Annotated in this window: 49 protein-coding genes and 2 pseudogenes (2 of these 51 only partly in view); 26 read left to right on the top strand and 25 right to left on the bottom strand. The window is 65.9% G+C overall.

What is annotated here, in order from left to right:
- The 5 genes from OH686_RS20310 to OH686_RS20290 all read left to right on the top strand — a co-directional run.
- On the top strand, positions 1-796 hold the 3' portion of the coding sequence (locus OH686_RS20310) for a TRZ/ATZ family hydrolase (protein ID WP_289534795.1). 533 nt of this gene lie to the left of the window's left edge; the window shows 796 of its 1,329 coding nt (coding positions 534-1,329); its start codon lies beyond the left edge, outside the window; its stop codon occupies positions 794-796.
- 30 nt (positions 797-826) lie between these two features.
- Positions 827-1,525: a bifunctional 2-polyprenyl-6-hydroxyphenol methylase/3-demethylubiquinol 3-O-methyltransferase UbiG gene (gene ubiG / locus OH686_RS20305; protein WP_289534793.1), complete on the top strand. Its 699-nt coding sequence runs from the start codon at positions 827-829 to the stop codon at positions 1,523-1,525.
- A 5-nt stretch (positions 1,526-1,530) separates the two neighbouring features.
- On the top strand, positions 1,531-2,202 hold the full coding sequence (gene mupP, locus OH686_RS20300) for an N-acetylmuramic acid 6-phosphate phosphatase MupP (RefSeq protein ID WP_289534792.1): 672 nt from the start codon (positions 1,531-1,533) through the stop codon (positions 2,200-2,202).
- Positions 2,203-2,232: 30 nt separating this feature from the next.
- Positions 2,233-2,973, top strand: coding sequence for a YciK family oxidoreductase (locus OH686_RS20295; RefSeq protein ID WP_289534790.1), 741 nt, complete (start codon positions 2,233-2,235; stop codon positions 2,971-2,973).
- A 205-nt stretch (positions 2,974-3,178) separates the two neighbouring features.
- Positions 3,179-4,105, top strand: a complete 927-nt coding sequence (locus tag OH686_RS20290) for a GGDEF domain-containing protein (protein ID WP_137971627.1) — start codon at positions 3,179-3,181, stop codon at positions 4,103-4,105.
- 56 nt (positions 4,106-4,161) lie between these two features.
- Here the strand turns inward: OH686_RS20290 and rluB are convergent, their stop codons facing one another.
- From rluB to OH686_RS20260, 6 genes are all read right to left on the bottom strand, one after another.
- Positions 4,162-5,337 carry a 23S rRNA pseudouridine(2605) synthase RluB gene (gene rluB / locus OH686_RS20285; protein WP_289534788.1) on the bottom strand — a complete coding sequence of 392 codons (1,176 nt, stop codon included), beginning with the start codon at positions 5,335-5,337 and terminating at the stop codon, positions 4,162-4,164.
- Positions 5,338-5,425: 88 nt separating this feature from the next.
- On the bottom strand, positions 5,426-5,611 hold the full coding sequence (locus OH686_RS20280) for a DUF1289 domain-containing protein (protein WP_137971625.1): 186 nt from the start codon (positions 5,609-5,611) through the stop codon (positions 5,426-5,428).
- 91 nt (positions 5,612-5,702) lie between these two features.
- On the bottom strand, positions 5,703-6,494 hold the full coding sequence (gene scpB, locus OH686_RS20275; protein ID WP_289534787.1) for an SMC-Scp complex subunit ScpB: 792 nt from the start codon (positions 6,492-6,494) through the stop codon (positions 5,703-5,705).
- Positions 6,495-7,307: a segregation and condensation protein A gene (locus tag OH686_RS20270; RefSeq protein ID WP_502942753.1), complete on the bottom strand. Its 813-nt coding sequence runs from the start codon at positions 7,305-7,307 to the stop codon at positions 6,495-6,497.
- A complete protein-coding gene (locus OH686_RS20265) occupies positions 7,304-7,936 on the bottom strand; it encodes an L-threonylcarbamoyladenylate synthase (protein WP_289534786.1) in 633 nt (210 codons plus the stop codon). The genes OH686_RS20270 and OH686_RS20265 overlap by 4 nt, the downstream gene beginning before the upstream one ends.
- Positions 7,937-7,949: 13 nt before the next feature.
- On the bottom strand, positions 7,950-8,810 hold the full coding sequence (locus tag OH686_RS20260) for a PHP domain-containing protein (protein WP_289534785.1): 861 nt from the start codon (positions 8,808-8,810) through the stop codon (positions 7,950-7,952).
- Between the two features lie 65 nt (positions 8,811-8,875).
- Here OH686_RS20260 and OH686_RS20255 point away from each other — a divergent pair, with 65 nt between their 5' ends.
- From OH686_RS20255 to OH686_RS20230, 6 genes are all read left to right on the top strand, one after another.
- Complete coding sequence (locus OH686_RS20255; protein WP_289534783.1) at positions 8,876-9,466, top strand: septation protein A; 591 nt, start codon at positions 8,876-8,878, stop codon at positions 9,464-9,466.
- 1 nt (position 9,467) lies between these two features.
- On the top strand, positions 9,468-9,767 hold the full coding sequence (locus OH686_RS20250; RefSeq protein ID WP_137971619.1) for a YciI family protein: 300 nt from the start codon (positions 9,468-9,470) through the stop codon (positions 9,765-9,767).
- Positions 9,768-9,959: 192 nt separating this feature from the next.
- Positions 9,960-10,385, top strand: coding sequence for an SH3 domain-containing protein (locus tag OH686_RS20245; protein WP_289534781.1), 426 nt, complete (start codon positions 9,960-9,962; stop codon positions 10,383-10,385).
- A 28-nt stretch (positions 10,386-10,413) separates the two neighbouring features.
- Positions 10,414-11,091: a response regulator transcription factor gene (locus tag OH686_RS20240; protein WP_289534780.1), complete on the top strand. Its 678-nt coding sequence runs from the start codon at positions 10,414-10,416 to the stop codon at positions 11,089-11,091.
- 105 nt (positions 11,092-11,196) lie between these two features.
- Positions 11,197-11,634 (top strand): Spy/CpxP family protein refolding chaperone, encoded by a 438-nt coding sequence (locus OH686_RS20235; protein WP_289534779.1) that lies wholly within the window; start codon positions 11,197-11,199, stop codon positions 11,632-11,634.
- 56 nt (positions 11,635-11,690) lie between these two features.
- Positions 11,691-13,013 (top strand): sensor histidine kinase, encoded by a 1,323-nt coding sequence (locus OH686_RS20230; protein WP_289534778.1) that lies wholly within the window; start codon positions 11,691-11,693, stop codon positions 13,011-13,013.
- A 7-nt stretch (positions 13,014-13,020) separates the two neighbouring features.
- Here the strand turns inward: OH686_RS20230 and OH686_RS20225 are convergent, their stop codons facing one another.
- Positions 13,021-13,578 (bottom strand): nitroreductase family protein, encoded by a 558-nt coding sequence (locus tag OH686_RS20225; protein WP_289534777.1) that lies wholly within the window; start codon positions 13,576-13,578, stop codon positions 13,021-13,023.
- 30 nt (positions 13,579-13,608) lie between these two features.
- Positions 13,609-13,956: a YkgJ family cysteine cluster protein gene (locus OH686_RS20220; protein ID WP_289534776.1), complete on the bottom strand. Its 348-nt coding sequence runs from the start codon at positions 13,954-13,956 to the stop codon at positions 13,609-13,611.
- 193 nt (positions 13,957-14,149) lie between these two features.
- Here OH686_RS20220 and OH686_RS20215 point away from each other — a divergent pair, with 193 nt between their 5' ends.
- Complete coding sequence (locus OH686_RS20215) at positions 14,150-15,604, top strand: TrkH family potassium uptake protein (RefSeq protein ID WP_289534775.1); 1,455 nt, start codon at positions 14,150-14,152, stop codon at positions 15,602-15,604.
- A 162-nt stretch (positions 15,605-15,766) separates the two neighbouring features.
- Here the strand turns inward: OH686_RS20215 and OH686_RS20210 are convergent, their stop codons facing one another.
- On the bottom strand, positions 15,767-16,768 hold the full coding sequence (locus OH686_RS20210) for an AraC family transcriptional regulator (protein WP_289534773.1): 1,002 nt from the start codon (positions 16,766-16,768) through the stop codon (positions 15,767-15,769).
- 123 nt (positions 16,769-16,891) lie between these two features.
- Here OH686_RS20210 and OH686_RS20205 point away from each other — a divergent pair, with 123 nt between their 5' ends.
- The 3 genes from OH686_RS20205 to OH686_RS20195 all read left to right on the top strand — a co-directional run bounded on the left by OH686_RS20205 (position 16,892) and on the right by OH686_RS20195 (position 19,494).
- Positions 16,892-17,209 (top strand): Mpo1-like protein, encoded by a 318-nt coding sequence (locus OH686_RS20205; RefSeq protein WP_137971610.1) that lies wholly within the window; start codon positions 16,892-16,894, stop codon positions 17,207-17,209.
- A gap of 164 nt (positions 17,210-17,373) precedes the next feature.
- The gene (locus tag OH686_RS20200) at positions 17,374-17,961 is read left to right on the top strand and encodes an HD domain-containing protein (protein WP_289534771.1); all 588 of its coding nucleotides are present in this window, start codon (positions 17,374-17,376) and stop codon (positions 17,959-17,961) included.
- Between the two features lie 144 nt (positions 17,962-18,105).
- On the top strand, positions 18,106-19,494 hold the full coding sequence (locus OH686_RS20195; RefSeq protein WP_137971608.1) for an adenylate/guanylate cyclase domain-containing protein: 1,389 nt from the start codon (positions 18,106-18,108) through the stop codon (positions 19,492-19,494).
- Here the strand turns inward: OH686_RS20195 and OH686_RS20190 are convergent.
- The 3 genes from OH686_RS20190 to OH686_RS20180 all read right to left on the bottom strand — a co-directional run bounded on the left by OH686_RS20190 (position 19,484) and on the right by OH686_RS20180 (position 22,253).
- The gene (locus OH686_RS20190) at positions 19,484-20,326 is read right to left on the bottom strand and encodes a class I SAM-dependent methyltransferase (RefSeq protein WP_289534769.1); all 843 of its coding nucleotides are present in this window, start codon (positions 20,324-20,326) and stop codon (positions 19,484-19,486) included. The genes OH686_RS20195 and OH686_RS20190 overlap by 11 nt on opposite strands.
- A gap of 83 nt (positions 20,327-20,409) precedes the next feature.
- A complete protein-coding gene (locus OH686_RS20185; protein ID WP_289534768.1) occupies positions 20,410-21,447 on the bottom strand; it encodes a glycosyltransferase family 4 protein in 1,038 nt (345 codons plus the stop codon).
- Complete coding sequence (locus tag OH686_RS20180; protein WP_289534767.1) at positions 21,444-22,253, bottom strand: UDP-2,3-diacylglucosamine diphosphatase; 810 nt, start codon at positions 22,251-22,253, stop codon at positions 21,444-21,446. Before OH686_RS20180 ends, OH686_RS20185 begins: the two co-directional genes overlap by 4 nt.
- A 133-nt stretch (positions 22,254-22,386) precedes the next feature.
- Here OH686_RS20180 and OH686_RS20175 point away from each other — a divergent pair, with 133 nt between their 5' ends.
- From OH686_RS20175 to OH686_RS20165, 3 genes are all read left to right on the top strand, one after another.
- Entirely contained in the window at positions 22,387-23,136 is a 750-nt protein-coding gene (locus OH686_RS20175) for a helix-turn-helix domain-containing protein (RefSeq protein ID WP_289534766.1), read from the top strand.
- A gap of 91 nt (positions 23,137-23,227) precedes the next feature.
- Positions 23,228-23,563 (top strand): tRNA-binding protein, encoded by a 336-nt coding sequence (locus OH686_RS20170; protein ID WP_279868186.1) that lies wholly within the window; start codon positions 23,228-23,230, stop codon positions 23,561-23,563.
- Between the two features lie 174 nt (positions 23,564-23,737).
- Positions 23,738-24,610 (top strand): DMT family transporter, encoded by an 873-nt coding sequence (locus tag OH686_RS20165; protein WP_289534763.1) that lies wholly within the window; start codon positions 23,738-23,740, stop codon positions 24,608-24,610.
- Here the strand turns inward: OH686_RS20165 and OH686_RS20160 are convergent.
- From OH686_RS20160 to recQ, 6 genes are all read right to left on the bottom strand, one after another.
- A complete protein-coding gene (locus OH686_RS20160; protein ID WP_137971601.1) occupies positions 24,607-24,885 on the bottom strand; it encodes an Rdx family protein in 279 nt (92 codons plus the stop codon). The two genes, OH686_RS20165 and OH686_RS20160, sit on opposite strands and share 4 nt — an antisense overlap.
- Positions 24,886-24,979: 94 nt before the next feature.
- Positions 24,980-27,043 (bottom strand): FimV/HubP family polar landmark protein, encoded by a 2,064-nt coding sequence (locus OH686_RS20155; protein ID WP_289534762.1) that lies wholly within the window; start codon positions 27,041-27,043, stop codon positions 24,980-24,982.
- Between the two features lie 252 nt (positions 27,044-27,295).
- Positions 27,296-27,730 carry a MarR family transcriptional regulator gene (locus OH686_RS20150; RefSeq protein WP_137971600.1) on the bottom strand — a complete coding sequence of 145 codons (435 nt, stop codon included), beginning with the start codon at positions 27,728-27,730 and terminating at the stop codon, positions 27,296-27,298.
- Between the two features lie 118 nt (positions 27,731-27,848).
- Entirely contained in the window at positions 27,849-28,853 is a 1,005-nt protein-coding gene (locus tag OH686_RS20145) for a DUF2804 domain-containing protein (RefSeq protein WP_289534761.1), read from the bottom strand.
- A gap of 85 nt (positions 28,854-28,938) precedes the next feature.
- The gene (locus OH686_RS20140) at positions 28,939-30,099 is read right to left on the bottom strand and encodes a GGDEF domain-containing protein (protein ID WP_289534760.1); all 1,161 of its coding nucleotides are present in this window, start codon (positions 30,097-30,099) and stop codon (positions 28,939-28,941) included.
- 105 nt (positions 30,100-30,204) lie between these two features.
- Positions 30,205-32,355, bottom strand: coding sequence for a DNA helicase RecQ (recQ, locus tag OH686_RS20135; protein ID WP_289534759.1), 2,151 nt, complete (start codon positions 32,353-32,355; stop codon positions 30,205-30,207).
- A gap of 129 nt (positions 32,356-32,484) precedes the next feature.
- On the opposite strand from recQ, the gene OH686_RS20130 reads away from it, so the two are divergent.
- From OH686_RS20130 to lapD, 4 genes are all read left to right on the top strand, one after another.
- Positions 32,485-33,072 (top strand): UPF0149 family protein, encoded by a 588-nt coding sequence (locus OH686_RS20130; RefSeq protein ID WP_289534758.1) that lies wholly within the window; start codon positions 32,485-32,487, stop codon positions 33,070-33,072.
- Between the two features lie 9 nt (positions 33,073-33,081).
- Positions 33,082-33,486: a YbaN family protein gene (locus OH686_RS20125; protein ID WP_289534757.1), complete on the top strand. Its 405-nt coding sequence runs from the start codon at positions 33,082-33,084 to the stop codon at positions 33,484-33,486.
- 71 nt (positions 33,487-33,557) lie between these two features.
- Positions 33,558-34,256, top strand: coding sequence for a cysteine protease LapG (gene lapG / locus OH686_RS20120; protein WP_354005264.1), 699 nt, complete (start codon positions 33,558-33,560; stop codon positions 34,254-34,256).
- A 9-nt stretch (positions 34,257-34,265) separates the two neighbouring features.
- Entirely contained in the window at positions 34,266-36,212 is a 1,947-nt protein-coding gene (gene lapD / locus OH686_RS20115) for a cyclic di-GMP receptor LapD (protein ID WP_289534756.1), read from the top strand.
- Between the two features lie 68 nt (positions 36,213-36,280).
- Here lapD and OH686_RS20110 read toward each other — a convergent pair whose 3' ends face one another.
- On the bottom strand, positions 36,281-36,622 hold the full coding sequence (locus tag OH686_RS20110) for a tryptophan synthase subunit beta (protein WP_289534755.1): 342 nt from the start codon (positions 36,620-36,622) through the stop codon (positions 36,281-36,283).
- A 120-nt stretch (positions 36,623-36,742) separates the two neighbouring features.
- Entirely contained in the window at positions 36,743-47,770 is an 11,028-nt protein-coding gene (locus OH686_RS20105; protein ID WP_289534754.1) for a retention module-containing protein, read from the bottom strand.
- A gap of 459 nt (positions 47,771-48,229) precedes the next feature.
- On the opposite strand from OH686_RS20105, the gene OH686_RS20100 reads away from it, so the two are divergent.
- From OH686_RS20100 to OH686_RS20090, 3 genes are all read left to right on the top strand, one after another.
- On the top strand, positions 48,230-49,585 hold the full coding sequence (locus tag OH686_RS20100) for a TolC family outer membrane protein (protein WP_289534753.1): 1,356 nt from the start codon (positions 48,230-48,232) through the stop codon (positions 49,583-49,585).
- 69 nt (positions 49,586-49,654) lie between these two features.
- The gene (locus OH686_RS20095) at positions 49,655-51,802 is read left to right on the top strand and encodes a type I secretion system permease/ATPase (RefSeq protein ID WP_289534751.1); all 2,148 of its coding nucleotides are present in this window, start codon (positions 49,655-49,657) and stop codon (positions 51,800-51,802) included.
- Between the two features lie 12 nt (positions 51,803-51,814).
- Positions 51,815-53,173 carry an HlyD family type I secretion periplasmic adaptor subunit gene (locus OH686_RS20090; protein WP_289534749.1) on the top strand — a complete coding sequence of 453 codons (1,359 nt, stop codon included), beginning with the start codon at positions 51,815-51,817 and terminating at the stop codon, positions 53,171-53,173.
- Here the strand turns inward: OH686_RS20090 and soxR are convergent.
- Entirely contained in the window at positions 53,170-53,625 is a 456-nt protein-coding gene (gene soxR / locus OH686_RS20085) for a redox-sensitive transcriptional activator SoxR (RefSeq protein ID WP_289534747.1), read from the bottom strand. The two genes, OH686_RS20090 and soxR, sit on opposite strands and share 4 nt — an antisense overlap.
- Before the next feature lie 74 nt (positions 53,626-53,699).
- Between soxR and OH686_RS20080 the strand changes: the two genes are divergently transcribed.
- On the top strand, positions 53,700-54,056 hold the full coding sequence (locus tag OH686_RS20080; RefSeq protein ID WP_289534746.1) for an antibiotic biosynthesis monooxygenase: 357 nt from the start codon (positions 53,700-53,702) through the stop codon (positions 54,054-54,056).
- A 4-nt stretch (positions 54,057-54,060) separates the two neighbouring features.
- On the opposite strand, the gene OH686_RS20075 is transcribed toward OH686_RS20080, so the two are convergent.
- The 4 genes and pseudogenes from OH686_RS20075 to aceK form a co-directional block, all read right to left on the bottom strand.
- Positions 54,061-54,651 carry a tRNA-uridine aminocarboxypropyltransferase gene (locus OH686_RS20075; RefSeq protein ID WP_289534745.1) on the bottom strand — a complete coding sequence of 197 codons (591 nt, stop codon included), beginning with the start codon at positions 54,649-54,651 and terminating at the stop codon, positions 54,061-54,063.
- A gap of 78 nt (positions 54,652-54,729) precedes the next feature.
- The gene (locus OH686_RS20070; RefSeq protein WP_502942820.1) at positions 54,730-55,749 is read right to left on the bottom strand and encodes a methyl-accepting chemotaxis protein; all 1,020 of its coding nucleotides are present in this window, start codon (positions 55,747-55,749) and stop codon (positions 54,730-54,732) included.
- Positions 55,750-56,016: 267 nt separating this feature from the next.
- Positions 56,017-56,295, bottom strand: a pseudogene (locus tag OH686_RS23430) (PAS domain-containing protein); the annotation flags it as partial.
- Positions 56,296-56,423: 128 nt separating this feature from the next.
- Positions 56,424-56,536: pseudogene (gene aceK, locus OH686_RS20065) on the bottom strand (bifunctional isocitrate dehydrogenase kinase/phosphatase) (it continues 1,644 nt past the right edge of the window).

Here is a 56,536-nt window from a genome sequence, read left to right as displayed (position 1 = left end):
CGACGACCTCAAGCAGCACCCGCGCATCAAGGTCGCCTTCGGCCCCCATGCGCCCTACTCGGTCAGCGACGACAAGCTGAAGAACGTGCTGATGCTGGCCGAGGAGCTGGATGCCGGCATCCACATGCACGTTCATGAGACCGCCTTCGAAGTGCAGCAGAGCCTGGAGCTGCACGGCGTGCGCCCGCTGCAGCGCCTGGCCAGCCTGGGCCTGCTCGGCCCGCGTTTCCAGGCCGTGCACATGACCCAGATCAGCGACGAGGACGTCGCCCTGCTGGTGGAAAGCAACAGCAGCGTGATCCATTGCCCGGAATCCAACCTCAAGCTGGCCAGCGGCTTCTGCCCGGTGGAGAAGCTCTGGCAGGCCGGGGTCAACGTCGCCATCGGCACCGACGGCGCCGCCAGCAACAATGACCTGGACCTGCTCGGCGAGACCCGTACCGCGGCCCTGCTGGCCAAGGCCGTGGCCGGCAGCGCCACCGCGCTCGGCGCCCACAGCGCCCTGCGCATGGCCACCCTGAACGGCGCTCGCGCCCTGGGCCTGGATGACTGCACCGGCTCCCTGGAACTGGGCAAGCTGGCCGACCTGGCCGCCTTCGACCTCTCCGGCCTGGCCCAGCAACCGGTCTACGACCCGGTATCGCAATTGATCTACGCCGGCAGCCGCAGCTGCGTGAAGCACCTGTGGGTCGGCGGCAAGCAGCTGCTCAACGACGGCCGCCTGACCCGCCTGGACGAGCAGCGCATCGTCGCCAACGCGCGCGCCTGGGGCGAGCGCATCGCCGGCACACACTGAATTCGTTTTCGAGACTTTTAAGAGTACGCCATGAGCAACGTCGACCACGCCGAAATCGCCAAATTCGAGGCCCTCGCCCACCGCTGGTGGGACCGCGAGAGCGAGTTCAAGCCGCTGCACGACATCAACCCGCTGCGCGTCAACTGGATCGACGAGCGCGTCGGCCTGGCCGGCAAGAAGGTGCTGGACGTCGGCTGCGGCGGCGGCATCCTCAGCGAATCCATGGCCCAGCGTGGTGCCAACGTCACCGGCATCGACATGGGCGAGGCGCCGCTGGCCGTGGCCCAGCTGCACCAGCTGGAGTCCGGGGTGAATGTCGAGTACCGGCAGATCACCGCCGAAGCCCTGGCCGAGGAGATGCCTGGCCAGTTCGACGTGGTCACCTGCCTGGAGATGCTCGAGCACGTGCCCGATCCGTCCTCGGTGATCCGCGCCTGCTACAAGATGGTCAAGCCCGGCGGCCAGGTGTTCTTCTCCACCATCAACCGCAATCCCAAGGCCTACCTGTTCGCCATCGTCGGCGCCGAGTACGTGATGCGCCTGCTGCCGCGCGGCACCCATGACTTCAAGAAGTTCATCCGCCCCTCCGAGCTGGGCGCCTGGAGCCGCGCCGCCGGTCTGCAGGTCAAGGACATCATCGGCCTGACCTACAACCCGCTGACCAAGCACTACAAGCTGGAAGCGGACGTGGACGTCAACTACATGATCCAGACCCTGCGCGAGGAGTAAGGCGCATGGCCCTGCGAGCGGTTCTCTTCGACATGGACGGTACCCTGCTGGACACCGCGCCAGACTTCGTCGCCGTGTGCCAGGCCATGCGCGCCGCGCGCGACCTGGCCCCGGTGGACGAGCAGCTGATCCGCGACGTGGTCTCCGGCGGCGCCCGCGCCATGGTCTCAGCTACTTTCGGCCTGGAAGTCGGCGCTGAAGGCTTCGAGGCCCTGCGCCTGGAGTTCCTCGAGCGCTACCAGCAGCACTGCGCGGTACTCAGCAAGCCGTTCGACGGCATGCTCGAACTGCTCGGCGACATCGAGGCCTCGCGCCTGATCTGGGGCGTGGCCACCAACAAGCCGGTGACGTTCGCCGAACCGATCATGCAGCAACTGAATCTCGCTGAGCGCTCGGCCGTGCTGGTCTGCCCGGACCATGTGCCGCGCAGCAAGCCGGCGCCGGACATGCTCCTGCTGGCCTGCGAGAAGATCGGCGTGGCTCCTGCCGACGTCCTGTTCGTCGGCGACGACGCCCGCGACATCGAGGCCGGCCGCGCCGCCGGCTGCAAGACCGCAGCCGTCACCTACGGCTATATCCACCCCGAAGACAATCCGCGCCACTGGGGCGCCGATGTGGTGGTGGACCATCCCCTGGAGCTGCGCGCCGTGCTCGACAACGCCCTGTGCAGCTGCTGACCCTATTCACGCAATAACGAGATTTCACCCATGTTCGACTACAGCGCCCGCCCCGACCTGCTCAAGGATCGCGTGATCCTGGTCACCGGTGCCGGCCGCGGCATCGGTGCCGCCGCCGCCAAGACCTACGCCGCCTACGGCGCCACCGTGCTGCTGCTGGGCAAGACCGAGGGCAACCTGAATCAGCTGTATGACGAGATCGAGGCCGCCGGCCATCCGCAGCCGGTGGTGATTCCGTTCAACCTGGAAACCGCCCTGCCGCACCAGTACGACGAACTGGCCGCCACCATCGAAGCCGAGTTCGGCCGCCTCGACGGCCTGCTGCACAACGCCGCCATCGTCGGCCCGCGCACGCCGCTGGAACAGCTGTCCGGCGACAACTTCATGCGCGTCATGCAGATCAACGTCAACGCCATGTTCATGCTGACCAGCACCCTGTTGCCGCTGCTCAAGCTGTCCGACGACGCCTCGGTGGTGTTCACTTCCAGCAGCGTCGGTCGCAAGGGCCGCGCCTACTGGGGCGCCTATGGCGTGTCCAAGTTCGCCACCGAGGGCCTGATGCAGACCCTGGCCGACGAAGTCGAGGGTATCGCCAACGTGCGCTCCAACAGCATCAACCCCGGCGCCACCCGCACCGGCATGCGCGCCCAGGCCTACCCTGGCGAGAACCCGGCCAACAACCCGCTGCCGGAAGACATCATGCCGGTCTACCTGTACCTGATGGGCCCGGACAGCCAGGGCGTCAACGGCCAGGCATTCGACGCCCAGTAAAAGGTGGCTGGCTGCCGGTTTTCCGCCGCCGCCAGCGGCACGGCATCAAATTGCCAGCACCGGCGTCAATAGAGCGGCAATGGATTGCCGCTCTGCTCGCCAAAAAAATAACTCAAACCACTGAAATATAAGTACTTTCTGAAAGTGGCACAGAATTCGCTCTACCTCCATCAATAAGGCGCTTAAGCGCCAGAGGTCGAGCATTATGGTTCCGCACAATCCTTCCAATACCATCGATTTCGATGCCGCCAAGCTGCAGCGCCTGGGCTATGCCAGCCGCAATCAGCCGCTGCTCAAGCCGGTCAGCCTGGCCCAGCTGCGTCAGCAGCTGAACCTGCAGCTGCAGACCTCCCTGGAAGTCGACCGCATTCTCGGTCTGTTCTTCCAGGAAGTGCAGCGCCTGGTGCCGCTGAGCGCGCTGAGCTATCAGTTGGCGGCCTGCGATCTGCGTCTGGAGCTGGGCGAGCGCGCCAACCATTCGGCCAGCTACCGCCTTAGCCATCAGGGCGAATACCTGGGTGAACTGACCTTCCGCCGCAGCCAGCGCTTCAGCGACGACGAACTGGGCCAGCTGGAATCCCTGCTGGCCAGTCTGCTGTTCCCGCTGCGCAACGCCCTGCTCTACCGCGCCGCCCTGCAGAGCGCACTGCGCGACCCGCTGACCGATACCGGCAACCGCATCGCCATGAATCAGGCCCTGCAGCGCGAAGTCGACCTCGCCCGCCGCAGCCTGCAGCCGCTGTCGGTACTGATGCTGGATATCGACCACTTCAAGAGCATCAACGACCGCTTCGGCCACGCCACCGGCGACGAGGTGCTGAAGGCCGTGGCCGCGGCTCTGAAGGGCAGCCTGCGCAATATCGACATGGTGTTCCGCTACGGCGGCGAAGAGTTCCTGGTGCTGCTGTCCAACACCAGCCGCGAGGCCGCGCAGATCATCGGCGAGCGCCTGCGCCTGGCGGTGCTGGGCCTGCAATACCTGGAAGAAGGCCGCGCCCTGGAGCTGTCCATCAGCCTGGGCTGCTCCACCCTGCTGCCGGGCGAATCATCGGAAAGCCTGCAGCGCCGCGCCGACAGCGCCCTGTATGTATCCAAGCGCGAAGGCCGCAATCGCCTGTCCATGGCCGGCTGAGTAAACGCCAGCCAAGAAAAAGGGGCTCCTGAGAGCCCCTTTTTCATTGCCGCCAATCAGCGCTTGCGGCCGAAGCCCGGACGCTGGCCGTCGCCACTCGGCGGCCGCTTGTTGCCGCTCGGTGCAGCCGGACGCGGCTTGCGCGCCGGGCGCTCGGCCGTGTCGCCGGCCGGACGTGGAGTGCGCTTCTTGTTCACATCGGCGGGACGTTCCGCCACCGGCGTGCCACGGCCGCCCTCGCGCTCACCACGCTCGCCACTCGGCTTGCGCGGAGCGCGCTGCGCACGTTCTTCGCCGCGCGGGGCGCGGGCCGGACGCTGCTCGACCGACTCGGCGGCGCCATCCTGGGCCGGGCGCAGCACGCGCTTGGGCCGCTCGTTGCGGCTCATCGGTCGAGCCGCCTTGCGCTGCAGACGATCGAGCTTGTCGCGCATCTTCTCGTTCATGGCCGGCAGGGCCATGGGCTTGAGGCCGACTTCCTCGCTGAGGATGTCCAGCTCGCGCTGGCCCATTTCGCGCCAGCGGCCCATCGGCAGATCGGAAGTCATGAACACCGGACCGAAGCGCACGCGCTTCAGGCGGCTGACCACCACGCCCTGGGATTCCCACAGGCGCCGCACTTCGCGGTTGCGGCCTTCCATCACCACGCAGTGGAACCAGTGGTTGAAGCCTTCGCCGCCGGGCGCTTCCTTGATGTCGGTGAACTTGGCCGGGCCGTCTTCCAGCATCACGCCGGCCTTGAGCTGCTCGATCATTTCCTCGGTGACTTCGCCGCGCACACGCACGGCGTACTCGCGGTCCATCTCGTAGGAGGGGTGCATCAGGCGGTTGGCCAGCTCGCCGTCGGTGGTGAACAGGAGCAGGCCGGTGGTGTTGATGTCCAGGCGGCCGATGTTGATCCAGCGGCCTTCCTTAGGTCGTGGCAGACGGTCGAACACGGTGGGGCGACCTTCCGGGTCGTCACGGGTGCAGATCTCGCCTTCCGGCTTGTTGTAGATCAGCACGCGGCGCACGGTCTGCTGGATGTCTTCGCGCTTGAGCAGCTGGCCATCGACGCTGATGGCGTCGCGCAGTTCGACGCGGGCGCCGAGGGTGGCGACGGCGCCATTGACCTTGACGCGGCCATCGGTGATCCACTGCTCGATGTCACGGCGCGAGCCGAGGCCGGCGCGGGCCAGGACCTTCTGCAGCTTCTCGCCGCTGGGACGGGGATCTAGTTCGGACTCACTCATCTGGGCACCTCCCGGTGTAACTGAGGATGAAAAAGGTCGCGCATCATACGCGGATCGCCGGTGCTGCGCACGGCTGACTATAGACCGCTCAGCGGGTCTTGCGCCGGCCGGTCGCCTCGAAGGCCAAAAGCCGCAGGTCGGCCTCGGCCAGCAAGGCGAAGCGCTCGTGCTTGTCGAGTTTCTTCCAGGCCTTGATCTCGCGCTTGCTGCGCCCGCAGCCGACGCAGATGTCGGCGTCGAACTCGCAGACCTTGATGCAGGGATTCTTGCTCATGGCGGCACCTGTGGGGGAAGGCGCCGCCAGCATAGGGCGGAAGCGGATCAGGCCGGGATTGAAAGTCTCAATGCCCTCGATGGCCAATTGCTCAATGCAGGGAGTCGCCGGCGCCCAGGGTCTCGTCCTGGTTCTCTTCGACGGTAGTCTCTTCTTCGGCCCGGGCCAGATCCTCGAAGTCGGTCTTCAGGCCCTGCTCCATCTCGTCCAGCTCGACCAGCAGGCTGCGGAAGCTGGTTTCCTCGCGCGGCTCGGCCGGCGCGTCTTCGCCCAACTCGGCATCGACCCGCGCCTGCAGGCCGGCCGGTACCGGCATGTCGTCGTCCAGCGCCAGCATCGGCTCGGGTTCCAGCTCGCGCAGGGCGGCCAGTGGCGGCAGTTCTTCCAGGCTCTTCAGGTTGAAGTAGTCGAGGAACACCTTGGTGGTGGCCAGCATGGCCGGCTTGCCGGGCACGTCGCGGTAGCCGACCACGCGAATCCAGTCGCGCTCCTGTAGGGTCTTGATGATCTGGCTGTTGACCGCCACGCCGCGAATATCCTCGATCTCGCCGCGGGTGATCGGCTGGCGGTAGGCGATCAGCGCCAGGGTCTCGAGCATGGCGCGCGAATAACGCTGCGGGCGCTCCTCCCACAGCCGGCCGACCCAGGGGGCGAACTTCTCGCGCACCTGCAGGCGGTAGCCGCTGGCCACTTCCTTCAGTTCGAAGGCACGCCCCTCGCAGGAAAGGCGCAGCACTTCCAGCGCCTCGCGGAGCTGCGCCGGCTCCGGCCGCTCGCCCTCCTCGAACAGCTCGCCCAGGCGCTCCAGCGACAGCGGCCGGCCCAGGGCCAGCAGCCAGGCTTCGAGCAGGGAGGCGAGTTCTTGCGGGTCGGACAGGTTCATCTATTCGGCTCGGGCACGGACGTGGATAGGCGCGAAGGGCTCATTCTGCACCAGTTCCACCAGTTGTTCCTTGATCAGTTCGAGCACCGCCATGAAGGTGACGACCACCCCCAGGCGCCCCTCCTCCACCGTGAACAGCGTGACGAACGGCACGAAACCATTGCCCTTGAGGCGCTCCAGCACTTCGCTCATGCGCTCGCGAGTGGACAGCGCCTCGCGCGTCACCTGGTGGCTCTCGAACATGTCGGCACGGCGCAGCACCTCGGCCATGGACAGCAGCACTTCTTCCAGGCTGACGTCCGGCAGCAGCTTGCGCGCCCGTGCCTCGGGGGCGTCCAGGCGCGGCACGCTGAGGTCGCGGCCGACCCGCGGAATCTCGTCCAGACCTTCGGCGGCGGCCTTATAGCGCTCGTATTCTTGCAGGCGGCGGATCAGCTCGGCGCGCGGGTCATCTTCCTCTTCCTCCGCCTCGGCCGAGCGCGGCAGCAGCATGCGCGACTTGATCTCGGCCAGCATGGCGGCCATCACCAGGTACTCGGCGGCCAGTTCCAGGCGCACCGACTTCATCAGCTCGACATAGCCCATGTACTGCTTGGTGATCTCGGCGACCGGGATGTCGAGGATGTCGATGTTCTGCTTGCGGATCAGGTACAGCAGCAGGTCAAGCGGGCCCTCGAAGGCTTCGAGGAACACTTCCAGGGCGTCCGGCGGGATATACAGGTCGATCGGCAGCTCGGTGACCGCCTGACCGTAGACCAGGGCAAAGGGTAGTTCCTGCTGTGCGCCGGCCTGGCTGTCGACCTGCTCGCTCACGCCTCGTCCCCCTGGAAGGGCGTCGGGTCGCCGCAGCCCACGCGGATCACCTCCGGCTCGCCCTCGGCCAGGTTGATCACGGTGGAGGCCTCCAGGCCGCCGTAGCCGCCATCGATGATCAGATCCACCTGGTGTTCGAGGAGCTGGCGCATCTCGTAGGGGTCGCTCATCGGCAGATCTTCGCCGGGCATGATCAGGCTCACGCTCATCAGCGGCTCGCCCAGCTGCTCGGCCAGGGCCAGGGCGATGGGATGGGCCGGCACGCGCAGGCCGATGGTGCGGCGCTTGGGGTGCAGCAGCATGCGCGGCACTTCGCGGGTGGCGCTGAGGATGAAGGTATAAGGGCCGGGCGTGTGCGCCTTGAGCAGGCGGAAGGCGCCGGTGTCGACCTTGGCGAACAGGCCGATCTGCGACAGGTCGCTGCATACCAGGGTGAAGTTGTGCTTGTCGTCCAGCTGGCGCAGGCGGCGGATGCGCTCCACCGCGCCCTTGTCGCCGATCAGGCAGCCGATGGCGTAGGAGGAGTCGGTCGGATAGACGATCACCCCGCCGCTACGCAGGATTTCCACCGCCTGCTTGATCAGGCGCGGCTGCGGATTCTCCGGGTGGACCTGGAAGAACTGACTCATGAACTCTCCCTGCTCAGGCGGTAGTAGCGCGTGCATGGTCGAAGCGCTCCCATAGAGGAGACAGGTCTTCCGGCAACGGACGGTACATGCCCAGCTCCGACCAGTCGCCCGGGGCGTGAAAATCGCTGCCGACACTGGCCAGCATGCCGAATTCACGGGCCAGGATGGCCAGGCCGCCGACCTGCTCGGCCGGCTGCAGGCCGTTGACTACTTCCAGAGCGTGGCCACCGGCGGCGATGAAATCGGCCACCAGGCGCCGCCGCTTGCTACGAGTGAAGTCGTACTGCCAGGGATGCGCCAGGCTGATCCAGGCACCGGCGGCCTTGAGCGTGCCGACCGCCTGTTCCAGGGTTGGCCAGTGCTGTTTCACGTCGCCCAGCTTGCCCGAGCCCAGCCACTTGCGGAACGCCTCCGCGTGGTCACGCACGTGCCCGGCGCGCACCAGGAACTCGGCGAAGTGCGGCCGCGCCGGCGCGTTGCCGCTGTCGCCCAGGCCCTGCTGGATCGCCCGCGCACCCTCCAGGGCTCCGGGCATGCCCTTGGCCGCCAGGCGCCGGTCGATTTCCTCGGCACGCAGCCAGCGACCCTGATGCAGCTCGGCGATGGCCTGGCGCAGCGCCGGCGCATCGCTGGCAAAGGCGTAGCCCAGCACATGGATGGTCGCGCCACCCCAGGTGCAGGACAGCTCGATGCCGTTGACCAGACGCAGGCCCAGCTCACCGGCGGTGCGGCGCGCCTCGTCCAGCCCTTCGAGGGTGTCGTGGTCGGTCAGCGCCAGCAGCTGCACGCCTCTTTCGTGGGCGCGCGCGACCACCGCGGCAGGCGCGAGAACGCCGTCCGAAGCGGTGCTGTGGCAGTGCAGATCGACCTTCATGGCGCGTCTTTCGTTAATGGGGTTGTTTGTTATTATGCCGCCACATCCCGCTTCTGGCTGCCGCCGTGAAACAATTCATCGATTTCATCCCGCTTATCCTGTTCTTCATCGTTTACAAACTCGATCCCCGCACCGTCGAACTGGCCGGCCACAGCGTCGAGCTGGGCGGCATCTTCAGCGCCACCGCAGTGCTGATCATCAGTTCGATCCTGGTCTATGGCGTCCTGTTCCTTGTGCAGCGCAAGCTGGAAAAGAGCCAGTGGCTAACCCTGGTCGCCTGCCTGGTGTTCGGCAGCCTGACCCTGGCCTTCCACAGCGAGACCTTCCTCAAGTGGAAGGCACCGGTGGTCAACTGGCTGTTCGCCGCCGGCTTCCTCGGCAGCCACTTCATCGGTGACAAGGTGCTGATCCAGCGCGTCATGGGTCACGCGGTACAGCTCCCACAGCACATTTGGACCCGCCTGAACCTGGCCTGGGTGGTTTTCTTCATCTTCAGCGGCTGCGCCAACCTGTTCGTCGCCTTCACCTTCCACGACATCTGGGTCGACTTCAAAGTCTTCGGCAGCCTCGGCATGACCGTGCTGTTCCTGGTCGCCCAGGGCGTCTACCTGGCGCGCCACATCCACGACGAAACCCCGCAGCAAAGCAAGGACTGACATGCTCTACGCCATCATTGCCAGCGATGCCCCCGAGTCCCTGGAGAAGCGCCTGGCTACCCGCCCCGCCCACCTGGCCCGCCTGGAACAGCTGAAGAACGAGGGCCGTCTGGTGCTGGCCGGCCCGCACCCGGCGGTGGACAGCGTCGATCCTGGCCCGGCCGGCTTTTCCGGCAGCCTGATCGTCGCCGAGTTCGAATCCCTGAGCGCCGCCCAGAGTTGGGCCGACGCCGACCCCTACCGTGCCGCCGGCGTCTATGCCAGCGTGCTGGTCAAGCCTTTCAAGCAGGTGCTGCCCTAACCAAGAGTCGGCCTACGATCTGCTGCGCGTCGGCCAGGCGTCGTTAAAAACCAGCTCGGATGCTCATTTACGATTTGTAAACTCCGCCTCCTCGCTGGTTTTTGCCTAGCCTGACTCTAGCTCGCAAGATCGTAGGCAGACTCTGACAACCGACGCAGGCCCATAACAATAATTCGGAAACTGGAGTTCCCCATGCGCCAAGGCCCGCTCTACCTGTTGCTCACCGCTCTCTGCATCACCCCCGCTCTGCACGCCGAAGAATCCCAACCGCTGGCCCTCAACCCGACGCCGGCCAGCGCTCCGGTCGCTGCTGCGGCCAGCGACAGCGCCGCGCAGATCGCCGCACTGCAACAGCAGCTGGCGGAGAGCGAGCGCCAGCGCAGCGAGCTGCAGGCCGCCACCTCCGGCGAGCGAGAGACCGCGCAGATCGGCCGCCTGCGCCAGGACAACCAGCGCCTCAAGCTGCAGCTCAAGCAGGCCCAGGCCGAGCAACCGCCGCGCCTGTTCAGCGAGCAGCAGCTGTGGTTCGCCATCGGCGCCGGCACCGCCCTGCTGGCCTTTATCGTTGGTCGCCTGAGCGCCGGCGGCCGGAACAAACGCCGCAGCGAGTGGGTCTGACCGCTCCACCTGAAGAACCGACGCCACCATGACCGACCTGCTGCTGATCGACGACGACCGCGAACTCTGCGAGCTGCTGGCCAGCTGGCTGCAGCAGGAAGGATTCAACGTGCGCGCCAGCCATGACGGCTTCAGCGCCCGCGCCGCGCTGGCCGAGCAGAGCCCGGCGGCGGTGATCCTCGACGTGATGCTGCCGGACGGCAGCGGCCTGGAGCTGCTCAAGCAGCTGCGCAGCGAACACGCCGAACTGCCGGTGCTGATGCTCTCGGCCCGTGGCGAACCGCTGGACCGCATCCTCGGCCTGGAGCTGGGCGCCGACGACTACCTGGCCAAGCCCTGCGATCCGCGCGAGCTGACCGCCCGCCTGCGCGCCGTGCTACGCCGCAGCCTGCCGGTGGCCACGCCCACCCGCGTCGAGCTGGGCGACATCAGCTACAGCCCGCAACGTGGCGTGGCCAGCCTCGGTGAACACGAGATCACTCTGACCCTGTCCGAGGGCCGCATCCTCGAGGCACTGCTGCAACAACCCGGCGAGCCGCTGGACAAACAGGCCCTGGCGCAACTGGCGCTGGGCCGCAAGCTGACCCTCTACGACCGCAGCCTGGACATGCACGTCAGCAACCTGCGCAAGAAGCTCGGCCCGCACCCGGACGGCCGCCCGCGCATCGTCGCCCTGCGCAGCCGCGGCTACTACTACGCACCCTGAGCCGCATTTACCCAGCCTTTACCCTGAGCTGACCGCGCTTGACCTTGCCTTCCCTAGACTGGGCTCATCCGGTAACCCGCCGGTTTCGAGACAAGGAGACACATCATGCGCAAGACCCTCACCGCCCTGCTCCTGGCCGCCAGCCTGCCGACCATGGCCATGCCCGAGGGCGCACCCGGCGAGCCGGGGCACTGCAGCAAGGCCATGCACGGCGAGCATCGCGGTCACGGCATGCGGATGCTCAAAGACCTCGACCTCAGCGCCGAGCAGCGCGAGCAAGTGGGCAAGCTGATGCACGAACGCAAGAACGACCCGCGCGAGATCACCCAGAAGTACCTGAGCAAACTGCCGCAGGCCGACCAGGACGCCCTGAAGAAGGAACTGGAAACCGCCCGTCTGGAGCATGACAAGGCCTTCCGTGCCATCCTCACGCCGGAGCAGCAGAAGACCTTCGACACGCGCAAGGCGGAGATGGACAAGCGCCGCGCCGAGCGTGCCGAGTTCGAGGCCTGGAAGGCCGAGAAGGACAAGCAGGCCCAATAACCCAGCGTTATCCGGCCCGGCTCCCTGAGCCGGGCCTGGCTATTTGAGGAGTACTCATGCGTTCACTGTTCTGGCGCATCTTCGCCAGCTTCTGGCTGGCCGTCGCCCTGGTCGCCGGCCTGTCCATGCTGCTGGGCCGCGCGCTGGACCAGGACGCCTGGGTACTCGGCCGCCATCCGGCGCTGAAGGATGTCGCCGAACTGTGGAGCCAGCTCTACGAGCGCAATGGCCCGGAAGCCGCCCAGCAGTTCCTGGAAAAGCGCAAGCAGCGCTACCGGGTGAACATCCAGGTCCTCAACGAAGAGGGCCAGGCCCTGGTCTACGGCACCTTCCCGCCGCGCGCGGCCGCCTTCGAGGCGCGCCACGACAATCCCAAGCGCCTGCCCTGGCGCCGCATCACCGAGGAATACCGCAGCCCGGCCACGGGCGAGACCTACCTGTTCATCTACCGCATTCCCCACCCGGAGATGATGGCCTGGCACCGCGAGAGCCTGTTCTGGCCACTCAGCGCCCTGACCATCGCGCTGGTGGTGCTGACCGCCATCAGCCTGCTGCTGACCCTATCCATCACCCGCCCGCTCGGCCGCCTGCGTGGCGCCGTGTACGACCTGGGGCAGACCGCCTACCAGCAGAACAGCCTGGCGCGCCTGGCCGACCGCGGCGACGAGTTCGGCGTGCTGGCCCGCGACTTCAACCGCATGGGCTCGCGCCTGCAGGACCTGATCGGCAGTCAACGCCAGCTGCTGCGCGACGTGTCCCACGAGCTGCGCTCGCCACTGGCGCGCCTGCGCGTGGCCCTGGCCCTGACCGAGCGCGCCGAGCCGGCCCAGCGCGACCAGCTGTGGGGCCGCCTGACCCAGGAATGCGATCGCCTGGAGGCACTGATCGCCGAGATTCTTGCCCTCGCCCGCCTGGATGCCGACCCCGGCACGCCGCAGCCGGTGGACCTGCGCCGGTTACTCGACGGCCTGCTGGAAGATGCCGCCCTGGCCACCCCCGAGCAGCGCCTGCAGGTACGCATGGACAGCCGCCCGATTGCCCTGCAGGGCTGGCCGGACATGCTCGGCCGCGCGCTGGACAACCTGCTGCGCAACGCCCTGCGCTTCAACCCGGTGGAGCAGCCGATCGAGATCGAGGTGAGCCAGCAGGACGGTTTTCTGCGTATCGCGGTGCGCGATCACGGCCCCGGCGCTCCGGCGGAAATCATCGAGCGCCTCGGCGAACCCTTCTTCCGTGCACCAAAGCAAGAGGCACCGGGCCACGGCCTCGGCCTGGCCATCGCCCGCCGTGCGGCGGAGCGTCATGAAGGTCAGTTGCTGCTGGCCAATCATCCGCAGGGCGGCTTTGTCGCCACCCTGGAGCTGCCACTGGCCGAATGAGGCGGACTCAGCCCTGCCAGGCGCTGACGAACTGCACCGGCTCCAACGCCGACGGCGTGCGCCGCTCGCCTTCGAAGCTGCCGACATAGAGGAAGCCGACGATCCGCTCGCTGGCGTGCAGGCCGAGACCGGCCAGCACCTGTGGGTGGTGAGCCAGGGCACCGGTGCGCCAGATGGCGCCGAAACCCAGCTCCTGGGCTGCCAGCAGCAGGCCGTGGGCGGCGCAGCCGGCGGACAGCACCTGTTCTTCCTGCGGCACCTTGGGGTGTTCACTCAGGCGCGCGACCACCACGATCAGCAGCGGGGCGCGCAGCGGCATGGCGCGGGCCTTGTCCAGGGCCTCGGCCTTGTTCGCCGGATCGCTGGCCAAGGCCGCGGCGAACAGTTCGCCGAGACGCACGCGGGCATCGCCCTCGACAGTGAGGAAACGCCAGGGGCGCAGCTGGCCATGGTCCGGCGCACGCAGGGCGGCGCGGAACATCAGCTCGCGCTGGGCGGCATCGGGCGCCGGCTCCAGCAGGCGGCCGACGGATACGCGATTGAGCAGCAGATCGAGGGCTTGCATAGCCATCTCCAAGGGAAGCAGGCGGGCATTCTAGCCGAAGTGTTCTGGCGTCAGCGGCGGCAGGCCATAGGCCGCGCGCGCCGCATCGCAATGCGGGTTGTGCTGGCCATCCTCCCAGCTGGCGGTGAACTCGCGGCAGGTGCTGGAGCGCTGCTCGTAGACGTTGCAGCGCGTGCCGCAACCCACCTCGCCCTCAAGGCCGATGCAGCGCACCGGCTTGGTCGTGGTGCCGAGCATCGCCACATGGTAGGGACCGATCTGCTCGACCAAGTGATCGGGCACCGTGCCGCCGGCGGACTGGCATTCGCCCCAGTAGAAGGACACGCGGAAGTTGGCGCAACAGGCGCCGCAACTGAGGCAGGGATGGTTATCGGACATGGCGCATACGCAGTGAGCCGGCCGAGCGCCGGAGAATGGAGCCGTATTCTATGAATCCACTCGCCGCTGTGAAGCCCCACACGGCGGATTTACAGGGCATGGCACCAAGGTAGAATGGCGCCCCACCGCAGCCTAGCCGGCTCCCGCAATGCCGGCGCACTAGACTCAAGGCAACCACGCGGAAAGGAACCCGATGTCTCTGCCTACCCTACGCATCCTCGCCTTCATCAACGGCATCTTCCTGATCACCCTGGCGGTGAGCATGCTGGTGCCGGTCGGCACCCTGCTGGTGTTCGAGCAGCCGCAGGGCATCAACGCCTTTCTCTGGTCCAGCCTGATCACCTTCGTCGCCGGCATCGTGATGATCGCCCAGGGCCGCCCGCAGCACGGCCAGCTGCGACCACGCGACATGTACATGCTGACCGTGTCCAGCTGGCTGCTGGTCTCGCTGTTCGCCACCCTGCCGTTCATCTTCACCCAGCACGCCAGCTTCACCGATGCCTACTTCGAGAGCATGTCCGGCATCACCGCGACCGGCGCCACCATCTTCATCGGCCTCGACAGCATGTCGCCGGGCATCCTGATCTGGCGCTCGCTGCTGCACTGGCTGGGCGGCATCGGCTTCATCGCCATGGCCGTGGCGATTCTGCCGATGCTGCGCATCGGCGGCATGCGCCTGTTCCAGACCGAATCCTCGGACCGCTCGGACAAGGTCATGCCGCGCTCGCACATGGTGGCCAAGTACATGGTGGTGGCCTATGTCGGTCTCAGCGCCCTGGCGGTACTGGGCTTCTGGCTGGCCGGAATGAACCTATTCGATGCGATCAACCACGCCATGTCGGCGATCTCCACCGGCGGTTTCTCCACCTCCGATGCCTCCCTGGCCAAATGGCAGCAGCCGGCCGTGCACTGGGTGGCGGTGGTGGTGATGATTCTCGGCAGCCTACCGTTCGTGCTGTACGTCTCCACCCTGCGCGGCAACTACCGGGCGCTGATCCGCGACGAGCAGGTGCGCGGCTTCATGTTCGTGCTGCTCGGCAGCTGGCTGGTGCTGGCCACCTGGTACACCCTGACCACTCAGTTGCACTGGTTCGAGGCCCTGCGCCACGTGGCGGTGAACACCACCTCGATCATGACCACCACCGGCTTCGCCCTCGGCGACTACAGCCTGTGGGGCGGCTTCTCGACCATGCTGTTCTTCTACCTGGGATTCATCGGCGGCTGCTCCGGCTCCACCGCCGGGGGCCTCAAGGTATTCCGCTTCCAGGTCGCCTTCATCCTGCTCAAGGCCAACCTGATGCAGCTGGTGCACCCGCGCGCGGTGATCAAGCAGCAGTACAACCGCCATCGCCTGGACGAGGATATCGTCCGCTCGATCCTGGCCTTCTCGTTCTTCTTCACCATCACCATCGCCGCCCTGGCACTGGCCCTGAGCCTGTGCGGGCTGGACTGGATCACCGCGCTGTCCGGCGCGGCCAGCACGGTGTCCGGTGTGGGCCCGGGCATGGGCCCGATCATCGGCCCGGCCGGCAACTTCTCCAGCCTGCCGGACACGGCCAAGTGGCTGCTGAGTGCCGGCATGCTGCTGGGCAGGCTGGAAATCCTTACCGTACTGGTACTCCTCCTCCCCGCCTTCTGGCGCCACTGACGCGCAGCGTGGCCAAGCTACTGCGCGTCCCACTGGCGTCGTTGCGTCCTCGCTCAAGGCTCGCCTAGCGGACGCTATGTCTCGCCTTTCGCTGCGGGGCGCCTAGCCAGCAGACCGCTCGCTACGCTTGGCCACGCTGCGCACACCGAGCTGCCGGCGAGTTCACAACCGCGCGCGGTACTCACCGGGCGTGGCATCGAACCAGCGGCGGAAGGCGCGGAAGAAGTTGCTGGGGTCGGCGAAGCCGAGCAGATAGGCGACCTCCAGCAGGGTCAGGTTGGGTTGGGCCAGGTACTGCTCGGCCAACTCGCGGCGGGTGTCGTCGAGCAGCTGCTGGTAGCTGGTGCCCTCCTCCTGCAGGCGCCGCTGCAGGGTGCGCTCGGACAGCAGCAGCGCCTGGGCCACCGCCTCGCGCTTGGGCTCTCCCTGGGGCAGCAGGCGGCACAGCACCTGGCGTACCTGATGGGTCACCCGACTCTCGGAGAAGCGCGCAAGATACTCGCCGGCAAAGCGGTCATGCAGCTGCGCCAGCGCCTCGTTGGCCGAGGGCAGCGGAGTCTCCAGATCGGCGCGGGCGTAGAGCAGCGAGTAGTGCTCGGCATTGAACTTCAACGGCGCCTGGAACACCTGCTGGTACAGCTCCAGATTGGCCGGCGCAGGGCCCTGGAAGCTGACCAGCAGCGGCGTGATCGGCTTGCCGGTGAGCCAGCGGCAGAACGCCAGGGAATAGGCCAGCGACGCCTCGGAGCTCTGCCGCGCCGGCGGCAGACGGTCGCCATGAATCGCTTGGATCAGCTCATAGCCCTCGGGCGAGGGGCGCAGGCACAGGTCCGAGCCCTCGGCGATGATGCGCTGGTAGCGCACCAGGCGATTGAAGCCCTCCAGCAGGTTGCGGCTGGACATCAGCGCATAGCCCACCACATGGAAGGACGCCGGCCGGACCACCTTGGCCATGTTCAGGCCGATGGCCGGGTTGCCGGATGCCTCCACCGCCAGGTGCCAGAGTCGGGTCATGGCATCCTGCGGGAAGCGCGCGTCGGGGTCGGTCAGGGCCGCATAGTCGAGCCCCAGGCGGGCGAACAGCGCGCGGCAGTCGACGCCGCCCAGCTCCAGGGCCTGGACGATGCCGGAAGCCCAGCTGGAGGATGTGGTACGTTCGCTCATCGTTTGTTCTTATCGTTGGTCAGCACGGTCTGGCGCCAAGAGGATACTAAACTGGCCCTGTATGTCACTGGCCGCGGAAGACAGTCCGCATAGACTGGCGTCGACAATGACAGGAGGTACGCCATGAGCGCCGAAACCACCGATCGCTTCAACAGCTTCGCCGAGTTTTACCCCTATTACCTGCAGGAGCACAGCAACGATGTGTGCCGCCGCCTGCACTACGTCGGCAGCCTGCTGGTGCTGAGCATCCTCGCCTACGCTGTCGTCACCCAGCAGTGGCTGTGGCTGCTGGCCCTGCCGCTGGCCGGCTACGGCTTCGCCTGGGTCGGCCACTTCGTATTCGAGAAGAACAAGCCGGCCACCTTCAAGTACCCGCTGTACAGCCTGATGGGCGACTGGGTGATGCTCAAGGACGCCTTCACCGGCCGTATCCGTTTCTGAGGCCATACGACCTGCTGCGCGTCGGCCAGTCGGCGTTAGAAGCGGTCTCGGATGCTCATTTACAGCTCGTAAACTGCGCTCCTTCGGCCACTTCTGCCTTGTCTGGCTCTAGCTCGCAAGATCGTATCCGTGCGCAGTCCCAACCAATAACAAGAGGACGCCTAATGAATGCACATGCCCGCTTCACCCATATGGAAGACGGCACGGCAGATGACTGGGCGATCATCGCCAAGGATTTCGCCCAGTACGCCACCCGGCTGCCCGACCGCATCCTCAGTCACCTGCGCCTGCTCGACGGAGACTTCGGCGGTTTTCCCATCGACCGCCTGAGCCACTCGCTGCAGACCGCCACCCTGGCCTACCGCGACGGCCGTGACGAGGAATACGTGGTCTGCGCCCTGCTCCACGATATCGGCGACACCCTTGGCACCTACAACCACCCGGATATCGCCGCGGCCATGCTCAAGCCGTTCGTCAGCGCCGAGAACCACTGGATGGTCGAGAAGCACGGCATCTTCCAGGGCTACTACTTCTTCCATCACCTGGGCATGGATCGCCATCTGCGCGAGCAGTTCAAGGACCACCCGCAGTACCACGCGACCATCGAGTTCTGCGCCCGCTACGACGCCGCAGCCTTCGACCCGCAGGGCGAGGTGCTGCCGCTGGAGTTCTTCGAGCCCATGCTGCGCCGGGTATTCGCCCAGCCCCGACAGTCGCTGTACAAGGCCGCCATGGAGCGCCAGCCGGCGTGATTGCATTTCGCCATTCGGCGGCCACGCTTGGCCGCCGAATGGCAGCTGGTTATGATCCCCTACCCGCCATAGCCTTGGCTCAGGTCTTGCAGCCGTTCAGGCGCTCGTCAGAAGCGTCAGAAAACATCAGGGATCGCTCCATCCATGAAGTCCAACGTCCAGGAAACACCCAGGGCGCAGCCTGCCCCGTTGCTCCGCGAATATTATTCGCGGGTGCTGGCCTACATCGCCCCCGCTGCTGCCGTTGCTGCCGGTACCTATAGCAACCACTTCGGCTACAACATCCTGTGGATGGTGCCGTACGCCCTGCTCTACCCGCACCTGGCCTATCACCTGGGCAACCGCTTCAAGCGCGATCATCCGCAGCAGACCAATCTGATCCTGCTGTTCCTCGACGCCATCCATGCCGGCGCCGCCGGCGTGCTGATGGGCTTCTCGATAGTGCCGACGCTGATGTTCCTGCTGACCCTGGCGTTCAGCTCGCTGATCGCCGGCGGCCTGCGCAACATGGGCCTGGCCCTGCTGATCGCCCTGGGCAGCATGGCGCTGAACACCGCGCTGATTCATCCGGAAATCAATATCGCAAGCCCCAGCCTGGTAGCGATGACCAGCATCCTGCTGACCACCCTGTATATCTGCATCACCGCCTTCTTCGTCCACGAGCAGGGCATGCGCCTGACCCAGGCACGCATCGAGATCAAGCGCGAGCAGGAAAAGGCCGCGCGCCTGGCACGCAACCTGGCCAAGTACCTCTCGCCGCAGGTCTGGGAAATGATCTTCAGCGGCAAGAAGCACGTGCGCCTGGAGACCCAGCGCAAGAAACTCACCGTGTTCTTCTCCGACATCAAGGGCTTCAGCGAGCTGGCCGAGGAGCTGGAAGCCGAGCAGCTCACCGACCTGCTCAACACTTACCTCAACGAGATGTCGAAGATCGCCCTCAAGTACGGCGGCACCATCGACAAGTTTGTCGGCGACAGCGTGCTGGTGTTCTTCGGCGACCCCTCCAGCCAGGGCGCCAAGAAGGACGCGGTGAACGCCGTGTCCATGGCCATCGCCATGCGCAAGCACATGAAGGTGCTGCGCCAGCAGTGGCGCGCCCAGGGCATCACCAAGCCGTTGGAGATCCGCATGGGCCTCAACACCGGCTACTGCACCGTGGGCAACTTCGGCGCCGACACGCGCATGGACTACACCATCATCGGCCGCGAAGTGAACCTGGCCAGCCGCCTGGAAAGCTCCTCGGAAGCCGGCGAGATCCTCATCTCCCACGAGACCTACTCGCTGATCAAGGACGTGATCATGTGCCGCGACAAGGGCCAGATCGTGGTCAAGGGCTTCAGCCGCCCGGTGCAGATCTACCAGGTGGTGGACTTCCGCCGCGACCTGGGCGCCCGTTCCAGCTACGTCGAGCACGAGCTGCCGGGCTTCTCCATGTACCTGGATACCAACGGCATCCAGAACTACGACAAGGAGAAGGTCATCCAGGCGCTCAACCAGGCCGCCGAGAAGCTGCGCGACAAAATCATCCTCTAAGCGCAGCGGCCCGCGCTTCGATCAGCCAGCAGGCCGCCTCGAACTCCACCCGCTCACCCCGCACGAACGGCGCGAAGGCCGCGCGCAAGCGCTCGACCAGCGCCGCCCTGGCGCCCTCCTCCAGCTCCTGCAGCGCGATGCCGACCGGCCCCAGCCGGCTCAGGTAAGGCACCAGCGCGGGCTCCGGCATACTCAGCGGCACGTCCAGCGGGCGTATCTCCACGCGATCCCAGCCGCTCGCCGCCAGCAGCTCGCGCACCCGCTGCGCCTCGGCGAAGGCGAACTGCCCCGGCGCGCCCGGGCGGCGTACCGGCAGCTGCGGCAGCCAGGGCGCGGCTGTGCGCTCGGCCAGGGTCATGAAGGGATTTTCCGCGGCGCTGCGCCAGACGATCAGGCGCAGCTTCGCCGCGTCGCTGGCCGCCCGGCGCAGGTTGGCGAAGGCGGCCCGGGGATCGGCGAAGAACATCACGCCGAAGCGCGAGATCAGCCGATCGAAGCTGGCGGGTTCGAACCCGTGGCTCTGCGCATCGGCGCAGACGAACCGCGCCCGGCTGCCCTCGCGCTCGGCACGCGCCTGGGCCAGGGCCAGCATCGGCGCGGAGACATCGACACCGACGCAGTCGGCAGCCTGGCGACGCGCCGCGGCCAGGGTAGTGGCGCCGGTGCCGCAGCCGATATCCAGCACCCGCTCGTGGGCCTGCAGACCGTCGAGCAGCAGCGGTTCCAGGGGGGCGAACAGGGCGTCCAGCAGAGCCTGGGACTCCACCCAGGCCTGGCCGGCTGCGCCGTTCCACAGTCGGCTCTGTTCGTCGAACAAGGCTTGCAGAGTCATAGAGTGCTCCTTCGTATGGTCGATGGGAGTACTCTGCCGGTTCAAGTCGACTTGAGGTCAAGCCCCGGCGTTTCGCCGGGGCGTCAGGTCGTCGGCAATCCGGCCACGTCGGCCAGCTCGCCGCACGGCTCGTCATCCAGCAACGGCTGCGTCGCCAGGAACTCTAGGGCCGAGGCGCGCCAGGACTGGTGCGCGGCCCGTTCGGCGCACACCGCGCGGTCCAGCTGCAGCGCCGCCCGGCAGGCCAGGCCCAGGTCCTCGGCCATCACCCCGGTAACGCCCTGCTCCAGCACATCCAGCGGCCCGGCCACCGGGAATGCCGCCACCGGCGTGCCGCAGGCCAGCGCCTCGAGCATTACCAGGCCATAGGTGTCGGTGCGCGAGGGGAACACCAGCACGCTGGCGCCGGCGAAGGACTGCGCCAGCGCCTCGCCCTGCTGGAAGCCGAGGAAACGTGCCTGCGGGTAATCGTGCTCCAGCACCGCCCGTTCCGGACCATCGCCGACCACGCGTTTCTCGCCCGGTAGTTCCAGGTCGAGGAACGCCCGCAGGTTCTTCTCCGCCGCCAGGCGGCCGACGTAGAGAAACACCGGCTCGGCCGGGGCTTGCAGCTGCGGGCGGAAGCACGCGCGGTCCACCCCCTTGCGCCACAGCCGCAGCCGACCGAGGCCCTGGGTGGCGAACTCCTCGCGCAGGCGCTCGGTGCTCACCAGCACCGCCTGGCTGGGCCGATGGAAGCGGCGCAGGTAGGCGTAGCCCCAGCTCAGCGGCAGCCACGCCCAGCGGGTATGCACGTACTCGGGGAAGCGGGTGTGGATGGCGCTGGAGAACACCAGCCCGCGCCGCGTCAGCCAGTGCCGCGCCGCCCAACCCAGCGGGCCTTCGGTGGCCAGGTGCACGCAGTCCGGACGGAAATCGCGGATGGCCGGGCCGACCCGCCACAGGTCCCAGGCCAGGGGAATCTCCGGGTAGCTCGGGCACGGCAGGTGGCTGAAGTCCTGCGGCGACAGCACCTTGACCAGATGACCGAGGCCGCGCAGCTCGCCGACCAGCGCCTGCAGGCTGGTAACCACGCCGTTGACCTGGGGATGCCAGGCATCGCTGACGATGAGAATCCTCATGCCGCCTGCCCGAGAGTCGCCAGCGCGTCGGCCTGCGCCTGCTCATCGGCCAGGCGGTAGAGCTGGATGCTGCCGTCCAGGTGCTCGATCAGCGCCGTGCAGGATTCCACCCAGTCGCCGCAGTTCATGTACTCGACGCCGCCGACCCGACGGATCTCGGCATGGTGGATATGGCCGCAGACGGCGCCGTCCAGGCCGCGCTTGACGCATTCGTGGGCGATGGACTCCTCGAAGTCGCTGATGAAGTTCACCGCCGTCTTGACCTTGTGCTTGAGAAACGCCGACAGCGACCAGTAGCCGTAGCCCCAGCGCTCGCGCCAGTGATTGAGCCAGCGGTTGAGGGTCAGGGTGAACTCGTAGGCCGAGTCGCCGAGGAAGGCCAGCCACTTGTGGTAGCGGGTGATCACGTCGAACTGGTCGCCGTGGATCACCAGCAGGCGGCGACCGTCTGCCGTGGTGTGCACCGCCTCGTCGACCAGCTGGATATTGCCGAGCATCAGCGTGGAATAGCGGCGCAGGAACTCGTCGTGGTTGCCGGTGACGTAGATCACCTCGGTGCCGCGCTTGCTCATGGTCAGCAGGCGGCGGATCACGTTGGTGTGCGCCTGCGGCCAGTAGATGCCACCGCGCAGTTTCCAGCCGTCGATGATGTCGCCGACCAGGTAGATGCGGTCGGCCTGGTAGCGCTTGAGGAACCCGGCCAGGCGCTCGGCCTGGCAATCGCGGGTACCGAGGTGGACATCGGAAATCCACAGGGTGCGGACATGCTGCTTGCGGCTGGGCTTGCTGCGCTCGGCGATGCTCATGGGCGGACTCCGGCTGGGTTTAGCCGAGATTGCGCGCCAGCGGTGAAATGACCATGACAGGCGAATGACGATTAGATGACAACCAGCGCGGCTGCTCCGGCATGTACACTGACCGCTCGATCAGGAGTTCGCCATGCAACAGCTGCTCTCCCTGCGCCACTACCACCACGAACAGATCGCCCACAGCCACGAGCATGCCCAGCTGGTATTCGGCCTCAGCGGCCAGCTGGACTTCGAAGTGGGCGGGCGCGGCTGCCAGGTCTCCAGCCTGAGCCTGGCCGTGGTGCCGCCGGGCGCTCACCACGCCTGCGCCAGCCCCCTGGGCAGCCAGTGCCTGGTATTGGATGTGCCGATGGATGGCTGGCTGCAGCAGCGTCTCGGCCACCACGCCGATGCTAGTCGCCGCCTGTTGGAACGCCCCGGCCGCTTGCAGCTCGACCCGGCTCAGGGCCAACTGGTCAACTGGCTGGCAGCCAGCCCGATCAACGACGAAGTGATCGGCCAGCAAGGCGCCGCCCTGTTGCTGGCCAGCCTGAGCAACGCCGCCGCGCCCGCACCGATCACCCTCGGCCTGCCGCTGGCGAGGATCGATGCCTACATCGAGCGCCACTGCGCCCATCCGCTGCAGGTCGCCGACCTGGCGCGCCTGTGCGGCCTGTCGGCGGCGCGCTTCCATGCGCGCTTTCTCGCCGAGACCGGCCACACGCCGATGGAACATGTTCGCGCACTGCGCCTGCAACTGGGCCGCCGTTGGCTGCTGCAGAGCCGCCTGCCGGTGGGCGAGATCGCCGCGCGGGTCGGCTACGACTCGCAGAGCGCCTTCACCGCGGCGCTGGTCCGCGAGTTCGGCCTGACGCCGCGTCAGCTGCGCACCAGCGCCTGACGCGAGTCGCGCGACAAACTCCGCGAGTCCTGCGACAGACCGCTGTGCGCGGCACGCCTAGACTCTGCCGATCATCAGGAGAGTTGTCGTCATGCAGACCATCGAATGGCAGGACTTCGAGCGCGTGGAGCTGCGCGTCGGCACCCTGCTCAACGCCTACCCCAACGACAAGGCGATCAAGCCGGCCTACGTGCTGGAAGTGGACCTCGGCGAGCTCGGGGTGAAGACCTCCAGCGCCCAGCTCACCGCCCACTATGGCGCCGCGGAACTGATCGGCCGCCAGGTGCTGTGCGTGTGCAACTTCGCGCCCAAGCGGATCGCCGGCGTGCGCTCCGAAGTGCTGGTAACCGGCGTCTACGATCAGGACGGCAAGGTGGTATTGGCCAGCTTCGACAAGCCATTACCCAATGGCGCGCGCCTGGCCTGAGAGCCATTTCAATACCTCACTGCGCTTCGGCCATGCGTCGTTAAAACCGGCCTCGGGATGCTCATTTACAGCAAGTAAACTCCGCTCCCTCGGCCAGTTTTGCCTAGCCTGGCTCTAGCTCGCAAGGCCTTGAAAGGACTCTTCATCTATTCACTCTGTCCCCTGGGAAAGTCCATGCAACACCGCACCGCCATCTTCGCCCTGCACCTGGGCGCCCTGTTCTTCGGCCTGTCCGGCATCTTCGGCAAGCTGGCGCTGGCTGCACCGCTGGTGATCGTGTTCGGCCGCGCCCTGTTCGCCGTCGCCGCCCTCGGCGTATTCGCCCGCCTGGGCGAGCCGCTGGCGGCCATCAGCTGGCGCCGACGCCTGGCCCTGGCTGGCGCCGGCCTGCTGCTGGGCGGGCACTGGTGGGCGTTCTTCATCGCAGTGAAAGTCTCGGGCGTGGCGGTGGCCACCCTCGGCTTCGCCAGCTTCCCGGCCTTTACCGTGCTGCTCGAGGGGCTGCTGTTCCGCGAGAAGGTGCGCCTGGCCGAATGGGGCGTAGTGGCCCTGGTCAGCCTCGGTCTGGTGCTGGTCACCCCGCACTTCGACCTGGGCAGCGATGCCACCATCGGCCTGGCCTGGGCGATCTTCTCCGGCCTGCTGTTCGCCCTGGTCTCAGTGTCCAACCGTGCCACCACGGCCGGGGTGAAGCCGGCCCAGGCCGCGCTGTGGCAGAACCTGGCGATCCTGCTGGTGAGCCTGCCACTGGCCTGGTCGGCGCTACCCGAGGTGCGTGCGCTGGACTGGCTGTGGATCGGCCTGCTCGGCCTGCTATGCACGGCGCTGGCGCACAGCCTGTTCGTCGCCAGCCTGCGCGTGCTCAATGCGCGCAGCGCCTCGGTGGTATTCGCCCTGGAGCCGGTCTACGGCATCGCCTTCGCCTGGTGGTTGTTCAACGAGCAGCCCGGCCTGCGCATGCTGTTCGGCGGCGCGCTGATCCTGCTGGCCACGGTGCTCTCGGCGCGCCTGAGCAAGCGTGCGGCGAGTGTCGAGGATATGGCCTAGCGGTCGTTATGGCCCAGGTCGCGCTCGGGGTCGATGAGGTCGCGCAGGCGCTGCTTGAGCACCTTGGCCTCGGGGAAGCCGCCATCGGCCTTGCGCTCCCACAGCTGCACGCCGTCGCAGACGATGCGGAACACCCCGCCGGTGCCCGGCTGCAGGCTGACCATGCCCAGTTCGTCGGCGAAGGTACTGAGCAGCTCCTGGGCCAGCCAGGCGGCACGCAGCAGCCATTGGCACTGGGTGCAGTAAGTGATCACCACCTCGGGTTTGCTGGTCATACGGCGGCTCCTGGCCTGAATCGGGGCGCCATGATAGCGCCGTAGAAAGGACAACGCCGTGGGCATGCCACGGCGTCGGCCTTCCCGCCCTTGATCATGCGATCTTCGCCAACAGCTCCCGGGCGCGCTCGCGCTCCTCCTCGTCACCCTCGCTGATCACCTCGTTGAGAATGTCGCAGGCGCTACCGATGTCGCCCTGCTCGATATAGGCCAGCGCCAGGTTCAGCTTGACCAGATGCTCGCGGTTGCCGGCCAGGTGATCCAGGTCGCTGTGCAGCGGCCCCTTGGGCTCCTTGGCCGGCTCCAGCGACAGGTCGTCGTCCAGCACCCGCTCCTGGGGCAGCTCGGCGAAGGACTCCAGCACCTCCATCTCCAGCACTTCCGGCAGCTCCTGCAGATTGGAGCGGAAATGCGGATCGGGCGCCTGCTCCTGCGCGGCCCGCGCCCGCCCCGACTGCTCTGGCCGGAACGGGCTGACCAGATCCCAGTCGGCGTCCAGCGACAGGTCGTCGAGATTGAGCTGGAACTCGTCCGGCGCCACCGCGAGCGGCTCCGGCTCGTCCAGCTGCAGCACCGCGTCGGCCAGCGGCACATCCTGCTGCGGACGTTGCAGGGCGGCGTAGCGCGCACGGATCTGGTCAACCTGCACGTGGCTGGCGCCCAGCTCGCGCAGCCGGCGCTCCTGCTCGAAGAAGGCGGCGGCATCGCCCAGCTCGCCGTACACCTCGAACAGGCGCAGGTGCAGATCGAGCCGCTCGGGATGCTGGATCAACGCCTTGCGCAGGACATTGCCGGCATCGGCGAAGCGCCCATAGGCGATATAGATATTGGCCCCCTCCAGCGGGTCGGCCGCGCTGGCGGGCATACGCCGCGCAGGGGGCGGTGCCACTGCGACAGGCTGGGGCACCTCCTCGTCTTCCTCGATCTCCGCTTCGACCTCTAGCGGCGGCTCGGGCACTACCGCTGGCTGCGGCCTGGCCGGCACCTGCACCTCCGGCCTGGACTCGGGCGCGATAGGTCGGCTCTGTGGCTCGGGCTCGCGCACCGGGCGCCGGCGCCCCAGGAGCCAGGCCCCTACCAGCAGGATGAGGATCAGCAAGGCGCTGCCCAGCCACAGCGCCCAACCCCAGCCGCGCTCGGCCGGCGGCGGGGCGGGCTGGCTGGCAGGTGGAGCCACCGGTTGCGGCTCGGCAACCACGGGCGCGGGCGTCGACTGTCGCTGCTGCAGATCGTCGCGGATCTGCTGCAGCTGGCGATCCTTCTCGGCCATCTGCGCCTGCAGCTGGACCAGCTGGCTCTGCAGAGCGTCCACAGCGCTGCGCAGTTCCTGGTTCTGCGCGGTGACGCCGGCCAGCTCGGCATCCACCTGGCGCCGCTCAACCTCGAGCGGTGCTACGGCGGCCGGCTGCTCGGCGGGCTGGTCGATCGCTTGTGCGACCGGCGCATTGCTAGCGACTGGCGCGGCCGATGCCGAGTCGGGCAACAACAGCTCGGCCTCGGCGCGCAGACGATTGCGATCACCGCCGCTGAACGCGTCTGGGTTGAGCGCATGCAGGTCGGCCATCAGCGCTTCGCGGCTACTCGTGCTGCCGCCGGCCTGCAGGCGCCCGGCGATGGTCCACAGGCTGTCGCCACGCTGCACCCGATAGCGCTCGCCACGGCTGGCCAGCGGCATTGCCCGCGGTGTCGCCGGGCGTACCACCGGCGCCGCAGCTTCCCGGGGCTGCTGCGCCAGGCTCGCCTGCGGGCTGAAGGCGGCCGAGCCTGGCGGGTCGATCAGCACCGTGTATTCGCGCAGCAGGCTGCCTCCCGGGCGTGCCACCTCGATGATGAAGTTCAGGTACGGCTCGCGCACCGGCTTGCTGGACGCCACCCGAATCAGGTTGCGTCCACCGCCCAGCACCGGGGTGAAGCGCAGGTCGTTGAGAAAGTAGAAACGATCGACACCGGCGCGATTGAAGTCTTCGACGCTGGCCAGACGTACCTTGATCTCGTCGGCGCTCAGGTCGCCGACTTCGAGCAGTTCGATCTGCGCGTCGAGCGGCTGGTTCAACGCCGAGTGCAAACTGATTTCGCCCAACCCCAGGGCAGGCACCAGGCCCGAATAGAAGACAGACCCCGAGGCGAGGCCCAGCAGCAGGTGACGGATACGAGCCATAGGCTCCTCCCCGACACGGCCTGACCGGCATATCCCTGGGCGTAATGATTATCCCCGGCGGGTCTGGCGTGTGCTCACACTGTCGGGCAGGCGCTCCCTTGCGGCCCGGCAAGCCCGCCCAGAGAGGTGGTACGCGTGTACCGAACTGGCGAGCATAAGGGCAGCTTAAGAAAGCACCGAAACAAACGCCAACGGCGATTTATGCTAAATCGCGATAGGTAAATGCTTGTATGTAACGGAAAGACCTGTAGCTCAGGTCTTTTCCAGATTGCCCAGAATGCGTGCGTGAACGCTCTGGCACAGGCGCTGCTCTTCTTCGCTGACGCCGGCGAACAGCTCCTTGCGCAGCTGCAGGGCAATGCTCTCGATCTGCTCGATCAGCGGCCGTGCCTTGGCGCTGAGCACCACCTTCTTGGCCCGACGGTCTTCCGGCACGGCGATGCGCCGCACCAGATCCTGGGACTCCAGGCCATCGAGCAGGCGGGCCAGGGTCGGCCCCTCCACGCCCACGGTCTGCGCCAACTCACGCTGGGTCGGCGCCTCCTTGAGCAGGGCCAGGTGGAGGAGAACCAGCCAGCGTGCCTGGGACAGGCCGAGGCCGGAGAGACGCCGGTCCAGCTCGGCGCGCCAGGCGCGGGAAAGCTGGGCCAGCTGCATACCGAAACTGTGGTGCGCGAAGTTGTGCATAAGAAGACTCTCACTGGTCTCTGCCGCCGCCCACTCCCCGAATCGTGTGGACAGCAGAAAAACCTAATTATTAGTCAACTAACCATAACTCCGAGAAAGCGAGTCGCCAAGCCCGCTGTCACCATTTGACATACTGATCCTCGACGAAGCCCCACAGGTTGTCGATCACCAGCGGCGGCCTGCCCGGCGGGCGCAGGGTACCCTGGAAGCAGCCGAACACCTGCTTGAAGTTGCTGGCCAGCACGCCCAGGTTCAGTTGCTCGCGATGCAGGCCGTGGCCGCGGAAGTTCAGCTCCACCTGACCGTCGCCAGAGACGATGCGCCAGGGTTTCAACGGGTCGTTGCGATCGAACTGAAAGTGCACGCCGCCGACCGGCATCAGGGCGCCGTCCAGCCAATAGCAGTTTTCGCTGAAGCTGGTCTCGTTGACGCCGCAGGACAGGTTCAGCCCCACTCGTGTGCCGGCCACCTCGCCGGACAGGCAGGCCCAGTTCCAGAAGGTCTCCGGGCGCATGTAGCCGGCCGACCAGTCGTGGTGGGCGAAGGCGTTCAGCGCCTGCAGGTCGAAGTCCCCCAGCTCGCTGCGCACGCTGCCCCGGCAGCGCACGCCGGCGACCTTCTGCGCATAGACCCAGCCGTTCACCGCCGTCGGCGTGCAGATGCACATGGGCGCGAATTGCTGCTCGGAGAAGCTCGCCTCGATGCGCGTGCCGTCGTCCAGCTCCACCAGCAGGTGCTTGTCGCTGCCGCGGTTGTCCAGGCGCAACAGGTTGGCGCCGCTGCGCAACTCGCAGAGGCCGTCGTTGGGCTGCTGCGAGAACGCAGTGCCATGCCCCAGCGGCCGCTTGAACTCGCGCTCGATCATGCGCCCGCTGGCCGGGTGGAACAGGTAGACGAAGCCCGCCGTGAGCAGGCTGATGTCGGCCAGGGCGCAGCCGCCGATCAGCTCGTCACTGACGATGCCGAAGTACTGGAACTGATGAAAGCGCCGCCACTTGGCCAGGGTGCCGAGGCGGCGTCCCATGGGCGAGCGGAAGTCGAAATCGCGCCAGTTCACCTGGCCCGGTGCGGCCGGGAAGATGCCGTAATGGGGTTGGCCGTTGGCCTGGATCAGTCGTTCCATGATTACTGCCGGCAGAGGAAAGCGCCGATGCTAGCAGTCGCGTCGAAGGCTGCCAGGGACGATTCACGCCAGCACGGGGGGCGCTTCAGGTCACCACCTGGTTGCGACCGAAGGCCTTGGCCTCGTAAAGGGCACGGTCGGCATGCTCGAACAGACTGTCCATGGCCAGGTCCGCCGCCGGTTGCAGGCAACATACGCCGACCGAGAGGGTCAGCACCGTCGCCGTCTGCGAACCCGCGTGCTCGATAGCGCGGGCCTCCAGGCTCTGGCGCAGGGTCTCGGCGCGCTGCCTGGCCTCACTCGCCGAGATGTCGTAGAGCAACACGGCGAACTCTTCGCCGCCCAGGCGCGCCGCCATGTCCAGTGGACGCCGCGCCGCCTGCAGCAACACCTCGCCAACCTGCTGCAAGGCGCGGTCGCCGGCCTGGTGCCCGTAGTGATCGTTGTACGCCTTGAAGTGGTCGACATCGCACAGCAGCAGCGCCAGCGAGCGCTCTTCGCGCTGCGCCTGGCGCCACAGGCGGCCCAGCTCGCGGTAGAAACTGCGCCGGTTGTGCAGGCCGGTCAGGCCGTCCTGATCGGCCAGCACGCGCAGCAGGCCGCTGACCAGAAAGTGCTCGCGCGACTTCAGCTCCAGCTGGTAGCAGCCGATCGCACCGATCAGGTTGCCGGCCAGCAGGAACAGCAGGTTGTTGAACAGGCGCTCCGGGGCCAGGCCGCCGAGCCACTCGAACAGGCCGTAGGCGAGCAGCACCAGAAACGAGGTGATGACCGCCTCGACCAGGCGCAGGCCGACCAGGAAGTAGGCGGCGATGCAGACCAGCAGCAGCCCCTCATAAGGGAAGGACGGGTCCTGACTATGCCCCAGGGCGATGATGGCCGCCGCGCCAAAGCCCATGGCGCCGATGCAGGCGATGCCCAGCGGCGCCGCCAGCTGCGAGTGGCGACGACTGAGGATCACCCGTCCGCAGGCCAGCAGCAGCAGCCCCACGCCGGCGCGAATGGCCAGCAGGGCCGCCAGCAGCGGCCCCTCGATCATCCAGATATCGACACCGGCGAAGGCCAGCCAGACCAGCAGGGCATAGACCACCGCGACCCGTTTCAGCTCCAGGGTGTCGCGCAGCACGTAGGCGCGATATTCCCGCTCCAGGGACGGGGCGAAACGCAACAAGCGATAGCCGCGAGACAGTTGCTCGGCGTAGGGATTGGGCGGAACCTCGCCCAGCCAGTCGGGATGCAGCGACACCAGGACCTCGCTTATCGATCGCTTGGGCTAACCCTAGCGTTTTGAGAAACACGTCACAAGTTTGCCGCCAACGAATTGGCGTAAAGAATCGTTATCGGCGCGACATCAGACCTCGAACTCGGCCTGCAGCGCGGCACGCACACAGTGCAGCACGCCCTCCGGCACTTGGCCGGCGAACTGCTCGACAATGGCCGCCACCGGCGGCAGCTCGCCCTCGCCATCGAGGAAGGCATCCTGGATCTCGCCAAGCAGCACCTCCGGCAGATCCAGCGCCTGCTCCAGCGACAGCTGCTGGCTGGCGATGGCCTCGGCCAGCAGGTTGTACACGCTCTTCTCGCCGCAGTTCAGCTGGCTGGCGATCTGCGCCGGCGTCATGCCGGCGCGGGCCAGACTGACCAGTTCGTGGCGCAGATCGGTGACCGCCTTGGGCGCCTCGGCGGATTCACCACCGTTGAGCACTTCGAGGAAGGCTTCGCCATAACGTTCCAGTTTGCGTGCGCCGACGCCGCTGACCTGGGCCATCTCGGACAGGTTGCGCGGCTGACTGCGCAGCATCTCCAGCAGCGTCGAGTCGGGGAAGATGACATAGGGCGGCACGCTGTGTTCCTCGGCCAGCTTGCGCCGCAGGGTGCGCAGGGCCTCCCACTGCTCGCGCTCCTCGCCACGCACCAGCTGGCTGGCGCTGCTGCCGCTGGCCTTGGCGGCTTGCTGCGGCTTGAGGTCACGCCGCAGTTCCAGAGTCACTTCGCCGCGCAGCAGCGGGCGGCAGGCGTCGCTCAGGCGCAGGCCGCCGTAACCGTCCAGATCGACGTCGGCCAGGCCGCGCGCCACCAGCTGGCGGAACAGGGTGCGCCAGTCGCCTTCGGCCAGCGCCTTGCCGATGCCGAACACCGGCAGGTGCTGATGGCCGGAGGCGCGGATCTTGTCGTTCTCGCGGCCCAGCAGGATGTCGACCAGGTGGCCGACGCCATAGCGCTGGCCACTGCGATAGATGGTCGACAGGGCCTGGCGCGCCGGCTCGGTGGCGTCCCAGGTCTGCACGTTGTCGACGCAGGTGTCGCAATGGCCGCAGGGTTTCTCCAGCACTTCGTCGAAGTAGGCCAGCAGGGCCTGGCGGCGGCAGCGGGTTTCTTCGCAGAGGGCGAGCATGGCGTCGAGCTTGTGCTGCTCGATGCGCTTGTGGCGCTCGTCGCCCTCGGAGTTGGCCAGCATCTGCTTGAGGAACACCACGTCCTGCAGGCCGTAGGCCATCCAGGCGTCCGCCGGCAAGCCATCGCGGCCGGCACGACCGGTCTCCTGGTAATAGGCCTCCAGCGACTTGGGCAGATCCATGTGGCAGACGAAGCGCACGTTGGGCTTGTCGATGCCCATGCCGAAGGCGATGGTCGCCACCATGATCAGGCCTTCCTCGTTGAGGAAGCGCTTCTGGTGGTAGGCACGCAGCTCGTTGGGCAGGCCGGCATGGTACGGCAGCGCCGGGAAGCCCTGAGCGCTGAGGAAGTCGGCCACCTCCTCGACCTTCTTGCGCGACAGGCAGTAGACGATGCCGGCGTCGCCCTTGCGTGCAGCCAGGAACGCCAGCAGTTGCTTGCGTGGCTGATCCTTGGGCTGGATGCGGTAGAAGATGTTCGGTCGGTCGAAGCTGGAGAGGAAGCGCTCGGCCCGTTCCAGGTGCAGACGCTGGACGATCTCTTCGCGGGTACGCATGTCCGCCGTGGCGGTCAGGGCGATGCGCGGCACATTGGGGAACAACTCGGCCAGCTGGCTCAGCTGCAGGTATTCCGGACGGAAGTCGTGGCCCCACTGCGACACGCAGTGCGCCTCGTCGATGGCGAACAGGGCGAGCTGCGGCAGGCGCTGCAGGAAGTCCAGCATGCGCGGCTGCACCAGGCGCTCGGGCGCCACGTAGAGGAACTTGATCTCGCCGCGACGAATGCGCTCGGCGATATCGCGCTGCTCCTCGGCGCTCAGGGTCGAGTTGAGCGCCACGGCGGCCACGCCTAATTCGTCGAGCGTGGCGACCTGGTCTTCCATCAGTGCGATCAGCGGCGAGACCACCACGGCCAGGCCTTCGCGCAGCAGCGCCGGCACCTGGAAGCACAGCGACTTGCCGCCGCCGGTGGGCATCAGTACCAGTGCATCACCACCCGCGGCCACGCGCTCGATGATCGCCGCCTGCTTGCCGCGGAAGGCGTCGTAGCCGAAAACATCCTTGAGGATGCGCAGTGCCTGGGAATTGGGTGCCTGGTCGAGCATGCCGGTCTCCATATGAAGCGGCGCAGTATACGCGAGCGATGACGGCGGCAGGCCATCGCCCGTCGGCCGTGCTTTTGCGGGCCTGGGCGGCTAGAATCCCGATGTTTACTCACTCAAGGTAGTCCCACGATGTCCTTCGCCGAGCAATTGTCCCGCCTGCAAGCCTTCCTCGATGCCGATGATCTGCACGAAGAAGCTCTGGACTACGTGGCCGCCCATGGCTACCTGACCGCCCTCTGCATCTGCCCCGACCAGGTGCCGGAGCGCGAGTGGATCGACGCCCTGTTCGCCGAGCCACCGCACTACCGCAGCGAGGCCGAGCGCGAAGAAATCGAAATCACTCTGCAGCTGCTCAAGGCCCACATCGCCCGCCAGCTGGCCAGCGACGACGAGCCGGAAATCCCCTGCGACATCGACCTCGGCGACGAGCCGGACGACTCTGACCTGCGCGGCTGGTGCATCGGCTTCATGGAAGGCGTGTTCCTGCGCGAGGCCGTGTGGTTCGAGGACTCCGAAGACGAAGTCAGCGAGTTGCTGCTGCCGATCATGGTCGCCTCCGGCCTGTTCGACGAGCAGCCGGAATTCGCTGAGATCGCCCGCGACCGCCAACTGGTGGACAGCATGGTCGACCAGATCCCCGAACTGCTCACCGCCCTGTTCCTGCTGTGCCAGGCGCCGGAAGAGAAACCAGCCCTTCTCAAACCCCGCCACCACTAAGCCGCGCCCATGGCGCACCGCGACATCCAGCAGAGCCGCCACCGCAGCGTGCGTTACGCGCTGCTGGCGATCGGCTGGCTGAGCGTGGTGCTCGGGGTGATCGGCATCTTCGTGCCGGTACTGCCCACCACGCCCTTCCTGCTGCTGGCCGCGGCCTGCTTCGTGCGCAGCTCCAGACGCTTCTACCTGTGGCTGGTCAACCACCCGCGCCTCGGCCCGTGGATTCGTGACTACCTGGAAGGCAACGGCATTCCGCTCAAGGGCAAGGTCTATGCCCTGGGCCTGATGTGGGCCAGCATCGGCCTGTCCTGCTACCTGGTGCCGCTGCCCTGGGCACGTGCCTTCATGCTCACCAGTGCGGTGCTGGTGAGCCTCTACATCCTGCGTCAGAAGACCCTGCCCAGCCGCCGCTGAAGCGCACCGCGAAAGCGGAAAAAACGTGACGCGCTGCCTACACTTCATCCACCTCTCGTGGAGACATTTCCATGCCGTTGCGGCCGAGCATTCAGGGACGAGCCAAGCGCCTGCCGCCAGGCCGGCTGCTGCTTGGCGCCCTGCTCGGCCTGCTGCTGGCAATGGTGGCGCGCGCCAACTGGGACTTCGGCCTGATCCTGCAGAATGCCGAGCAGCGCTACGGCAACCTGGGCGTCGCCAAGGGCCGCATCGAGGCCTGGGACGAGCTGATCATCACCAGCACCAACCTCCCCGAAAACGAGAAGCTGGCCGCGGTCAATCGCTTCTTCAACCGCCAGTTCCGCTTCTCCGACGACAGCCGCAACTGGCGGCAGAACGACTACTGGGCCACCCCCGTCGAGGCGCTGATCAAGGGCGCCGGCGATTGCGAGGACTACTCCATCGCCAAGTACTTCACCCTGCGCCGCCTGGGCGTGCCCAGCGACAAGCTGCGCATCACTTACGTCAAGGCACTGCGCTACAACCAGGCGCACATGGTGCTCACCTATTACGCCAGCCCCGGCGCAGAACCCCTGGTGCTGGACAATCTGATCGGGGAAATCCGCCCCGCGTCCCAGCGCAAGGACCTGCTGCCGGTCTACGCCTTCAATGCCGAGGGCCTGTATCTGCCAGGCCAGACCGGCAGGAAGAGCGACACCAAGAAGCTGTCACGCTGGCAGGATCTGTTGAAGAAGATGCGAGCCGAAGGCTTCGACATCGGAGAGGGTTAGGAGAGGCCTATGTCCCTGTTGAAACAGCTGTTTCTCGCCATCTGCCTGTTCCTCGTGGTGGCCTTCACCGGCAGCTTCATCGCCGGCGTGGAGACCTCGCGCGAACAGCTGCTCAGCCAGTTGCGCTCGCATGCCCAGGACGCCGCTACCGCACTGGGCCTATCGATGACGCCACACGTGGACGACCCGGCGATGATCGAGCTGATGGTCAGCTCGATCTTCGACAGCGGCTACTTCGCCACCATCCGCGTGGTGCGCATCCCCGGCGAGGAGGTGATAGTCGAGCGGCGCACCACCACCACCTCGGACAAGGTGCCGGCCTGGTTCGTCGACCTGGTCGACCTCGACCCGCAGGGCGGCGATGCGCTGATCATGCGCGGCTGGGAACAGGCGGCGCGGGTCGAGGTGCTCAGCCATCCGCAATTCGCCCTGGCCAAGCTGTGGGACAGCGCCATCGGCAGCCTGCTCTGGCTGCTGCTGTGCGGCGTGATCAGCGCCATCCTCGGCGGCTGGCTGCTGCGCACCCAGTTGCGCCCGCTGGACAACATGGTCAGCCAGGCCCAAGCCATCACCCGTCGCGAATTCCTCACCCTGCCCCGCGTGCCGCGCACCCCCGAGCTCAAGCGCGTGGTGCTGGCGATGAACCAGATGGTCGAGAAGCTCAAGCAACTGTTCGCCGAGGAAGCCGCGCGCAGCGAGAAACTGCGCGAAGAGGCCTACCAGGACAGCCTCACCGGCCTGGCCAACCGCCGCCTGTTCGAGATCAAGCTGGCCAACCAGCTGGCGGTGACCGAGCAGAACGCGTCTGGCTACTTGATGTTCCTGCGCGTCAACGATCTCGGCGGGCTCAACCAGCGCATGGGCGGCCAGCGTACCGACTCGCTGATCTACAGCATCGGTGAACTGCTCAAGCGCCTGCTGGAGCAACGCGGCGCGCCGGACTGGCTGGCCTCGCGTAGCCGCGGCGGCGAGTTCACCCTGCTCGCCCCGGGCCTGGTCGCCGAGGATGCCGACCGCCTCGCCCAGGAGCTGGCGGATGGGCTGGAGAGCCTGCGTCAGACCGGCGCCAGCGATTGCACGCCGGTGGCGCATATGGGCATCGCCGCGTTCCGTCCGGGCGAAGAAGTGGCCAATGTGATCGGCCGCGCCGACCAGGCCTTGGCCCAGGCGCAGAGCAACGCCGGCAAATCCTGGGAGCGCCTGGACGACTTCCAGACCACCAATGGCCAGGGCCTGCACGATTGGCGGCGCTGGATCGACGACGCGCTCAGCCAGAGCATGCTGCAGCTGTATTTCCAGCCGGTGGCGGCCTGCGCCGACACCAGCCAGATCCTGCACCAGAAGGTCCTGGCGCGCCTGCTCGACCCACAGGGCGAGGCCGTGGCCGCCGGCCGCTTCCTGCCGTGGATCGAACGCCTGGGCTGGGCCGCACGCTTCGACCTGGCCATGCTCGAACACAGCCTGGCGCACCTGGCCAAGTACCCGCAGCCGCTCGCCTTGAGCCTGTCCGCCGCCACGCTGCGCGACGCCGGCAGCCTGGAGAAACTGCTGAACCTGCTCAAGGAACATCCACAACAGGGCGAGCTGATGACCCTGGAACTGGACGAGCGCTACCTGCCGCCGCCGGCGGAGCTGGAGAAACTCAGCCAGCAGGTGCGCGAAGCCGGCTACCACCTGGGCCTGCAGCACTTCGGCGGGCGCTTCAGCCTGATCGGCAACCTGACCCACCTGGGCCTGGCCTATCTGAAGATCGACGGCAGTTACATTCGCGCCATCGACAAGGAAGACGACAAGCGCGTGTTCATCGAGGCGATCTTCCGCGCCACCAACAGCATCGACCTGCCACTGATCGCCGAGATGGTGGAAACCGAGGGCGAGTTGAACGTGCTCAAGGAGCTGGGCATCCATGGCGCCATGGGTCGACTGCTCGGTGCACCGGCCCCCTGGAAGGGCTGAGTGCCCCCGCGCTAACGCAAAAAAGCCCGCCATAACGGCGGGCTTTTTTCTGCCTTTACGGGCCTGCATCAGATCAGTTGGTGATCATCGTCACCCAGCAGGCCGCTGAGGCCTTCGATCTCGGCACGGGTCACTGCCCGCCTATCCAGCTTGCGCCGCGCCGCATCCGGCAGATCGGTGTAGCGGATAACGCCCTTTGCCACCAGCACGCTGACCACGTCCTCCAACACCCGCACCAATTCCAGGTCCGAGTCCTTCAGGCTGGCCAGGCGCTCCTTGACCTCTTCACGGGCGGCCAACCAGTTATGCAGCTCGTCGCTCTCGACCGCCAGCGTCTCCGTCATGCCCTCGAACGGATCATGCTCCACCCGCAGCAAGCGCCCCTCGGCATCCCTTTGCACGTACACCATGTGGCTTCCTCCAGGCATAAAAAGGCCCGCTACCCCAAGAGGGTAGCGGGCCGATGACAAAAGTGCCGCTTCGGTGATGTCGATTAACCAGGCATCCCCGAAGGGCTGCCTGGTTCATCGTCAGGCCACGTCGACCTTGAGAGTGCCGTCCCCCAGCATGCCGAGGATGGTGCCACTCTCGCCGCCGCCATACAGGGTCAGCAGGTTGACGTCCTGCAGCACGATGGTCTGCTCAGTCGAAGTCGACGGATCACCAGTCGCGGTGTCGCTGACCTTGATCACCGTATCCAGCGCCGCACCTCCTCCCAGGTTGGCTGTGCTGATGTCGATGAAACTCAGCAGGTTGCCGATATCACCCGCCTGCCCGTGCTCACCGGTCAGCAGTTGCGACAGATCGAGCCTGTCGCCCTGGGCGTTGCCGTTGAAGTTGCTGACGAAGCCCTGCACCGTGTCGGTATCGGTGTTTCCGGCAGTCCACTGGTAGGTGTCCTTGTCCGCGCCACCGATCAGCAGGTCATTGCCCAGGCCACCGATCAGCAGGTCGTTGCCGGCACCACCATCCAGGGTATCGGCACCAGCCAGGCCGGACAGGATGTCGTTGCCACCGAGACCATTGAGCGTATCGTTGCCGGCAGTGCCCTGGATGGCATCGGCCAGGGCCGTACCGTTGAACACGTTGCCTGCCTCGATGGTGACATGCAGGTTCACGCTCGAAGTAGCGTCGTTGTCGGCATCCTGCACAGCCACCTGGAAGTCCAGGTCCGCATCTACAGTGGTGGTCTGGGTCTTGATGAAGCCGATATCGGAGACCTTGACCACATCGTTGTCGGTCTGGTTGTTGAAGTTGGTGAGGCCATCGAAACCGTCGTTGAAGTCACGGTCGTAGTCGATTGCCACCGTCGTCGTGATGCCCTCTACGGTGGTCAATATCTGAGCACCGTAGATCTGCCAGCTCTCGCCCGCGCCATTGAAATCATTACTTTCGATAACGATGGCACCGTCGTTGTTGTCCAGCGTGATGCCATAGACCGCCAAAGCGGCCAGCGCCGTAGCACCGCTGGAGTTGCGATAGATGTCGCTGTTGCTGACCACCAGAGCCCTGGTGGTGGTGGCGCCACCGGCACCGACCAGCTTCAGCACTATCACCAGATCCTCGCTGTTGATGCCGTCGAACTTCAGGAAGATGCCATCGGCACGGCCGGTCGGGGTCACCCCGAGGTTGCCGGTCGGGTTGGCGGTATAGAAGTTCAGGTCCAGCACCTCACCCTGGCCGATGGTGTCGCCGGCCACTCCATTAGCGCTGTTGGACAACGTGACGTAGGAGCCCGTCTGGGTGAAGGTCTCACCGTTGACGAAGACGGTGGTGTTGGCTCCTCCGGTCTGCAGGTTATTGCTACCGGTTCCTCCGCCCGTCTCGGCATAACTGCGGAACTGCACGAAGAAGTCACTAGCCAGTTGCGAAACAGCCACTTCCGGATTGGTAGGATCCACTGTGCTGCCACCTGGCACATAGCCAGTGATACCCAGCGTGGCGCTGGTCTTCAGCACCTGGAAGCCCTCGATCGGCCCATCAAGCGTCACCGTATAGGTGCCGTTGACCTTGTCGAAGGTCAGGGTGCCTTCGGCCTGTTCCTTGACCCCCGGGTTGGACGGGTTAGGGGCGTACTCGAATTCGATATCGAAGGTCGCCGTCGTGGCGCTCTCCGATACCCAGGTGACCGACTGCGAACTGATTGCCGCGCCACCCACGGAGCCGGTCAGGGTGATGGACTTGAAGTCCGAGTCGGAAGCACTGAACGGCCCAGTGTCCCGGGTATCGGCGCCGGTGCTGTAGTCGAACACACCGGTGGCTCCGCCCGGATTGCTGCTGTTGGAGTACACCAGGTTGGAGGTGGACTGGATAACCGGCACATCGTCCTCGACCTGCACGATGAAGTCGCGAATCAACGGGACGTTGGTCACCCCTTCCTTGGCCACGATGACGCTGGAGAGGTCCAGGTCCTTCAGCTCCTGATCGTCGCCGTTGGCCGTGGCATGGTCGATGGCACCCAGCAGGTTGAAGGTGTAGCTACCGTTGGCCTGCAGCACCAGGGTGAAGATGTCCACCGTACCGGCCTTGGCAGTCAGGGTATCGGAGGTCGGCCCATCGACCACGCTGTAGGTGATGGCCACACCATCGGCAGTCAGGGCCGGAAGGCCGGCAACGCTACCCAGGCTGAAGGTCACCCCGGCGCTGTCTACCACTGCCCCCGCCAGAGTGCCCGATACGCTGGTGACGTTGGAGCCCGGATCCGGCAAGCCGTTGGGCAGGCCGTCCTCGTACACGTTGGCAACGATCGGGCTGGTATCCAGAACGTTGATGGTCAGATCGGCACTGGACTTGTCGCCATCCTTGTCGACGATGGTGTAGGTGAACACCTCCTGACTATCGACCAGCACGTCATTTGGCGGTGTATAGCTGTAGGAACCGTTGGCGTTGACCACCAGGGTACCGCCCAGCGGAGTCTCGATCGGGCCGGTAGTGCCGCCCTGTACCAGGAAGGTCACCACATTGCCGACGATGCTGTCGGCCACCCCGATGTAGGCCGACGGATCGGCTGCGACGAAGCTGATCTGGGTCACCGTTACCGGCACATCCGCACCACTGGTGTCGACACCATCCACCGGGTCAACATCGGTCACCATATTGCCCATGGTCGGCTGCGGCACAGTAGCCTGCAGGGTCGCATCGAGGTCATAGGGGTCATCGATCAGGGTGACGGCGTCACCATGATCCTCGACCAGACCAAGCTGCGCGATCGCACCGGCATTGCCGCTGACGCTGAGACCAACCGCATACACCTCGGCGCCGCTGGCATCGATGAAGGATGTCCATCCGGCAGGCACGTTGCCCACATTGGGCTGGCCGTCGGACAGGAAGTACACCCTGTGCTCGTAGTCCGGCAGGTTGACCAGGTCGGCGGTCAACTGATTCTGTGCCAGGACCAGCGGGGCGTTGTAGTTGGTGTTGCCGCCGTCGGTGGCCAAGTTCTGGATGTTGAGCTTGGCCACATCCGGGTCGGTGGTCTGAGGAATCAGCAGGGCACCGGTGGCGAAGTCGATCACCGTGATCGCCAGATCCACGCCAAGGGCGGCATAGCTGTCGATCATGTTGGACAGCGCTTCCTTGGCCAGCTCCAGGCGGTTGGGCGAACCCTGAGTGTTGCCGCCGATCTCGTACAGCATGCTTCCGGACGTATCCACCACCAAAATCAGATTGAACGGTGGCACCCCGCCTTCGGTCACGCTGATGGTGTTGTCCTTGGCGGTCGGGCTGTCGTCGTCGACGGAGATGCCCAGGCTGCCATTGGCGGTCGAGCCATCATCGTCCTTGACCGTGTAGCTGAAGTTCAGGTTGATGTTGTTCTCGTCACTGGTAACCGGAGCTACAGGTGCCGAGTGATCCAGCGGCAGCAGCAGTTTGAACTCGTAGGCACCGGTCGCGACATCGGTGACCTTGACGGTGAAGACGGTTGCGCCACCCCCTACCTTGGCCGCCGTCAGGGTCAGGCCATCGGAGCTCACCGAGTAGGTCAGCGCGGTGCCGCCGGAAGTCAGTGCCGGCAGACCCCCTGTACTCCAGGTGAAGGCTCCCACGGGTGCCGCACCGTCGGCACCGAAGCTGTAGCCCAGAGTGCCGGTAACCGTGGTATCGGCCCCCGCAGCATCGTTGGGGCCACCGGCTACGCCGTTGGCCAGCCCGTCTTCATCCACCGCGTTGTTCGCCGTACCTCCCGTGGGCTTGGCCGCATCGGTGATGTTGATGGTCACGCTATCGGTCACGGTGTCCTGGTCGTAGTCACGCACCCGCACCGAGAAGCTCTGGCTGTTGATGACATCCTGATCCAGACCATTGGCGGCCTGGAAGCTCCAGGTGCCGTCGCTGTTGACCCGCAATGTGCCGGTCGCCAGGGCGATATCGGCGTCCAGGTTGTACTCGTTGGCGCCTACCAGCACCTTGATGCTGCCGGCACCGTCGGCGCCATAACCACTGGTCCAGGTACCGCTGTTGTAACTGGTGCCCTCGGCCACATTGACCGGTGCATCCGGCAACAGATTCACAGCCGGGCTGTCGTCATCGACGGAAATGCCCAGGCTGCCATTGGCGGTGGAACCGTCATCGTCTTGGACGGTGTAGCCGAAGCTCAGGCCAATGTTGTTCTCATCGCTGCCGGTCGGTGAAACCGGAGCCGGATGATCCAGCGGCAGCAGCAGCTTGAACTCGTAGGCACCGGTCGCGACATCGGTGACCTTGACGGTGAAGACGGTTGCGCCGCCTCCCACCTTGGCCGCCGTCAGGGTGAGACCATCGGCGCTCACCGAATAGGTCAGCGCAGTGCCACCGGAGGTCAATGCCGGCAGGCCGGCAGTGCTCCAGGCGAAGGCTCCCACGGGTGCCGCACCATCCGGACCGAAGCTGTAGCCCAGGTTGCCGGTGACCGTGGTGTCGGTACCCGCCGCATCATTGGGACCGCCGGCGATGCCGTTGCTCAGTCCTTCTTCGTCTACCGCGTTATTCGCCGTACCTCCCGAGGGTTTGGCCGCATCGGTGATGTTGATGGTCACGCTATCGGTCACGGTGTCCTGGTCGTAGTCACGCACCTGCACCGAGAAGCTCTGGCTGTTGTAGATATCCTGATCTAGGCCATTGGCGGCCTGGAAGCTCCAGGTACCGTTGCTGTTGACCCGCAGAATGCCGGTATCCAGGGCAATGTTGGTATTGAGGCTGTACTCGTTGGCCCCCACCAGCACCTTGGCGCTACCGCCGCCGTCGGCACCATAACCGCCGCTCCAGGTACCACTGCTGTAAGTAGTGCCTTCGGCCATATTGACCGGTGTATCCGGCAGCAGATTGACCGCCGGGCTGTCGTCGTCGACGGAAATGCCCAGGCTGCCGTTGGCGGTCGAACCGTCATCGTCCTTGACCGTGTAAGCGAAGCTCAGGTCGATGTTGTTCTCGTCGCTGCCGGTCGGTGAAACCGGGGCCGAGTGATCCAGCGGCTGCAGCAGCTTGAACTCGTAGGCGCCGGTCGAGACGTTGGTGACCTTGACGGTGAAGACGGTTGTGCCGCCCCCCACCTTGGCCGCCGTCAGGGTCTGGCCATCGGCGCTCACCGAATAGGTCAGCGCAGTGCCGCCGGAGGTCAGCGCCGGCAGACCTGCCGTGCTCCAGGTGAAGGCTCCCACAGGTGCCGCGCCATCCGGGCCGAAGCTGTAGCCCAGGTTACCGGTGACCGTGGTGTCGGTACCCGCAGCATCATTGGGACCGCCGCTGATGCCGTTGGTGAGCCCCTCTTCATCCACCGCATTGCTGGTCTGCCCGCCAGTGGGAGCACCGGCATCGGTGATGCGGATGGTGAAGCTGTCGGTCGCGGTGTCCTGATCGTAGTCACGCACCCGCACCGAGAAGGTCTGGCTATTGATCACATCCTGATCCAGCCCGCTGCCAGCCTGGAAGCTCCAGGTACCATCGCTGTTGACCCGCAGCGTACCGCTGGCCAGCGAGATGTTGGTGTTCAGGTTGTACTCGTTGGGACCTACCAGCACCTTGATGCTGCCGGCGTCATCGCCGCCCATACCATGGGTCCAGGCGCCGTTATAGGTCGCCCCTTCGGCCACGCTCGCGGCCGAGTTGGGCAGGATATCGACCACCGGCACATCGTCCTCGACGTGGATGAGGAAGGCTCCGGCCAGGTCGACCGGGGCGCCACCGGCAGTTTCGGCCTCGAGTACGCTGGCGAAATTCAGGGTCAGCTGCTCGTTGTCGTCACCGTTGCCCAACGGATGATCCAGGGCCCGATCCAGAGTGAAGGTGTAGCTACCGCTGGGACCGACCTCCAGGGTGAAGACCGTCGGGCCGGCCGGACCGGCAGTGGCGGTGAGAACGTTGCTACTGATCGAGTAGACCAGCGCGACGCCACCTGAGGTAGCGCCAGTCAGGCCACCAATACCACCGGCATTGAGGCTGAAGACCGCCGTGTCGGGGCCGACTGCCAGAGAGGCGACACTGCCGCTGACCGAGGCCGTCAGACCATCGCCATCCGGTATACCGCCGGCAACAGCGTCGTCGGTAACCGTAGCCTCGACCGGGCTGCTGTCCTCGACATATATCTCCAGGGTGGCAGTAGACGGGTCGCCGTCGTTGTCGATGATGGTGTAGGTGAAGGTCTCTGTCTTGTCACCGTCCACACTGTCTGGGGCCTGATAGCTCCAGGCGCCAGTGGAGAAGTTGAAGCTCAGCTTGCCGCCTTCGGCGGTAGCGATGTCGGTCAGCTGCTGGTCGCCATCGGCGGTGCCATCCCAGGTGTAGGTGGTGCCATTGATCTCGATGGAGAGAATCTGGCCGCGGCCATCGGCACCGAAGGCGTCGTCGTCACCACCGCCCACGGCGTTGTCATTACCCAGCAGGACGTTGCCGCCCACCAGGCCACCGATCACCTGATCCACCAGGGTATCGACCAGATCGTCGAAATCATCGACGCGCAGCGGATCGTTGTTCGCCCCGGCATCCACATCTATGTCTTCCAGACGCGGGTCGTCGATGTTATCGCCAATGCCGATGGTGGTGACGTTGATGCCATTGTTGTCGACGAAATTGTTCCAGTTGGTCGCCGTCGGCTCGGTCAACGACGGTGCACCACCTGGGCCTGTCTGCTCGTTGGGGTTGCCGTCGCTGATAAAGATGACCTGGTTAGTCCACCCCGGCAGCGGGGTATACACACTCATGGTCTCCTGGATCGCATCGGTGAAGTCGGTGAGGCCATTGAGTGGCCGAGCCCCCCCTGGCTCCTGCGGATTGAGCGAGTTCACCAGAGCGGTGAAGTCCGCGATGTTGTCGATCGCCGGGAAGGAAACCGAGGTGCCCGAGAACGCCACGATCTGAATCTGCACCGCGCCGGTCGCCGTATTGAACAGCTCCTGTCCAGCCGCGCGCACGGCATCGAGCATGGCGTTCAGCTCGGTGTTGTCGATGCTGCCGCTGAAGTCCAGCACGAACACCAGGTTGATGTTCTGGGCCTGGCCAGACAGCACGGTGGCGTTGTCGTTCTGCGCCACCGGCACATCGTCTTCGACATTGATCACGAAGCTGCCATCGGCGAAGCCATCCACCGGGTCGCCGTCGCCATCGGTGGCAGTCAGCACACCGGAGAAGTCGATCGGCAGACCGAGCAGCTGGTCGTCATCGGTGCTGCCAGGGAGCGGATGATCCAGCGGCCCCTGCAGCTGGAAGCTGTAGCTACCATCCGCATTCACCGTGAGGGTGAATACCGGGTTGCCGCCGGCAGTGGCGGTGAGCACGTTGCCCACCACCGAGTAGCTGAGCGGGATGGAGTCCGAGGTCAGGCCCTGGGCTTCCAGGGTGGCGATGTCTAGCGGATCGTCGCTCAGGCCGAAGTCACCGGGGCCGTCCGCACCGAAGTTGACCAGAGCATTCAGGGTGCCAGCAGGGCCGGATACCGAAGTGCCCTCGCTGTCACCGTCACCGATGCCATTCGGTAGCTCGTCCTCGTCCACCTGGCCCGAGACCAGCGGAATGGGGTTCTGCTCGTTGTCGTACTGCAGCGGTACCGCCACGGGGATGTCGTCTTCCACCCGGATCACGAAGCTACCCGGGTTCAGACCGCTCAGCGGGTCGCCATCGCCATCGGTTGCGGTGATCACCGACGAGAAGTCGATGCCCGACGCCAACAGCTCGTTATCGCCGGCCGGGGTGCCGTCGGCCACCGGGTGATCCAGCGGGCCGGACAGGGTGAAGGTGTAGCTGCCGTCACCGTTCACCTGCAGGGTGAAGATGGTGTCGCCTCCCGCAGTGGCGGTCAGCAGGTTGCCAACTACGGTGAAGCTCAACGCCACGCCGCCCGAAGTCAGACCCTGTGCCTCCAGGGCGCCAATCGCTGCCGGGCTACCGGTCATGCCAATAGTACCGGGACCATCGGCGCCAAAGTTGATGGCGGCGTACAGCGCGCCTGCCGCGCCATTGGCCACATTGGTAACGCCGTCGCCATCGGTGATACCACCGGTGATCTCGTCCTCATCGACCTGGTTGCTGACCCACGGCCGCTGGCTGAACTCGCGGGCCACCGGCACATCGTCCTCGACATCGATGGCGAAGGTGCCGTTGGGCAGGCTCACGGACAGCGGGTCGCCGTCACCGTCGGTGGCGGTGATCATCTGCGAGAAGTCGATGCCCAGGCCGGCCAGGGTTTCGTCGTCCAGGGCACTGTCCGCGATCGGATGATCCAGCGGGCCGCTCAGCACGAACTCGTAGCTGCCATCCGGATCCACCGTCAGGGTAAAGATGGTGTTGCCGTTGGCGGTTGCGGTCAGCACGTTGCCGATCACGCTATAGGACAGCTCGGTGCCTTCGGACATCAGGTCCTGCGCGTCGAGCGAACTGGTGTCGCTGGACAGGCCCACGGTGCCGGGACCGTCGGCGCCGAAGTCGATCAGCGCGAGCAGGTCGCCCGGATCGCCCGAGGCGACAGTGGTCTGGCCACCCTCCTCGTTGCCCTCGTAGGGCGCGCCGTCGACCAGGGTCAGGGCATCTTCCTGGACCTCTTGATGGATTACATTTTTCTCGCCGCCGTCGGGGCGCGGCACATCGTCCTCGACGTTGACGGTGAAGCTGCCGGTCGGGAAGCCGCCGGCCAGCGGGTCGCCGTCACCATCCGTGACAGTCAGTACACCGGAGAAGTCAATGCCCAGGCCGGGTAGCAATTCATCGTCCATAGCGCCATCGGCGACCGGATGGTCCAGCGGCCCTTCGAGCACGAATTGCCAGCTGCCATCGGCATCGACGGTTAGGGTGAAGATGGTTTCGCCACCCGCGCTGGCGATCAGCACGTTGCCGACCACCTCGTAGGTCAGCGGATCGCCGCCTGAGGTCAGGCTCTGCAGGTCCATGGAGCTGACGTCGCTGGAGAGACCGAAGTCGCCAGGGCCATCGGCACCGAAGCTGACCAGGCCGCTGAGCGAGCCACTGGTGGCACTGCCCACGGTGGTGGTCTGACCGCTTTCCGGATTGCCCTCGTAGGGAGCCCCGCCGCCTATTGTCAGCGCGTCCTCGTGAACCACGCCGGAGACTTCGTTGCCCTCGCCACCTGCCACTACAGGCACGTCGTCCTCGATGTCGACAGCGAAGCTGCCGGACGGGAAGCCGCCTACCAACGGGTCGCCATCACCATCGGTCGCAGTGAGGATGCCGGAGAAGTCGATGCCCAGGCCGGGCAGGTCCTCGGAATCGAAGGTGCCGTCCGCGACGGGATGATCGATCGGGCCCTGCAGCACGAACTCCCAGCTGCCATCGGCATTCACGGTCAGGGTGAAGATGGTTTCGCCGCCCGCGCTGGCGGTCAGCACATTGCCGACCACCTCATAGGTCAGCGGATCGCCACCAGAGGTGAGACCCTGCAGGTCCATGGAGCTGACATCGCTGGAGAGACCGAAGTCGCCGGGACCATCGGCGCCGAAGTCGACCAGGGCCGACAGCGACCCGGCCAGGCCGGAGGCCGTGGTGGTCTGCCCACCTTCCGGGTTGCCGTCATGCGGCGCGCCGCCGCCAGTGGTCAATGCATCCTCGTGGACGAGGTCGGAGACCCGCGGGAAGAACTGTTCTTCGCCCTCGCCTCGGCCACCGGCCCATTGCGGAACGTCGTCTTCCACGTCGATGACGAAGCTGCCGCCGGTGAAGGTGCCAACCGAGTCGCCATCGCCATCCACGGCAGTCAGTACACCGGAGAAGTCGATCGGCAGTTCGAGCAATTCGTCGTCATTGCCATCGGGGGTCGGGTGATCCAGCTGGCCGACCAGGGTGAAGGTGAAGCTGCCATCGGCGCCCACCTGCAGGGTGAAGATGGTTTCACCTCCCGCCGATGCGGTCAGCACATTACCGGCGACGCTGTAGCCGAGGGCGGTACCGCCAGAGGTCAGACCCTGGGCTTCCACGCTGGAAATGGCAGTGGCACTGCCCGAGAGGCCGAAGCTGCCGATACCATCGGCGCCGAAGTTGACCAGTGCGCTCAGGGTGCCGGGGCCACCAGCGGCCACGTTGGTCACCGAGTCGCCGTCGGTGATGCCATCGGAGGTTTCGTCCTCGTCGACGATGGCGGCTACCTGGGCGCCCTCGCCTTCGGTGAGGATGGGTGCGTCGTCATTGACCAGCACGTTCAGTTGCACGGTCGGCGATACATCGCCGTCCAGGTCGAATACCCGCACCGGGAAGCTTTCGCCGACCTGGTCGGCAGCGCCAGAGGCGCCGGTGTTGGGGTGATCGAGGGTGTTGTCGGTCAGGGTGTAGGTCCAGTTACCAGCCGCATCCACGGTCAGGGTGCCGTACTGGCCGACTACCACGCCGCCATTGGTGACATCCACCCAGACGCCGTCGAAGCCCTGGATCTGCAGCGAGGAAACGCCATCCGGCGAGGTGATGATGATGCTGCCGCTGGCCTGCTCTGCGCCGCTGCCCGGGTTGGTACCGTCGGCCAGTGCCTCTTCATCGACGATGGCCGGGCCGACCGAGATATTGCCATTGGCGTCCTCGTACTCGACCTCCACCGAGGGAGTGAAGTCCGCTACGGGTTCATCGGTAACGATGGGCTCCGGATCAGGGAATTCGGGACCGGTGTTGAGCCCCTCGGTAGGAAAGCCGATCACCGGATCCAGTGCGCCGCCCACTTCACCCAGCAACACGAAGCTGTGGCCTCCGCCAGCACCACCGGCACCACCGGCACCGCCACCAGCGCCAGGACCGGCAGCAGTCGCCTCGCCAGCCTGGGTCGGGTCGACGCCGGCTTCGATGGCGGCCTGCAGTTGTTCTACGTCAGTCAGATCGCCGTCGGTAGGAGCGGCAGGCGCCTGCTCCTGGGGCTGGGCCGTTTGGCCATCGCCCCCGGCCAGCATCTGCTCGTTGAGGCCCAGGCTGCTGTCGCGCCCGAGGGTAAGGACCTCACCGTTGGTGAGGGTGACCGCGACCGCGCCTGCCGCGCCGGTTTCCAGTTGCTCGCCGGCATACACCCGATCGCCTTCGACTAACGGTCGACGCGTTCCATCGCCGGCTACCGCATAGACCTCGCCGACAACCTGGCTGACGACACCAATCAAAGTAGCCATGATCCTTCCTCCGCACTACAGCTGCCGACCACCGTCGACACGTTTCAAAAGGGCCAAATCACCTTCCGAACTCGGGGATTGCGTGCGAAGAAAGTTGAGAAAAGTAGAGCGGCGCAAGTAACCCAATTTGAAATGCGACAAAAAAGTGTCGCCCCAACTGCACCGAACCTACTCCATCAGAAACATTCCCGCCCCTTATGCTCCAAACTGCGCTTGACCATCTGCTTTAACTGCGAAAAGGCCTGAAGGCCCCGTTTTTCGCGGCTTACGGAAGAAACAATGTGCCGTATCTCACACAGTGCATAAGACTTTTTTCTCATAAATCTTGTGACGAATTTTTCTTAGCTACTCTGGAAGATGTTCTTAGCTGTGATGTTACAGGCCTGAAACGCTCTTTCAGGCATAAATCGTCAGTATTTTGGCGACAGGAACCGAGCATATAAATAAGGAGAAAAAACCATGCCCTCACTAAAACCGCTCTACAGTGGCATTTTGCTGGCCATGGCCTGTCTCCAGGCCCAGGCCATGACACTCTCGGAAGCCATCCAGAGCACCATCGACAATCATCCCGAGCTGCATGCCAGCATGAATGATCGTCTGTCTGCGGATGAGGAAGTGAAAATCGCCAAGGGCGGCTATCTACCTACCGTTGATCTGCTTCTGGGCTACGGCCGCGAGCAGACCGACAGCCCGAGCACACGGGCGCTGGGCGATCACAACAAGGAAACCCTGACTTATAACGACGCCGAATTGCGCCTGCGGCAGATGCTGTTCGACGGCTTCAACACGCCCAACGAAGTGGCGCGCACCAAGTCGGTGGTCGACTCCCGAGCCTACTATGTACAGGGCACCTCCGAGAGCCTGGCCCTGCGTACCGTCGAGGTCTATCTCGAAGTACTCAAACGCCGCGAGATGGTGAACCTGGCGCAGAACAACCTGCAGGCCCACCAGCGCATCAATGACCAGATCGGCCTGCGCAGCGAGCGCGGCGTTGGCAGCACCGCCGACCTGGATCAGTCGGTAGCCCGTCTGGCTCTGGCCGAGAACAACCTCTATACCGAGCAGGTCAACCTGGCCGACGCCGAGGCCAACTTCTTCAGTGCCACCGGCCGCATGCCTGACGAACTGGAGCAGCCCGCCTCGATCAAGGGCGAGATGCCGGAAGACGTTAACGTCGCCAGGCAGATGGTGATGGACAACAATCCCTTCCTCAAGTCCGCCCAGGCCGACGTCAATGCCGCCGAGAAACAGTACGAAGTGGCCAAGGCGCCCTTCTACCCGCGCTTCGACCTCGAACTGGCCACCACCGCAGACGACAACGTGCAAGGCGACGAGGGCCACTACAACACCTGGCGCGCAGCCGTGGTAATGAACTACAACCTATTCAACGGCATGCGCGACAAGGCTCGTCTGCAGTCGGCGGCGCACCAGATCAACCAGTCCATGGACATCCGCAACAACGCCCTGCGCGTGGTCAACGAGAACCTCTCGCTGGCCTGGAACGCCATGGAGAACGCCCGCCTGCAGACCCCCAAGGCCCGCGACTATGCGGATTACACCTCGCGCGTGCGTGAGGCCTACCAACAACAGTTCAGCCTCGGCCAGCGCACCCTGCTCGACCTGCTGGACAGCGACAACGAACTCTTCACCGCTAACCGCCGCTATACCGAGGTTCGCTACACCGAAGAGTTCTCCATGTACCGCGTCATCGCAGCCATGGGCGAGCTGTTGAAGAAACAGAACGTCGTAGTCCCGGCCGAAGCTGTAGCCCTCACCGAAGTGAAGAGCGAGGCGCGCCTGCCGGAAATGAAGTAGTCCCGGCGAAGACGTCGCCCGCGCGATCACCGCCGGGCGACCTCTCAGGAGTAGTGACCTTTGACCACCATGGAACGGAGACCCTCCGACGACCAGCGGCAGAGTCACGACGACCCGCTGCTGGACGGACTCCTCATTCTCTGCAACCTGCATGACTGTTCGGCCAGCCGCGCCAGCCTGACGGCAGGCCTGCCGATGCCCGAACAACGCCTCAGCGCCGAGCTGCTGCCCCGCGCGGCCGCCCGCGCCGGCTTGCAGGGCCGCATCCTGCGCCGCGAGCTGGACGCCATCTCGCCGCTCAACCTGCCGGTCCTGTTGCTGCTCAAGGACGGCCGCAGCGCCGTGCTGCGCAAGATGGGTCCGAAGAACCAGATGCAGATCCTGCCCTGCGAGACCGATGGCGGCGAGCAGTGGGTCAACCGCGACCATCTGGCGCTGGAATACAGCGGCCAGGCCTTCTTCGCCAAGCCGCAGCACGAACTGGAAGATTCCCGCACCCCCCTGGTGCCGCGGGTCGAGGCGTGGTTCCGCGACACCCTGAAACTGTCGCGCTGGCTCTATACCGACGCCGTCCTGGCCAGCCTGCTGATCAACCTGCTGGGGCTGATGGTCCCGCTCTTCGTCATGCAGACTTACGACCGCGTGGTGCCCAACCAGGCCATCTCCACGCTCTGGGTACTGGTCATCGGCCTGTTCATCGGCACCGGCTTCGAACTGCTGTTGCGCGTTCTGCGTGCCTACCTGCTGGACGTGGCCGGCAAGAAGACCGACGTGGTGCTGTCCGCCACCCTGTTCGAGCGCATCACCGGCATGTCGATGATGGCCAGGCCCGCCACGGTCGGCGGCTTCGCCCAGAGCATCCATGACTTCCAAGGCCTGCGCGAATTCCTCACCGCAGTGACCCTGACCAGCCTCATCGACCTGCCCTTCTCCCTGCTGATGATCCTGGTCATCGGCCTGCTGGGCGGCTGGCTGGTGGTGATCCCGTTACTAGCCTTCCCCATCACCGCGGTGTTCGCCCTGATCATCCAGGCCCGCCTGCGCGACACGGTGCAGAAGAGCCTGACCCTGGGTGCCGAACGCCAGGCCCTGCTGATCGAGACCCTCGGCGGCCTGGAAACCCTCAAAGCCTGCAGCGCCGAGAGCGAGCGCCAGCACCGCTGGGAGAAGACCCACGGCGCCCTCACCCGCCTGGACAGCCACGCGCGCTTCCTCGCCTCGCTGGCCACCAACGGCACCATGTTCCTGCAGCAATTCGCCGGCATGGCCACCATCGTTGCCGGGGTCTACATCATCATCGCCGGCCACCTCAGCGTCGGCGCACTGGTGGCCAGCTATATGCTCGGCAGCCGGGTACTGGCGCCGCTCGGACAGATCGCTGGCCTGATCACCCGCTACCAGCAGGCGCGCCTGACCATGACCAGCACCGATGCGCTGATGGCCCTGCCGCAGGAGCGCCAGGCCAACCAGCGGCCGCTGGAGCGCACCCACCTCAAGGGCGCGCTGGACCTGCGTCAGATCAGCTTCAGCTACCCCGGCCAGAGCACCCCGGCACTGAGCAAGGTCAGCCTGCACATGGCCGCCGGCGAGCGGGTCGGCATCATCGGCCGCAGCGGCTCGGGCAAGAGCACCCTGGCGCGCCTGGTGATGAACTTCTACACCCCGAGCGAGGGGCAGATCCTCCTCGACAACCTCGACCTGCGTCAGCTGGACGTGGCCGACCTGCGCCACCAGATCGGCTACGTCGCCCACGACCTGCCGCTGCTGGCTGGCAGCCTGCGCGACAACCTGACCCTCGGCGCCCGCTACGTCAGCGACGCGCGCATGCTCGAAGTGGCCGAGCTGACCGGCGTCACCGACCTGGCCCGGCAACACCCGCAAGGCTTCGACCGCCCGGTGGGCGAGCGCGGCCAGCTGCTGTCCGGTGGCCAGCGCCAGGCCGTGCTGCTGGCCCGCGCGCTGCTGCTCGATCCACCGATCCTACTGCTGGACGAACCCACCAGCGCCATGGATAACACCAGCGAAGATATCCTGCGCAACCGTCTGCAGACCTGGTCCCAGGGCAAGACCCTGCTGCTGATCACCCACCGCAGTTCGATGCTCAGCCTGGTCGATCGCCTGATCGTGCTGGACTACGGCCATGTGGTGGCCGATGGGCCGAAGGAAGCGGTGATCGATGCCCTGCGTCGCGGCCGTGTCGGCCCGGCAGCGGTTTAGCGGAGGTATGGCGTGGAACTGACCCAATCCCTGCGCGACTACTTCGGCAGCCTGCAGCGCAAGAAGCAGGACACCGAGTTCATGCCCGAGGTGGACGGCGCCATTCTCGAAGACTCGCCCTGGCTGGCGCGCGCCACCGTGTGGGCGGTCAGCGCCTGCCTGATCGTGGCGCTGATCTGGGCCAAGTTCGCCGTGCTGGAAGAAGTCACCACCGGCGAAGGCAAGGCCATTCCCTCGAGCAAGGTGCAGGTCATCCAGAACCTGGAGGGCGGCATCGTCACCGAAATCTTCGTACGCGAGGGCCAGGTGGTGAACAAGGGCGATGTGCTGCTGCGCCTGGACGCCACCCGCTTCATCTCCAACAAGGGCGAGACCGAGGCCGACCGCCTGGCCCTGCTGGCCCGCGTCGAACGCCTCAGCGCCGAGGCCGAGGGTCGGCCGCTGGCCCTGGCGGACGAGCTGGTCAAGGAAGCGCCACAGCTGGTCGAGGACGAGATGGCCCTGTACCGCTCGCGCCAGCAGCGCCTGGAGAGCGAACAGAACACCCTCAAGGAGCAGCTGCGGCAGAAGACCCAGGAGCTGGCCGAGTTCCGCGCCAAGGCCCAGCAGTACCGCTCCAGCCTGGGCCTGGTGCAGCAGGAACTGAACATGTCGCAGCCGCTGGTGGCCGCCGGCGCCATCTCCGAGGTGGAAATCCTCCGCCTGCGCCGCAGCGCCGTGGAGATGCGCGGCTCGCTGGACGCCACCAACCTGGCGATCCCACGCGCCGAGGCGGCCATGCAGGAGATCGAGAGCAAGCTCAACGAGTCGACCCTGACCTTCCGCACCGAGGCCCTCAAGGAGCTCAACGAGGTGCGCACCGAGCTGAAGAAGATCACCTCCACCAGCGTCGCCATCCAGGACCGGGTCAGTCGCACCACGGTGAACTCGCCGGTGTACGGCGTGATCAAGCTGCTCAAGGTCAACACCATCGGCGGTGTGGTGCAGCCCGGCGACCCCATGGTCGAGGTGGTGCCGCTGGAAGAAAACCTGCTGATCGAAGCGCGCATCCGTCCTCAGGACGTGGCCTTCCTGCATCCCGGGCAGAAGGCCATGGTCAAGTTCACCGCCTATGACTACACCATCTACGGCGGGCTCAAGGCCAAGCTGGAGCTGATCAGCGCCGACACCATCACCGACGAGGAAGGCAACAGCTTCTATCTGATCCAGGTGCGCACCGACAAGAGCCACCTGGGCAACGACGATCACCCGCTGCTGATCATCCCCGGCATGGTCGCCACGGTGGACATCGTCACCGGCGAGAAGAGCGTGCTGGACTACCTGCTCAAGCCGGTGCTCAAGGCGCGCTCCGAGGCCATGCGCGAGCGCTAGTCGGGCGCCCGCCAGTGCGCACCCGGCCCCTCCGCCGCCAGCTGGTCGCCGGGGTTGCGTAGCGGGCAAGCCTCCAGCGACAGGCAGCCACAACCGATGCAGCCATCCAGCTGGTCGCGCAGCATCTGCAGCTTGGCGATGCGCTGATCCAGATCCTCGCGCCAGCGAGCCGACAATCCCGCCCAGTCCGACGCCGTCGGGTTGCGCCCCTGGGGCAACTCACTCAGCGCCCCGGCTATCTCCGCCAACGGAATGCCCACCCGCTGCGCCACCTTGATCACCGCTACCCGGCGCAGAGTCTCGCGCGGGTAGCGCCGCTGGTTGCCGGCATTGCGAGTGCTGGTGATCAGGCCCTTGGCCTCATAGAAATGCAGAGCCGAGACCGCGACGCCGCTGCGCCTGGCCAGCTCGCCGACACTCAGGTCACACGGTGGTTGTGAAGGTTTTTTCATGACTGTTGACCTCAAGCTAAGTTGAGGTTTTACCCTCGCCCGGTGTTCGAGTTCAAGCCCAGGAAACCAACACCATGCTCATACCCAGTGCCCATAGCCAAAATGCAGACGACAGCGACCAGGCCCGCTTCGCCCTGCTGATCGATATCGAAGTGAACACCGCGCACCGCGCGGAGATCATCCAGCGCTTCCACGACTATCTGCAGCAGCTGCGCCAGCTGTTCCAGGACGGCAGCGGCTACCTGGGCGCGGAGCTGCACGCCAGCGGCGAGCATCACCTGCTCGGCCGCCTGCGCTGGCGCCGCCGCGAAGACTGGGAAGCCGCCTGGGATTGCCAGCGCACCCGCAACCAGCTGTTCGCCGACAGCCTGCTGCGTCTGGGTGCCCGCAGCATCCAGTTCGACAGCGTCCTGCTCGACGAGAATCGCTGAAGCGCTAACCGCCGTGGTTGCGCTCGTAGGTATCGGCGCCCATCGCGGCGATCTGCCCCTCGATCAATGCCTCGAAGGGTCGCAGCAGTTCATCGAAACGCAGCGGCGCCTCCTGCAGTTCGAGAGCCGCAACGATTGCCTCGATGGTCGCCAGTGCGCCCTCGGCGGGCGCCTTGCGCAGGCGGTAGCGCGAGTTCAGGCCTGAGGGCAGGCAAACGCGCGGCAACTCCGCCAGACAAGGGTTGAGGTGCAACAGCTTGCGCGCCTTGCGCCAGGTGCCGTCGGGCACCACCAGCAACAGCGGACGCTCATCGTTTGGCAACGGCGCCAGCGGCAGCGGCTGCGCCGCCTCGCCGGGGAACAGCAGGCAGGCGCGGTAGGCCGGGTCCAGCGGCAGGTCGGCGAAGCGCTCGCCCACCAGCAGCTCGGCATTCTCCAGGCCCAGGGCCGCCAGACACGCGGTGTTCAGCGCGTGGCCGACCTCGTCCGGGTGCTGCAGGATCAGCACCCGCGTGCGGCTCGGCAGGCGTGGAATCAGGTGACAGAGACAATGGCTCTGCGGGCGGGCACAGCGTTCGCAGCGCGCTCGGGACATGGGCGGGTTCCTCCGGCCGCGCAGTGTGCCACAGCGACCGCAGCCACGCCGCCAGCAGGACGCTGGCGGCGCGCCACCCTAGTGATTGAAGCGTTCGGCCAGGCTGTGCAGGTAGGCGGCCATCTGCTCCAGCTCCTGGCTGATGCCGACGCTCTGCTGGGCCTGCCCGGCGCTGTGATCGGAGAGCTGGGCGATGCGCGTGATCTGCCGGCTGATGTCCTCCGCCACATGGCTCTGCTGCTCGGAGGCGGTCGCCATCTGCTGACTCATGCCGGTGATGCGCGTCACCGCCTGGCTGATGCCGTCCAGCGCCTCGCGCACCGCCTCGACGCTGCGCACGCTGTCGCGGGAGATTTCCTCGCCGCGATTGGCGGTATTCACCGCCTTGTCCGCACCGTTGCGCAGGGACGAGATGATCTGGTGAATCTGCTCGGTGGACTCGCGGGTCCGCCCGGCCAGCGCGCGCACCTCGTCGGCCACCACGGCGAAGCCACGGCCCTGCTCGCCCGCCCGCGCCGCCTCGATGGCGGCGTTGAGCGCGAGGAGATTGGTCTGCTCGGCGATGGAGGTGATCACGTCGGCCACGCTGCCGATCGACTGGGTCGAGTTGGCCAGTTCGTTCACCGCCTGGCCGATCTCCTGCACCGCGCCTGCCATCTGCTGCATGGCCTGCAGGCTGCCGCCGGCCAGGTCGCGGCCCTGCTGGGCCAGGCGGTCGGCCTCCTCCGCCGCGTGCGAAGTGTTCTGCACGTTGTGCGCGACTTCCTGGATGGTCGAGGCCATCTGAGTGATGGCGGTGGCCGACTGGTCCGTCTCGCTGCGCTGCTGCTCCAGCAGCTCGGCCCCGGAGCGCGACAGCTCGGCGGATTGCGCCGCGCGCTTGCGCACGCTCTCGCCGGCATCCTCCAGACGGGTCAGGGCCGTCTGCAGGCGCGCCTCCTCGCTGATCATCGCCATGTCCAGCAGCGCCTGGGCGCCGCGGCTGTCGCTGTAGGTCAGGGCCACCAGAGCACTGGTGAAGGCCTTGGGATGCTCGGCCAGGGTGCGGCGGATCATCTGCCGCTTGCTGTACAGCTGGAAGGAGCCGAGGCCGAACATCACCGCGGCGATGAAGCCGAGCAGCCAGGGCCCGCTGAGGAAGGCATGACCGCCGAGGATGACCAGCGCGGCGATGATCAGCGGCCAGCTGCGCAGGAGGTCGTAGGTCCAGTACTCAATCCGCGACACCGGTGGCTTGCCGGCACGCAGGCGAGCGTAAAGCTCTTCGGCGCGGCGCTTCTGCGCCTCGCTGGGTACCGAGCGCACCGACTCGTAGCCGGCCATGCGGCCGTTCTCGTAGATCGGCGTAACGTAGGCGCTGACCCAGTAGTGGTCGCCGTTCTTGCAGCGGTTCTTGACGATGCCCATCCACGGTTTGCCCAGCTTGATGGTCTCCCACATGTGGGCGAACACTCCGGGCGGCATGTCCGGATGGCGCACCAGGTTGTGCGGCTGTCCGATCAGTTCTTCGCGGCTGAAGCCGCTGATCTCGATGAAGGCGTCGTTGACGTAGGTGATCTTGCTGCTGAGGTCGGTGGTGGAAATCAGGCGATCGGCATCGGTAAAGGTGCGCTCACGCTGGGTCACGGGAAGGTTCTGACGCATAGGCGGACCGTCCTTGGGGAAATGTGAGGGAGACTTCCTGGCCTTACACCATTGGTTCTAGCACAGGAGTACCAAACCGGCATTTGGCCAGCATCGACCTCACATTTCCCTGACGAACGGTAGGGGTATTAGCCCCTGGCGGCGAATGCCACGCCGATCAGACGATCAGGTCGGCCTTGCGCCGATAGGGGAACACGTCGATCACCTTCCCGGAGCGGATCGCATCCTGCAGACTCTGCCA

It is taken from the genome of Pseudomonas sp. SO81 (genome assembly GCF_030374125.1).
In the GTDB taxonomy this organism is placed as follows: domain Bacteria; phylum Pseudomonadota; class Gammaproteobacteria; order Pseudomonadales; family Pseudomonadaceae; genus Aquipseudomonas.
Note: the sequence above shows the minus strand (reverse complement) of the source record. Positions and strands in the feature narration are given on the sequence as shown.

Excerpts from the sequence above, each read along its gene's own strand:
- OH686_RS20295 (WP_289534790.1), top strand. The coding sequence starts at position 2,233 with ATGTTCGACTACAGCGCCCGCCCCGACCTGCTCAAGGATCGCGTGATC.
- OH686_RS20280 (WP_137971625.1), bottom strand. The coding sequence starts at position 5,611 with ATGAGCAAGAATCCCTGCATCAAGGTCTGCGAGTTCGACGCCGACATC.
- OH686_RS20250 (WP_137971619.1), top strand. The coding sequence starts at position 9,468 with ATGCTCTACGCCATCATTGCCAGCGATGCCCCCGAGTCCCTGGAGAAG.
- rluB (WP_289534788.1), bottom strand. The coding sequence starts at position 5,337 with ATGAGTGAGTCCGAACTAGATCCCCGTCCCAGCGGCGAGAAGCTGCAG.
- OH686_RS20145 (WP_289534761.1), bottom strand. The coding sequence starts at position 28,853 with ATGGAACGACTGATCCAGGCCAACGGCCAACCCCATTACGGCATCTTC.
- OH686_RS20205 (WP_137971610.1), top strand. The coding sequence starts at position 16,892 with ATGAGCGCCGAAACCACCGATCGCTTCAACAGCTTCGCCGAGTTTTAC.
- OH686_RS20070 (WP_502942820.1), bottom strand. The coding sequence starts at position 55,749 with ATGTTCGGCCTCGGCTCCTTCCAGCTGTACAGCAAGCGGCAGATGATC.
- OH686_RS20160 (WP_137971601.1), bottom strand. The coding sequence starts at position 24,885 with ATGACCAGCAAACCCGAGGTGGTGATCACTTACTGCACCCAGTGCCAA.
- OH686_RS20190 (WP_289534769.1), bottom strand. The coding sequence starts at position 20,326 with ATGACTCTGCAAGCCTTGTTCGACGAACAGAGCCGACTGTGGAACGGC.
- OH686_RS20080 (WP_289534746.1), top strand. The coding sequence starts at position 53,700 with ATGCTCATACCCAGTGCCCATAGCCAAAATGCAGACGACAGCGACCAG.
- OH686_RS20220 (WP_289534776.1), bottom strand. The coding sequence starts at position 13,956 with ATGTCCGATAACCATCCCTGCCTCAGTTGCGGCGCCTGTTGCGCCAAC.
- OH686_RS20110 (WP_289534755.1), bottom strand. The coding sequence starts at position 36,622 with ATGGTGTACGTGCAAAGGGATGCCGAGGGGCGCTTGCTGCGGGTGGAG.
- OH686_RS20210 (WP_289534773.1), bottom strand. The coding sequence starts at position 16,768 with ATGAGCGAACGTACCACATCCTCCAGCTGGGCTTCCGGCATCGTCCAG.
- OH686_RS20290 (WP_137971627.1), top strand. The coding sequence starts at position 3,179 with ATGGTTCCGCACAATCCTTCCAATACCATCGATTTCGATGCCGCCAAG.
- lapD (WP_289534756.1), top strand. The coding sequence starts at position 34,266 with ATGTCCCTGTTGAAACAGCTGTTTCTCGCCATCTGCCTGTTCCTCGTG.
- OH686_RS20245 (WP_289534781.1), top strand. The coding sequence starts at position 9,960 with ATGCGCCAAGGCCCGCTCTACCTGTTGCTCACCGCTCTCTGCATCACC.
- OH686_RS20150 (WP_137971600.1), bottom strand. The coding sequence starts at position 27,730 with ATGCACAACTTCGCGCACCACAGTTTCGGTATGCAGCTGGCCCAGCTT.
- OH686_RS20075 (WP_289534745.1), bottom strand. The coding sequence starts at position 54,651 with ATGTCCCGAGCGCGCTGCGAACGCTGTGCCCGCCCGCAGAGCCATTGT.
- OH686_RS20235 (WP_289534779.1), top strand. The coding sequence starts at position 11,197 with ATGCGCAAGACCCTCACCGCCCTGCTCCTGGCCGCCAGCCTGCCGACC.
- ubiG (WP_289534793.1), top strand. The coding sequence starts at position 827 with ATGAGCAACGTCGACCACGCCGAAATCGCCAAATTCGAGGCCCTCGCC.
- scpB (WP_289534787.1), bottom strand. The coding sequence starts at position 6,494 with ATGAACCTGTCCGACCCGCAAGAACTCGCCTCCCTGCTCGAAGCCTGG.
- OH686_RS20155 (WP_289534762.1), bottom strand. The coding sequence starts at position 27,043 with ATGGCTCGTATCCGTCACCTGCTGCTGGGCCTCGCCTCGGGGTCTGTC.
- OH686_RS20095 (WP_289534751.1), top strand. The coding sequence starts at position 49,655 with ATGGAACGGAGACCCTCCGACGACCAGCGGCAGAGTCACGACGACCCG.
- OH686_RS20130 (WP_289534758.1), top strand. The coding sequence starts at position 32,485 with ATGTCCTTCGCCGAGCAATTGTCCCGCCTGCAAGCCTTCCTCGATGCC.
- OH686_RS20265 (WP_289534786.1), bottom strand. The coding sequence starts at position 7,936 with ATGAGTCAGTTCTTCCAGGTCCACCCGGAGAATCCGCAGCCGCGCCTG.
- OH686_RS20180 (WP_289534767.1), bottom strand. The coding sequence starts at position 22,253 with ATGAGCATCGCCGAGCGCAGCAAGCCCAGCCGCAAGCAGCATGTCCGC.
- OH686_RS20240 (WP_289534780.1), top strand. The coding sequence starts at position 10,414 with ATGACCGACCTGCTGCTGATCGACGACGACCGCGAACTCTGCGAGCTG.
- OH686_RS20230 (WP_289534778.1), top strand. The coding sequence starts at position 11,691 with ATGCGTTCACTGTTCTGGCGCATCTTCGCCAGCTTCTGGCTGGCCGTC.
- soxR (WP_289534747.1), bottom strand. The coding sequence starts at position 53,625 with ATGAAAAAACCTTCACAACCACCGTGTGACCTGAGTGTCGGCGAGCTG.
- OH686_RS20170 (WP_279868186.1), top strand. The coding sequence starts at position 23,228 with ATGCAGACCATCGAATGGCAGGACTTCGAGCGCGTGGAGCTGCGCGTC.
- lapG (WP_354005264.1), top strand. The coding sequence starts at position 33,558 with ATGCCGTTGCGGCCGAGCATTCAGGGACGAGCCAAGCGCCTGCCGCCA.
- OH686_RS20165 (WP_289534763.1), top strand. The coding sequence starts at position 23,738 with ATGCAACACCGCACCGCCATCTTCGCCCTGCACCTGGGCGCCCTGTTC.
- recQ (WP_289534759.1), bottom strand. The coding sequence starts at position 32,355 with ATGCTCGACCAGGCACCCAATTCCCAGGCACTGCGCATCCTCAAGGAT.
- OH686_RS20200 (WP_289534771.1), top strand. The coding sequence starts at position 17,374 with ATGAATGCACATGCCCGCTTCACCCATATGGAAGACGGCACGGCAGAT.
- OH686_RS20105 (WP_289534754.1), bottom strand. The coding sequence starts at position 47,770 with ATGGCTACTTTGATTGGTGTCGTCAGCCAGGTTGTCGGCGAGGTCTAT.
- OH686_RS20195 (WP_137971608.1), top strand. The coding sequence starts at position 18,106 with ATGAAGTCCAACGTCCAGGAAACACCCAGGGCGCAGCCTGCCCCGTTG.
- OH686_RS20215 (WP_289534775.1), top strand. The coding sequence starts at position 14,150 with ATGTCTCTGCCTACCCTACGCATCCTCGCCTTCATCAACGGCATCTTC.
- OH686_RS20225 (WP_289534777.1), bottom strand. The coding sequence starts at position 13,578 with ATGCAAGCCCTCGATCTGCTGCTCAATCGCGTATCCGTCGGCCGCCTG.
- OH686_RS20260 (WP_289534785.1), bottom strand. The coding sequence starts at position 8,810 with ATGAAGGTCGATCTGCACTGCCACAGCACCGCTTCGGACGGCGTTCTC.
- OH686_RS20185 (WP_289534768.1), bottom strand. The coding sequence starts at position 21,447 with ATGAGGATTCTCATCGTCAGCGATGCCTGGCATCCCCAGGTCAACGGC.
- OH686_RS20100 (WP_289534753.1), top strand. The coding sequence starts at position 48,230 with ATGCCCTCACTAAAACCGCTCTACAGTGGCATTTTGCTGGCCATGGCC.
- mupP (WP_289534792.1), top strand. The coding sequence starts at position 1,531 with ATGGCCCTGCGAGCGGTTCTCTTCGACATGGACGGTACCCTGCTGGAC.
- OH686_RS20125 (WP_289534757.1), top strand. The coding sequence starts at position 33,082 with ATGGCGCACCGCGACATCCAGCAGAGCCGCCACCGCAGCGTGCGTTAC.
- OH686_RS20175 (WP_289534766.1), top strand. The coding sequence starts at position 22,387 with ATGCAACAGCTGCTCTCCCTGCGCCACTACCACCACGAACAGATCGCC.